Annotated in this window: 45 protein-coding genes; 27 read left to right on the top strand and 18 right to left on the bottom strand. The window is 73.1% G+C overall.

The window, feature by feature from the left end; all coding sequences use genetic code 11:
- Window positions 1–83: 83 nt before the first annotated feature.
- Window positions 84–671 (top strand): helix-turn-helix domain-containing protein, encoded by a 588-nt coding sequence (locus tag ACFUJR_RS16980; protein WP_383450494.1) that lies wholly within the window; start codon window positions 84–86, stop codon window positions 669–671.
- A complete protein-coding gene (locus ACFUJR_RS16975) occupies window positions 668–1,915 on the top strand; it encodes an MFS transporter (protein WP_383171784.1) in 1,248 nt (415 codons plus the stop codon). Before ACFUJR_RS16980 ends, ACFUJR_RS16975 begins: the two co-directional genes overlap by 4 nt.
- Before the next feature lie 178 nt (window positions 1,916–2,093).
- Here the strand turns inward: ACFUJR_RS16975 and ACFUJR_RS16970 are convergent, their stop codons facing one another.
- A complete protein-coding gene (locus ACFUJR_RS16970) occupies window positions 2,094–2,729 on the bottom strand; it encodes a TIGR03085 family metal-binding protein (RefSeq protein WP_383171782.1) in 636 nt (211 codons plus the stop codon).
- 84 nt (window positions 2,730–2,813) lie between these two features.
- Between ACFUJR_RS16970 and hisI the strand changes: the two genes are divergently transcribed.
- From hisI to lgt, 11 genes are all read left to right on the top strand, one after another.
- A complete protein-coding gene (hisI, locus tag ACFUJR_RS16965; RefSeq protein ID WP_383171780.1) occupies window positions 2,814–3,164 on the top strand; it encodes a phosphoribosyl-AMP cyclohydrolase in 351 nt (116 codons plus the stop codon).
- A gap of 11 nt (window positions 3,165–3,175) precedes the next feature.
- Window positions 3,176–4,675, top strand: coding sequence for an anthranilate synthase component I (locus ACFUJR_RS16960; RefSeq protein WP_383171778.1), 1,500 nt, complete (start codon window positions 3,176–3,178; stop codon window positions 4,673–4,675).
- A gap of 14 nt (window positions 4,676–4,689) precedes the next feature.
- On the top strand, window positions 4,690–5,349 hold the full coding sequence (locus ACFUJR_RS16955; protein WP_383171776.1) for a TIGR02234 family membrane protein: 660 nt from the start codon (window positions 4,690–4,692) through the stop codon (window positions 5,347–5,349).
- Between the two features lie 144 nt (window positions 5,350–5,493).
- Window positions 5,494–5,745, top strand: coding sequence for an HGxxPAAW family protein (locus tag ACFUJR_RS16950; protein WP_383171774.1), 252 nt, complete (start codon window positions 5,494–5,496; stop codon window positions 5,743–5,745).
- A gap of 368 nt (window positions 5,746–6,113) precedes the next feature.
- Entirely contained in the window at window positions 6,114–6,578 is a 465-nt protein-coding gene (locus ACFUJR_RS16945) for a DUF2752 domain-containing protein (RefSeq protein WP_383172156.1), read from the top strand.
- 142 nt (window positions 6,579–6,720) lie between these two features.
- Window positions 6,721–7,530 carry an indole-3-glycerol phosphate synthase TrpC gene (gene trpC, locus ACFUJR_RS16940; RefSeq protein ID WP_362369798.1) on the top strand — a complete coding sequence of 270 codons (810 nt, stop codon included), beginning with the start codon at window positions 6,721–6,723 and terminating at the stop codon, window positions 7,528–7,530.
- Window positions 7,531–7,615: 85 nt separating this feature from the next.
- Window positions 7,616–7,825: a tryptophan biosynthesis modulator TrpM gene (gene trpM / locus ACFUJR_RS16935; RefSeq protein ID WP_383172154.1), complete on the top strand. Its 210-nt coding sequence runs from the start codon at window positions 7,616–7,618 to the stop codon at window positions 7,823–7,825.
- A 345-nt stretch (window positions 7,826–8,170) separates the two neighbouring features.
- Window positions 8,171–9,466 (top strand): tryptophan synthase subunit beta, encoded by a 1,296-nt coding sequence (gene trpB, locus ACFUJR_RS16930; protein ID WP_383172150.1) that lies wholly within the window; start codon window positions 8,171–8,173, stop codon window positions 9,464–9,466.
- Window positions 9,463–10,278, top strand: coding sequence for a tryptophan synthase subunit alpha (gene trpA / locus ACFUJR_RS16925; protein WP_383172148.1), 816 nt, complete (start codon window positions 9,463–9,465; stop codon window positions 10,276–10,278). The genes trpB and trpA overlap by 4 nt, the downstream gene beginning before the upstream one ends.
- A 64-nt stretch (window positions 10,279–10,342) precedes the next feature.
- Window positions 10,343–11,164 carry a thioredoxin domain-containing protein gene (locus ACFUJR_RS16920; RefSeq protein ID WP_383172146.1) on the top strand — a complete coding sequence of 274 codons (822 nt, stop codon included), beginning with the start codon at window positions 10,343–10,345 and terminating at the stop codon, window positions 11,162–11,164.
- An 88-nt stretch (window positions 11,165–11,252) separates the two neighbouring features.
- Complete coding sequence (gene lgt / locus ACFUJR_RS16915) at window positions 11,253–12,248, top strand: prolipoprotein diacylglyceryl transferase (RefSeq protein ID WP_383172144.1); 996 nt, start codon at window positions 11,253–11,255, stop codon at window positions 12,246–12,248.
- Between the two features lie 82 nt (window positions 12,249–12,330).
- Here lgt and ACFUJR_RS16910 read toward each other — a convergent pair whose 3' ends face one another.
- From ACFUJR_RS16910 to ACFUJR_RS16880, 7 genes are read right to left on the bottom strand one after another with little or no spacing between them, the layout of a single operon-like run.
- On the bottom strand, window positions 12,331–13,137 hold the full coding sequence (locus ACFUJR_RS16910; protein WP_383172142.1) for an HpcH/HpaI aldolase/citrate lyase family protein: 807 nt from the start codon (window positions 13,135–13,137) through the stop codon (window positions 12,331–12,333).
- Entirely contained in the window at window positions 13,134–14,339 is a 1,206-nt protein-coding gene (locus ACFUJR_RS16905; RefSeq protein WP_383172141.1) for a CaiB/BaiF CoA transferase family protein, read from the bottom strand. The genes ACFUJR_RS16910 and ACFUJR_RS16905 overlap by 4 nt, the downstream gene beginning before the upstream one ends.
- The gene (rbsK, locus tag ACFUJR_RS16900) at window positions 14,336–15,256 is read right to left on the bottom strand and encodes a ribokinase (protein ID WP_383172139.1); all 921 of its coding nucleotides are present in this window, start codon (window positions 15,254–15,256) and stop codon (window positions 14,336–14,338) included. The genes ACFUJR_RS16905 and rbsK overlap by 4 nt, the downstream gene beginning before the upstream one ends.
- The gene (locus tag ACFUJR_RS16895) at window positions 15,253–16,602 is read right to left on the bottom strand and encodes an ADP-ribosylglycohydrolase family protein (protein ID WP_383172137.1); all 1,350 of its coding nucleotides are present in this window, start codon (window positions 16,600–16,602) and stop codon (window positions 15,253–15,255) included. The genes rbsK and ACFUJR_RS16895 overlap by 4 nt, the downstream gene beginning before the upstream one ends.
- A complete protein-coding gene (locus ACFUJR_RS16890; RefSeq protein ID WP_383172135.1) occupies window positions 16,599–17,753 on the bottom strand; it encodes an ADP-ribosylglycohydrolase family protein in 1,155 nt (384 codons plus the stop codon). The genes ACFUJR_RS16895 and ACFUJR_RS16890 overlap by 4 nt, the downstream gene beginning before the upstream one ends.
- Window positions 17,734–19,131 (bottom strand): ADP-ribosylglycohydrolase family protein, encoded by a 1,398-nt coding sequence (locus tag ACFUJR_RS16885; protein ID WP_383172133.1) that lies wholly within the window; start codon window positions 19,129–19,131, stop codon window positions 17,734–17,736. The genes ACFUJR_RS16890 and ACFUJR_RS16885 overlap by 20 nt, the downstream gene beginning before the upstream one ends.
- Window positions 19,128–20,138 (bottom strand): ADP-ribosylglycohydrolase family protein, encoded by a 1,011-nt coding sequence (locus tag ACFUJR_RS16880; RefSeq protein WP_383172131.1) that lies wholly within the window; start codon window positions 20,136–20,138, stop codon window positions 19,128–19,130. Before ACFUJR_RS16880 ends, ACFUJR_RS16885 begins: the two co-directional genes overlap by 4 nt.
- Before the next feature lie 218 nt (window positions 20,139–20,356).
- Here ACFUJR_RS16880 and ACFUJR_RS16875 point away from each other — a divergent pair, with 218 nt between their 5' ends.
- The 3 genes from ACFUJR_RS16875 (at window position 20,357) to ACFUJR_RS16865 (ending at window position 27,581) form a co-directional block, all read left to right on the top strand.
- Entirely contained in the window at window positions 20,357–21,085 is a 729-nt protein-coding gene (locus tag ACFUJR_RS16875) for a VIT1/CCC1 transporter family protein (protein ID WP_383172129.1), read from the top strand.
- Window positions 21,086–21,538: 453 nt separating this feature from the next.
- Window positions 21,539–26,128: a glutamate synthase large subunit gene (gene gltB, locus ACFUJR_RS16870; protein WP_383172127.1), complete on the top strand. Its 4,590-nt coding sequence runs from the start codon at window positions 21,539–21,541 to the stop codon at window positions 26,126–26,128.
- Entirely contained in the window at window positions 26,121–27,581 is a 1,461-nt protein-coding gene (locus ACFUJR_RS16865) for a glutamate synthase subunit beta (RefSeq protein ID WP_383172125.1), read from the top strand. Before gltB ends, ACFUJR_RS16865 begins: the two co-directional genes overlap by 8 nt.
- A gap of 129 nt (window positions 27,582–27,710) precedes the next feature.
- Here ACFUJR_RS16865 and ACFUJR_RS16860 read toward each other — a convergent pair whose 3' ends face one another.
- On the bottom strand, window positions 27,711–28,751 hold the full coding sequence (locus ACFUJR_RS16860; protein WP_383172123.1) for a hypothetical protein: 1,041 nt from the start codon (window positions 28,749–28,751) through the stop codon (window positions 27,711–27,713).
- Window positions 28,752–29,073: 322 nt separating this feature from the next.
- Here ACFUJR_RS16860 and ACFUJR_RS16855 point away from each other — a divergent pair, with 322 nt between their 5' ends.
- From ACFUJR_RS16855 to ACFUJR_RS16845, 3 genes are all read left to right on the top strand, one after another.
- Window positions 29,074–29,793, top strand: coding sequence for a VWA domain-containing protein (locus ACFUJR_RS16855; RefSeq protein ID WP_383172121.1), 720 nt, complete (start codon window positions 29,074–29,076; stop codon window positions 29,791–29,793).
- Window positions 29,794–29,863: 70 nt separating this feature from the next.
- Window positions 29,864–30,238, top strand: a complete 375-nt coding sequence (locus ACFUJR_RS16850; protein WP_383172119.1) for a VOC family protein — start codon at window positions 29,864–29,866, stop codon at window positions 30,236–30,238.
- A 92-nt stretch (window positions 30,239–30,330) separates the two neighbouring features.
- On the top strand, window positions 30,331–30,846 hold the full coding sequence (locus tag ACFUJR_RS16845; protein WP_383172117.1) for a pyridoxamine 5'-phosphate oxidase family protein: 516 nt from the start codon (window positions 30,331–30,333) through the stop codon (window positions 30,844–30,846).
- Here ACFUJR_RS16845 and ACFUJR_RS16840 read toward each other — a convergent pair.
- Together ACFUJR_RS16840 and ACFUJR_RS16835 are read right to left on the bottom strand one after the other, a co-directional pair.
- On the bottom strand, window positions 30,841–31,845 hold the full coding sequence (locus tag ACFUJR_RS16840) for an acyl-CoA dehydrogenase family protein (RefSeq protein ID WP_383172115.1): 1,005 nt from the start codon (window positions 31,843–31,845) through the stop codon (window positions 30,841–30,843). The genes ACFUJR_RS16845 and ACFUJR_RS16840 overlap by 6 nt on opposite strands.
- On the bottom strand, window positions 31,845–33,176 hold the full coding sequence (locus ACFUJR_RS16835) for an acyl-CoA dehydrogenase family protein (RefSeq protein ID WP_383172113.1): 1,332 nt from the start codon (window positions 33,174–33,176) through the stop codon (window positions 31,845–31,847). Before ACFUJR_RS16835 ends, ACFUJR_RS16840 begins: the two co-directional genes overlap by 1 nt.
- Before the next feature lie 57 nt (window positions 33,177–33,233).
- Here ACFUJR_RS16835 and ACFUJR_RS16830 point away from each other — a divergent pair, with 57 nt between their 5' ends.
- The 6 genes from ACFUJR_RS16830 (at window position 33,234) to ACFUJR_RS16805 (ending at window position 39,178) form a co-directional block, all read left to right on the top strand.
- A complete protein-coding gene (locus tag ACFUJR_RS16830) occupies window positions 33,234–34,370 on the top strand; it encodes an acyl-CoA dehydrogenase family protein (protein ID WP_383172152.1) in 1,137 nt (378 codons plus the stop codon).
- Window positions 34,367–35,161 carry an SDR family oxidoreductase gene (locus tag ACFUJR_RS16825; RefSeq protein ID WP_383172111.1) on the top strand — a complete coding sequence of 265 codons (795 nt, stop codon included), beginning with the start codon at window positions 34,367–34,369 and terminating at the stop codon, window positions 35,159–35,161. Before ACFUJR_RS16830 ends, ACFUJR_RS16825 begins: the two co-directional genes overlap by 4 nt.
- A gap of 15 nt (window positions 35,162–35,176) precedes the next feature.
- Window positions 35,177–35,806 (top strand): TetR/AcrR family transcriptional regulator, encoded by a 630-nt coding sequence (locus ACFUJR_RS16820; RefSeq protein ID WP_383172109.1) that lies wholly within the window; start codon window positions 35,177–35,179, stop codon window positions 35,804–35,806.
- Between the two features lie 18 nt (window positions 35,807–35,824).
- Window positions 35,825–36,982, top strand: coding sequence for an acetyl-CoA C-acetyltransferase (locus ACFUJR_RS16815; RefSeq protein WP_383172107.1), 1,158 nt, complete (start codon window positions 35,825–35,827; stop codon window positions 36,980–36,982).
- Between the two features lie 259 nt (window positions 36,983–37,241).
- Window positions 37,242–37,445, top strand: a complete 204-nt coding sequence (locus ACFUJR_RS16810) for a cold-shock protein (protein WP_005318814.1) — start codon at window positions 37,242–37,244, stop codon at window positions 37,443–37,445.
- An 89-nt stretch (window positions 37,446–37,534) separates the two neighbouring features.
- Window positions 37,535–39,178: a DEAD/DEAH box helicase gene (locus ACFUJR_RS16805; RefSeq protein ID WP_383169197.1), complete on the top strand. Its 1,644-nt coding sequence runs from the start codon at window positions 37,535–37,537 to the stop codon at window positions 39,176–39,178.
- A 19-nt stretch (window positions 39,179–39,197) separates the two neighbouring features.
- Here the strand turns inward: ACFUJR_RS16805 and ACFUJR_RS16800 are convergent, their stop codons facing one another.
- Genes ACFUJR_RS16800 through ACFUJR_RS16780 form a run of 5 tightly spaced genes read right to left on the bottom strand, consistent with a single transcriptional unit; the run spans window position 39,198 to window position 43,518 of the window.
- Complete coding sequence (locus tag ACFUJR_RS16800) at window positions 39,198–40,094, bottom strand: tyrosine-protein phosphatase (protein WP_383169195.1); 897 nt, start codon at window positions 40,092–40,094, stop codon at window positions 39,198–39,200.
- 28 nt (window positions 40,095–40,122) lie between these two features.
- Window positions 40,123–41,172, bottom strand: a complete 1,050-nt coding sequence (locus ACFUJR_RS16795) for an NAD(P)H-dependent flavin oxidoreductase (protein ID WP_383169193.1) — start codon at window positions 41,170–41,172, stop codon at window positions 40,123–40,125.
- On the bottom strand, window positions 41,172–41,918 hold the full coding sequence (locus ACFUJR_RS16790; RefSeq protein WP_383169191.1) for a CoA-transferase subunit beta: 747 nt from the start codon (window positions 41,916–41,918) through the stop codon (window positions 41,172–41,174). Before ACFUJR_RS16790 ends, ACFUJR_RS16795 begins: the two co-directional genes overlap by 1 nt.
- Window positions 41,915–42,760, bottom strand: coding sequence for a CoA transferase subunit A (locus ACFUJR_RS16785; RefSeq protein ID WP_383169189.1), 846 nt, complete (start codon window positions 42,758–42,760; stop codon window positions 41,915–41,917). Before ACFUJR_RS16785 ends, ACFUJR_RS16790 begins: the two co-directional genes overlap by 4 nt.
- Window positions 42,757–43,518, bottom strand: a complete 762-nt coding sequence (locus ACFUJR_RS16780) for an enoyl-CoA hydratase family protein (RefSeq protein WP_383169187.1) — start codon at window positions 43,516–43,518, stop codon at window positions 42,757–42,759. The genes ACFUJR_RS16785 and ACFUJR_RS16780 overlap by 4 nt, the downstream gene beginning before the upstream one ends.
- A 68-nt stretch (window positions 43,519–43,586) precedes the next feature.
- Between ACFUJR_RS16780 and ACFUJR_RS16775 the strand changes: the two genes are divergently transcribed.
- Complete coding sequence (locus ACFUJR_RS16775; protein WP_383169185.1) at window positions 43,587–44,426, top strand: SDR family oxidoreductase; 840 nt, start codon at window positions 43,587–43,589, stop codon at window positions 44,424–44,426.
- Between the two features lies 1 nt (window position 44,427).
- Complete coding sequence (locus ACFUJR_RS16770) at window positions 44,428–45,309, top strand: SDR family oxidoreductase (RefSeq protein WP_383169183.1); 882 nt, start codon at window positions 44,428–44,430, stop codon at window positions 45,307–45,309.
- Between the two features lie 321 nt (window positions 45,310–45,630).
- On the opposite strand, the gene ACFUJR_RS16765 is transcribed toward ACFUJR_RS16770, so the two are convergent.
- Together ACFUJR_RS16765 and ACFUJR_RS16760 are read right to left on the bottom strand one after the other, a co-directional pair.
- Complete coding sequence (locus ACFUJR_RS16765) at window positions 45,631–46,386, bottom strand: GntR family transcriptional regulator (RefSeq protein ID WP_383169181.1); 756 nt, start codon at window positions 46,384–46,386, stop codon at window positions 45,631–45,633.
- A gap of 25 nt (window positions 46,387–46,411) precedes the next feature.
- Window positions 46,412–47,023, bottom strand: a 612-nt coding sequence (locus ACFUJR_RS16760; RefSeq protein ID WP_383450489.1) for an HAD family hydrolase, incomplete at its 5' end; no start/stop codon positions are given.

Below are 47,023 nucleotides of genomic sequence, written 5' to 3'. Positions count from 1 at the left end.
GGGCCTTTCTTCCCGTCAGAAGTGCAGGATTATTTGTGCAATTTCTGTTGTGCAAGATTCCGTTCGCATTTACGGTCGTGGACATGAACTCGCAGGAGAACCGCCGGGTCACCGAACTCGGCACCCTCAAGGCGCTCTCGCACCCGCTGCGGATGCGCCTCTACCGCGCCCTCTTCGTCGCCCGCGCCGCCACCGCCTCCCAGCTCGCCGACCAGGTCGACGAGGCGGTCTCCCTCGTCAGCTACCACCTGCGCAAACTGGCCGAGCACGACCTCATCGAGGAGGCACCGGGACGCTCCGGCGACGGCCGCGAACGCTGGTGGCAGCCCAGCTCGTACGGCGTAACCATCCGCGACGAGGACGTCCGGGACAGCCCCGAGCTGGTCGCCGCGAGCGATGCCCTCGGCCGCACGATCGACGAGCAGCGGGCCGCACTCCACCGCCGATTCCTCGACGAGCGGCTGACCTGGTCCGACGCGTGGCGCTCGGCCTCCCTGAGCGCCGAGTGGCTGCCCCGCCTGACCGCGGCCGAACTCGCCGCGCTCGGCAAGGAGCTCGACGCGCTGCTCAAGAAGTACGACCAGGCCGCCCGCGCCGCCGAGCGGGCCGGCGACACCGAGGGCCGCGAGAACGTCGCCGTCCACATCCACGGCTTCCCCTACCGCTCATGACGGCGCTCACCGCGATCCGAACCGCCCGGCCCGCCCACCGCGACCCGAACGTCCTGCGCTGGGTCGGCGCCTACACCGCCTCCACCCTCGGCGACAGCGTCTACCACCTCGCCCTCTCCTGGACCGCTGTCCGCGGCGGAACCCCCGCCGAGGCCGGGCTCGTCATGGCGGTCAGCGCCGTGCCGCGAGCCCTGCTCATGCTCGGCGGGGGAGTGATCGCCGACCGCTTCGGGCCGCGCCGGGTCGTCGTCCTCTCCGACACCGTCCGCTGCCTCGTCGTCCTCGGCGTGGCCGCCCTCGTGCTCCTCGCGAGCCCGGCCCTCTGGGTGCTCGCCGCCGTGGCCCTCGTCTTCGGCGCGGTCGACGCCCTCTTCCTGCCCGCCGTCGGCGCGCTGCCGCCGCGGATCGCCCCTCGCGACCAGCTCGCCCGCGTCCAGGGGATGCGCGGCCTCGCCTACCGCGCCGGGCTCGTCCTCGGCGCCCCGTTCGGCGGTCTCGCCGTCGCCCTCGGCGGACCGGCGGCCGCCTTCGGGGCAGCGGGGCTCCTCTTCGCGCTCTCCCTGCCACTGCTCCTGAGGCTCCGGGTCACCCCGCTGCCCGGCGACGAGCCCTCCCGTGACGGCACCGCGCTGCGCGACCTCGCCGACGGACTGCGCTACATCCGCCGGCACCGGGTCCTGGGCCCGCTGATGATCGTCGTCGCGCTCAGTGACCTCGGCTTCGTCGGCCCCCTCAACGTCGGCCTCGCACTCCTCGCCGACGAGCGCGGCTGGGGCGCCGCCGGCATCGGGTGGGTCCTCGCCGGATTCGGCGTCGGCGCGGCCGCCGTCTCCCTGCTGCTGACCGTGCGGGGACGGATACCCCGGGCCGGGGCCGTCATGGCGTGGACGATCACCCTCGGCGCGGGCTCGATCGGCGCCCTCGCCTACGTACCGCAGCTGCCCGTCGCCGTCGCCGTGTCCGTCGCCGTCGGCCTGCTCGCGGGCCTCAGCGGCGCGCTCTGCGGCGCGCTCACCCAGACGGAGTGCGACCCCGCGTACCTCGGGCGGGTGACAGCCGTGTCCAGCTTCTTCAGCCTCGGCGTCGCCCCGCTGAGCTTCCCCCTCACCGGGGCGGCGATCGGCCTGTGGGGACTCGCCCCGGTGTACACCGCCAGCGCCGCGGTCTGCGCGCTCGGCGGCGTGTACGGACTCTCCGTACGGGCCCTGCGCCGCGCGGAACTCCCCCGAGGGGACGCCGCCTGACCGGCCCCGCGCCTCGCCCGGGGGGTGGGCCTGCCACCGGAGGCGACCCGGGCAGCAGGCCCCACCATGCCCGCCGCCCGCCGCCCGCGCCTGGGCGGCCGGGCCTGGGCGGCCCGCGCCTGGGCGGCTCCATGGCGGTCGGGCGGCGCTCCGTGTGCTCTGCCGCCCGCCGCCCCGCCTAGATCCCCAGCTGCTTCGTCTCGTGCAGACGGTCGATCGCGTCCTGCTCCCCGTCCAGCTCCACCTTCGCCTGGTCCTGGCGGCCGAAGACGAACATCGTCAGCTCACCCGGCTCCCCGGAGACCGTCACCACCGGGGTGCCGCGGTGGGCCACCGCCGTCTGGCCGTTCGGGCGGCGCAGCACCAGGCCCACCGGGGCCCTGCGGCCCAGCAGCTTCGCGCCCTTCTCCAGACGGGACCAGAGGGCGTCCGAGAAGACCGGGTCCAGCTCGCGCGCCGACCACTCCGGCTGGGCGCGCCGCACGTCCTCCGCGTGGACGTAGAACTCGACGATGTTCGCCCCCTCGTCCACCTGCTTGATCGTGAACGGGGACAGCCTCGGCGGCCCCGTCCGGATGAGCTGGATCAGCTCCTCGTACGGTTTCTCCGCGAACTCCGCCTGCACCCGGTCGAGCCGCGCCTTCAACGCCGGCACGACCGTTCCGGCGGCCGCGTCCGGACGGCGCTCGCGCACCACCACGTGGGCCGCGAGGTCACGGGTCTGCCAGCCCTCGCAGAGCGTCGGGGCATCGGGCCCCGCCGCCTCCAACAGGTCGGCGAGCAGAAGGCGTTCACGCTTCGCATGGGTCGACATGCTCGCCAGCGTACGGCCGCCGCCCGTGGTCCGCCCAGTGGACGGTCATCCGGGCGCACCCGCCGGCCACGGCACAATGGCCGCATGAGCAGCAATCTCGACCCGGCCATCGCCGCCCGCCTCAAGCGCAGCCCGGACGGACTCGTCCCGGCCATCGCCCAGCAGTACGACACCGGCGAGGTGCTGATGCTCGGCTGGATGGACGACGAGGCCCTCCACCGCACCCTCACCACCGGCCGCTGCACCTACTGGTCGCGCAGCCGTCAGGAGTACTGGGTCAAGGGCGACACCTCCGGCCACGTCCAGCACGTCAGGTCCGTCGCGCTCGACTGCGACGCCGACACCGTGCTCGTCAAGGTCGACCAGATCGGCGCAGCCTGCCACACCGGCGCGCGGACCTGCTTCGACGCCGACGTCCTGCCCCTGGGCAAGTAGGGTCTGGCGCCATGGATCTCGAGACCTTCCGCAAGCTGGCGGCAGACCGCCGTGTCATTCCCGTCAGCCGCCGCCTCCTCGCGGACGGCGACACCCCGGTCGCGCTCTACCGAAAGCTCGCCGCCGAGCGCCCCGGCACGTTCCTCCTCGAATCCGCCGAGAACGGCCGCACCGCCCAGTTGTGGTCCCGCTACTCCTTCATCGGGGTCCGCAGCGACGCCACCCTCACCGTCCGCGACGGCACGGCGCACTGGCTCGGCTCCCCGCCCGTCGGCGTCCCCACGGACGGCGACCCGCTCGCCGCGCTCCGCGCCACCGTCGAGGCCCTGCACACTCCTCGTGACCTCGCCTCCGGCATGCCGCCCTTCACCGGCGGCATGGTCGGCTACCTCGGCTACGACGTCGTCCGCCGCCTGGAGCGCATCGGGGACTCCACCCGGGACGACCTGGAACTCCCCGAGCTGACCATGCTGCTCACCAGCGACCTCGCCGTCCTGGACCACTGGGACGGCACGGTCCTGCTGATCGCCAACGCGATCAACCACAACGACCTGGAGACCGGTGTCGACGAGGCGTACGCCGGCGCCGTCGCCCGGCTCGACGCCATGCAGGCCGACCTGGCCCGCCCCGTCGCCACCGTGCCCGCCGCGCTCCCGCCCTCCGAGCTGCCGGAGTTCTCCGCGCTCTGGGGAGGCCAGGCCTACCAGGACGCCGTCGAGGACATCAAGGAGCGGATCCGGGCCGGCGAGGCCTTCCAGGTGGTCCCCTCGCAGCGCTTCGAGACCCCCTGCAGCGCCTCGGCCCTCGACGTCTACCGGGTCCTGCGGGCCACCAACCCGTCGCCGTACATGTACCTCTTCCGCTTCGAGAACGGCTTCGACGTCGTCGGATCCAGCCCCGAGGCCCTCGTCAAGGTCGAGGACGGCCAGGCGATGGTGCACCCCATCGCCGGCACCCGGCACCGCGGCGCGACCCCGCAGGAGGACCACGACCTCGCCGAGGAGCTGCTCGCCGACCCCAAGGAGAGGGCCGAGCACCTGATGCTGGTCGACCTCGGCCGCAACGACCTGGGCCGGGTCTGCGAGCCGGGGTCGGTGGAGGTCGTCGACTTCATGTCGATCGAGCGGTACTCGCACGTCATGCACATCGTCTCCACGGTGACCGGACGGGTCGCCGAGGGGCGGACCGCCTTCGACGTGCTCACCGCCTGCTTCCCGGCCGGCACGCTGTCCGGCGCGCCGAAGCCGCGCGCCATGCAGATCATCGAGGAGCTGGAACCCTCCCGGCGCGGACTGTACGGCGGCTGCGTCGGCTACCTCGACTTCGCCGGCGACTCCGACACCGCGATCGCCATCCGTACGGCCCTGCTGCGTGACGGCACCGCGTACGTGCAGGCGGGAGCGGGTGTCGTCGCCGACTCCGACCCGGTCGCGGAGGACAACGAGTGCCGCAACAAGGCCGCCGCCGTGCTCCGCGCCGTACACACCGCCAACCGGATGAACGGCGCATGACGGCGTAAGGGATAGTGGGGTACGTGAGTGCTGTTCCCGTACCCCAGCCCCGAGCCGCTCGCGCGGGCGGCGCCGCCGCCGCGTCCGGCGGCCGCCGCAGCCTGGCCGCGGCTCTCCTGCTCGGCGCCCTCGGTGCCACCGTCGTGCTGCTGTCAGCGGGCCAGATCTGGGCCGAGGGCACGGCGTCGGTCGGCGGCGGCACGGTGCCCGTCGAGGCCGACGGCGGCACCGTCACCGGCGTGCCCACGGCGCTCGCGATCGTCGGCCTCGCCGCGCTCGTCGCCGTCTTCGCCGTCCGCCGCGCCGGCCGCACCCTGGTCTCCGGCCTGCTCGCGCTGAGCGGCGCGGGAGCGGCGGTCGCCGCGATCCTCGGCGCGTCCGACGGCGACGCGCTGGACGCCGAGGCGGCCCGGATCTCCGGCGACACCGCGGCGGCGGTCTCGGACCTCACGCACACCGCGTGGCCGTACGTCACGGCCGGCGGCGCGCTGCTGATCCTCGTCGCGGGGCTGCTCGCGCTGCGGTTCGGCACGCGCTGGCCGACGATGGGCGGGCGATACGAGCGGACCGGCACGCCCCGTGCCGCGCGCCGGGCGCCGGCCGCGTCGCCGGACCGGCCCGAGGACCTGTGGAAGGCCCTGGACCGCGGCGAGGACCCGACGCGCGAGGGATGATCGCGGAGGCCGGACGCGACGCGTGATCGTCGCACCACCCCGATTCATCCTCGCGCCCCTGTGTGCGGGACAATGAACCACGAGTGTCCGCGCACGCGAGACCTCACCATCGAGCCACCGAGCAACAGCAACGAGGAGCAACTCATGGCGGGCAGCGCCCACGGACACACCCCGGCCGCCTGGACCGGTGTCATCATCTCCTTCATCGGCTTCTGCATCGCCGGAGTCTTCATGGTGGCCGCCAACGTGGCCGGCTTCTGGGCCGGCATGGCCGTCGTCCTGCTGGGCGGTGTGATCGGCCTGGCGATGAAGGTGGCGGGCCTGGGCATGCCGAAGGAGTCGGCGGCGGTCGCCGCGGCCCGCGAGACGGCGTCGGCGAAGGCGCGCACCGTCTGACGGACCCGCGCACGACGCGACGAACGAACACGCGCGAAGGCGCAGTCCGGCGGGGCCGGGCTGCGCCTTCGCGCGTGAGGCGCGAGAATCACCGCGTGGACGCCAAACCCGAGCCCCCCGCGCACCCGACCCCGCCGCCCTCCGAGCCCCCCGCCGCGACAGCGGCGACAGGCCCCGCCTCGGCCGAGCCCGAGCCCGGGGCGGTCGCGGCGGCCCCTGCGCCGGCCCTGGCGGCGCCTGCGGCGCTCGCCGGTACCCGGGCGGGGTCCGGATCCCCGGCGGGCGCCGCCGGACCCGCGAGTCCGGCGGGGGACTCCCAGAGCGTGGGGAGCCCGCCGGCCCGCCGCGTGCCCGGCTCTGCCGGGCCCCTGGGGCAGCCGGGCCTCCCGGCGGACGCCTCCGGGCAGCCCGGTGTCCCGGGCAGGCGCCCCGGGTGGGCCGTGGGGCGGCGGCTGGTCGTGCCGGGCGGGGTGCTCGCCGGGGTCGGCGTCGCGTTCGCGTACGTGGCGACCGTCGATCCCAACGAGCCCGGGCACTATCCCGTCTGCCCGCTGCTCCGCTTCACCGGGCTGTACTGCCCCGGCTGCGGCGGCCTGCGCAGTGCCCACGCCTTCGTCCACGGCGACCTCGCCGCCGCGTTCGGCGCCAACGCCCTCGCCGTCGTCGGCTACGGCCTCTTCGCCCTCGTCATGGCCCTGTGGCTGATTCGCGCCGTACGCGGCGTACCGATGAGGATCGCCGTCACCCCCGCCTGGGGGTGGGCGATCGGCGCCCTCCTCGCCCTCTTCACCCTCGTGCGGAACCTTCCGTTCGGCTCCGCGCTCGCCCCCTGACCCCGCACCGGAAGTCCCAGTAAGTGGGACGCGTCTCGGCCGGATGCGAGTCCGGAGCCCCGGTGCGGATACCATCGACATGGCTGAACCTGGTTCCTCCGCACCACCGTCACCATCACCGTCCCGGAAGGGGGCCTCTCGCGTGAGTGTGCTCGACGAGATCATCGAAGGCGTGCGCGCCGACCTCGCAGAGCGGCAGGCGCGGGTCTCCCTCGACGAGCTCAAGGAGCGCGCCGCCAAGGCGCCGCAGGCCAAGGACGGCGTCGCCGCACTGCGCGGCGAGGGCGTCACCGTGATCTGCGAGGTCAAGCGTTCCAGCCCGTCCAAGGGCGCGCTCGCCGCGATCGCCGACCCGGCCGGTCTGGCCGCGGACTACGAGGCGGGCGGCGCCGCCGTCATCTCCGTGCTCACCGAGGAGCGCCGCTTCGGCGGCTCGCTCGCCGACCTCGAGGCCGTTCGTGCCCGGGTCGACATCCCGGTCCTGCGCAAGGACTTCATCGTCACGGCGTACCAGCTGTGGGAGGCCCGCGCCTACGGCGCCGACCTCGCCCTCCTGATCGTCGCCGCGCTCGAGCAGGAGGCCCTCGTCTCCCTGATCGAGCGCGCCGAGTCCATCGGCCTGACGCCGCTGGTCGAGGTCCACGACGAGGAGGAGGTCGAGCGCGCCGTCGATGCGGGCGCCCGGATCATCGGCGTCAACGCGCGGAACCTCAAGACCCTCAAGGTCGACCGCTCCACCTTCGAGCGCGTCGCCCCCGAGATCCCGGCCGGCATCGTCAAGGTCGCCGAGTCCGGCGTCCGCGGGCCGCACGACCTCATCGCGTACGCCAACGCCGGCGCCGACGCGGTCCTGGTCGGCGAGTCCCTCGTGACCGGCCGCGACCCGAAGGCCGCTGTCGCCGACCTCGTGGCCGCCGGCGCCCACCCGGCCCTGCGCCACGGGCGGGGCTGACCCCGCCATGACCCCGCACCGCGCCACGCCGACCACCCAGGGCCCCGTCGCCCCGGGTGCGTTCGGCGCGGGCGCGGTGACCGCGGTGCCCAGCCGTGCGCTGCGCACCCGGCTCCGTACCGCCGCCGCGCCCGCCCACGCCCCGCTGGCCCGGGGCTGCCGGCCGCGCGGCTGCCGCGCACCCGCCCGCCGTGTCCACGGCCGCCGGGTGCGGTACGTGATCGGTGACGAGCCCGGCCAGGTCAACGGGATGCGATGGCGCCCGCGCCCCGCGCGCATTCTCACGACGGCCTGACCCAGGCTCGCCCCGTTGTGGGCATTCGTTCCCGCAGGGCTGGGGGCACCGCCCAGAGGCAGCTCTGGGGGAGGGTGGGCACAACGGAACGGCGCCCTGGCGGGCGCGTCCGCCCCGTGCCTGCCCCGCCCCGTGACCGCACCGCCCTCGTGGGCGCCGGGCACCCGGAGCGGAGGCACCCGCGGGGTGCCGTCCCGTGTGCCCACCCTCCCCCAGACTTCGTCCGGGGGGACCCCCAGCCCTGCGGGACGACTGCCCACACGGGACGCGACGGAGTCGCGCGCAGCACGTGACCACCAGACCGCAACGTCACCCCGGGGCGCTCGCCCCGCGAGGAGCAGCCGCATGTCCAGCGAGTTCTTCATTCCGGACCCGGAGGGTCAGGTTCCGAACGCCGAGGGTTACTTCGGCGCCTTCGGCGGCAAGTTCATCCCGGAGGCGCTCGTCGCCGCCGTGGACGAGGTCGCCGTCGAGTACGACAAGGCCAAGGCCGACCCCGAGTTCGCCCGTGAGCTCAACGACCTGATGGTCCACTACACCGGCCGTCCGAGCGCCCTCACCGAGGTCCCCCGGTTCGCCGAGCACGCCGGCGGTGCCCGGGTGTTCCTCAAGCGCGAGGACCTCAACCACACCGGCTCGCACAAGATCAACAACGTCCTCGGCCAGGCCCTGCTCACCAAGCGCATGGGCAAGACCCGTGTCATCGCCGAGACCGGCGCCGGTCAGCACGGTGTCGCCACCGCCACCGCCTGTGCCCTCTTCGGGCTCGAATGCACCATCTACATGGGCGAGATCGACACCCGGCGCCAGGCGCTGAACGTCGCCCGGATGCGCATGCTCGGCGCCGAGGTCGTCCCGGTGAAGTCCGGCAGCCGCACCCTCAAGGACGCCATCAACGAGGCGTTCCGCGACTGGGTCGCCAACGTCGACCGTACGCACTACCTCTTCGGGACCGTCGCCGGGCCGCACCCGTTCCCCGCCATGGTCCGCGACTTCCACCGCGTCATCGGTGTCGAGGCCCGCCGGCAGATCCTGGAGCGCGCGGGCCGCCTCCCCGACGCGGCCATCGCGTGCGTCGGCGGCGGATCCAACGCCATCGGCCTCTTCCACGCCTTCATCCCCGACACCGACGTGCGCCTCATCGGCTGCGAGCCGGCCGGACACGGCGTCGAGACCGGCGAGCACGCCGCCACCCTCACCGCCGGTGAGCCCGGCATCCTGCACGGCTCGCGGTCGTACGTCCTCCAGGACGACGAGGGCCAGATCACCGAGCCGTACTCCATCTCGGCGGGTCTGGACTACCCGGGCATCGGCCCGGAGCACTCGTACCTCAAGGACACCGGCCGCGGCGAGTACCGCGCCGTCACCGACGACGCTGCCATGCAGGCCCTGCGGCTGCTCTCCCGTACCGAGGGCATCATCCCCGCCATCGAGTCCGCGCACGCGCTCGCCGGGGCCCTCGAGGTCGGCAGGGAGCTGGGCCCCGAGGGCCTGCTCGTCGTCAACCTCTCCGGGCGTGGCGACAAGGACATGGACACCGCCGCCCGCTACTTCGGGCTGTACGACACCGACGCGGCCCCCGTCGAGGCCGACGCCGCCGCCGAGGACGGCGCGGGCGAGATCCGGAGGGACACCAAGTGAGCGGCAACATCCAGCTCCTCAGCGACACGCTGGCCAAGGCGAAGGCCGAGAACCGCGCCGCTCTCATCGCCTACCTCCCGGCCGGATTCCCGACCGTGGACGGCGGCATCGAGGCGATCAAGGCCGTCTTCGACGGCGGCGCCGACATCGTCGAGGTCGGCCTCCCGCACAGCGACCCGGTCCTGGACGGCCCCGTCATCCAGACCGCCGACGACATCGCCCTGCGCGGCGGCGTCAGGATCGCCGACGTGATGCGCACGGTGCGCGAGGCCTTCGAGGCCACCGGGAAGCCGGTCCTGGTCATGACGTACTGGAACCCGATCGACCGCTACGGTGTCGAGCGGTTCACCGAGGAGCTCGCCGCGGCCGGCGGCGCGGGCTGCATCCTGCCCGACCTGCCGGTCCAGGAGTCCGCCCAGTGGCGTGAGCACGCCGAGAAGCACGGGCTCGCGACCGTCTTCGTGGTCGCCCCGAGCAGCCAGGACGCGCGCCTCGCCACCATCACGGCCGCCGGCTCCGGCTTCGTGTACGCCGCCTCGCTCATGGGTGTCACCGGCACCCGCGAGTCCGTCGGAGCCGAGGCGGCCGACCTCGTCCGCCGCACCCGCGCCACCTCCGACCTGCCCGTCTGCATGGGTCTCGGCGTCTCCAACGCCGAGCAGGCCAAGGAGGTCGCGGGCTTCGCCGACGGCGTCATCGTCGGCTCCGCCTTCGTCAAGCGGATGCTCGACGCCGACGGAGAGGCCGCCGGACTCGCCGCCGTAAGGGAACTGGCGGCCGAACTCGCCGAGGGCGTGCGTCGCGTTTCGTAACCCGTACGGGTGGATCTGTGACCGGGGAGGCGCGGACGCGCCTCCCCGGTTCGTTGCTGAGGGCGTGAGCCAGAAGAACAGTGACGGTAATCGGAGTGCGCGGGAGCGCCTCCAGCAGCAGCGCGAGCGCGAGAAGGCCAGGGAGAAGCAGCGGCGGGTCCTGATCGTGTCGGCCGCGGTCGTCGGCGTCCTCGGCCTGGCCGCGGTCGCCGGAGTGATCGCCGCCAACACCGGGGGCGACGACGGCGGCTCGGACAAGGCGGGACCGGTCGTCGCCCCCACCGGTGCGATCGAGGGGGACAAGCCCGCGATCCCCACGGGGGCGTCGGACGCCCCGTCCACGCTCGCGATCTGGGAGGACTTCCGCTGCCCGGCCTGCGCCTCCTTCGAGAACGCGTTCCGGGACACGATCCACGAGCTGGAGGCCTCGGGCGCGCTCAAGACCGAGTACCACCTCGCCACCCTCATCGACCGCAACATGGGGGGCCAGGGGTCGCTCCGGGCCGCGAACGCGGCGGCCTGCGCCCAGGACGCCGGGAAGTTCACCGCGTACCACGACACGCTGTACATCAACCAGCCGCCGGAGCCGGACGACGCCTTCGGCGACAACGCCAAGCTGATCGAACTCGCGGCGAAGGTGCCGGGGCTCGACACGCCGGCCTTCCGCAGCTGTGTCGAGGACGGTACGCACGACAGCTGGGTCGGGAAGTCGAACGAGGCCTTCCAGAAGGGCGACTTCCAGGGCACGCCGTCGGTGCTGCTCAACGGAGAATCGATCTTCCCGTCGAAGGGGAGCGAGCAGATCTCCCCGGAGAACCTGAAGAAGTGGGTCGCCGAGGCGAACGAGGGCAAGAAGCCGGGCACGGCCTCGCCCGCGGCGGGCTGACGTTCGCCGTGGTGATCCGCTTAGTTACGCAGACGTTGCCGGGTGGGCTGCCCCCACGCCCGCCCGGCAAGGTAGCGTCGGTTCTGCCATGGACCTTGCCTACATTCCCAGCCCGTCGACCGGTGTTCTCCACCTCGGACCGGTCCCGCTGCGCGCCTACGCCTTCTGCATCATCATCGGTGTCTTCGTCGCCGTCTGGATCGGCAACAAGCGCTGGATCGCCCGGGGCGGCAAAGCCGGCACCGTGGCCGACATCGCCGTCTGGGCCGTGCCCTTCGGTCTCGTCGGCGGTCGGCTCTACCACGTCGTCACCGACTACCAGCTGTACTTCAGCGAGGGCGAGAACTGGGTCGACGCCTTCAAGATCTGGGAGGGCGGCCTCGGTATCTGGGGCGCCATCGCGCTCGGCGCGGTGGGCGCCTGGATCGGCGCCCGTCGGCGCGGCATTCCGCTGCCCGCGTACGCGGACGCGATCGCTCCCGGCATCGCCCTCGCCCAGGCCATCGGCCGCTGGGGCAACTGGTTCAACCAGGAGCTGTACGGCAAGGAGACCACGCTCCCCTGGGGTCTGGAGATCTCCGCCGGCACCAACCGCGAGGAAGGGATCTACCACCCGACCTTCCTCTACGAGTCGCTCTGGTGCATCGGTGTCGCGCTCCTGGTCATCTGGGCCGACCGCCGCTTCAGGATGGGCCACGGACGGGCGTTCGCGCTGTACGTCGCCGCGTACTGCGCGGGCCGCGGCTGGATCGAGTACATGCGCGTCGACGAGGCGCACCACATCCTCGGCCTCCGGCTGAACGTCTGGACCGCGATCGGCGTCTTCGTCCTGGCCGTCGCGTACATCGTGATCTCGTCCCGGCTCCGCCCGGGACGGGAGGAGATCGTGGAGCCCGAGAAGGACAAGCCGGCCGGCGACGGCGAGGGAGCGGCCGCGATCGAGTCCAAGGACGAGACCGAGATCTCTCCGCCGGACGGTGAGGGCCACGGTGAGGACGAGGCCGGGACCGCCCGACGTGAGGCCGTGACCGACGCGCCGACCGACGCGCCCGCGAACGGCACGGAGTCCGCCGCCAAGGGCTGACCGAGCAGAACCGCGCCACAGGGCCGCCGGGACCGATGGGTCCGGGCGGCCCTGCGGCGTTCGGGCGGAGCCCGCGCCGTGGTCAGGCGGTTCGCGCCGACAGGGTCAGGACACGGCGGGCGCCCTCGACGACCGCCGCGTCGACGAAGCGGCCGTCCGGGAGGGCCAGGGCGCCCTCCTCCGTCTGGGCCGCCTTCACGACCTCCTCGGCCGCGGCGATCTCGTCGGGTGTGGGGAGGTAGGCCTGCTCGATGACCGGGAGCTGGCGGGGGTGGATCGCCGCCCGGCCGAGGAAGCCCATGGCCCGGCCACGTGCGCAGCCCGCCGCCAGGGAGTCGAGGTCGCGGATGTCGGGATGGACCGACTGGATCGGGGGCGGGAGCGCCGCCGCGCGGGCGGCGACGACCAGGCGGCCGCGCGACCAGTCGAGGCCGCAGTCGTCCCGTACCCCCAGATCGGCGCGGAGATCCGACTCGCCGAGGGCGATGCCGTGGACGGAGGGATGGGCGGTGGCGATGGTGTACGCCCGCTCGACGGCGAGCGCGTTCTCCAGGAGCGCGTAGAGCGGAAGACCGGAGGTGACCTCGGCGATCCGGTGGATGTCAGTGGCGTGTGTCACCTTGGGAACACGGAGACCACGGAGGCCGGGGAGGGGGGCCAGGGAGGGGATGTCGCGTGGGGAGTGGATGCGGACATGGATCGGTACGGGATGGGGATCGGCGAGCAGATCGGCCGTGGCGGCCAGCGCGTACGCCTTGCGGTCCGGGGCCACCGCGTCCTCCAGATCGACGATCACCACGTCCGCGCCGGAGACCAGGGCCTTCTGGACGACGGCGGGGCGGTCCCCGGGGGCGTACAGCCAGGTGAGGGGGAAGTGCGTACCGGTCATACGGCTCCTTCGCCGCGTAGGGCGCCGATCTCGGCCGGAGTGAGGCCGAGCTCGGTGAGGACCTCGGCCGTGTCCGCGCCGTGCGGGCGCCCGGCCCAGCGGATCCCGCCGGGGGTCTCGGAGAGCCGGAAGAGGACGTTCTGCATCCGGATCGGTCCCAGCTCGGGGTCCGGGACCTCCGTGACGGTGTCCAGGGCGCGGAACTGCGGATCCTCCATCACGTCCCGGACGTCGTAGACGGGCGCGATCGCCGCCTCGGCCTTCTCGAAGGCGGCCATCGCCTCCTCACGGGTGTGGCGGGCGATCCAGGTGCCGACCGCCTCGTCGAGTTCGTCCGCGTGAGCGGCCCGGCTCGCTCCGTCGGCGAACCAGGGCTCGTCGATCAGCTCGGGGCGGCCGACCAGCCGGAGCACGCGCTCGGCGATCGACTGGGCCGAGGTGGAGACGGCGACCCAGCAGTCGTCGGACGTGCGGTACGTGTTGCGGGGAGCGTTGTTGCGGGAGCGGTTTCCGGTGCGGGGCTGGACATAACCGAGCTGGTCGTACCAGAGGGAGTGGGGCCCGATGACGGAGAGCATCGGTTCGATGATGGCCATGTCGACGACCTGGCCGCGGCCGGTGGCCGTCCTGGCGGTGAGTGCGGTCATCACCGCGTACGCCGTGGCCAGGGCGGCGATCGAGTCGGCGAGGCCGAAGGGGGGAAGGGTGGGCGGACCGTCCGGTTCGCCGGTGATGGCGGCGAAGCCGCTCATGGCCTCGGCCAGGGTGCCGAAGCCGGGACGGTGGGAGTACGGGCCGAACTGGCCGAAACCGGTGACCCGGGCGAGGACGAGCCCGGGGTTGGCGGTGGACAGCGCCTCCCAGCCCAGGCCCCAGCGTTCCAGGGTGCCGGGGCGGAAGTTCTCCACGATCACGTCCGCGTCGGCGGCCAGACGCAGCAGGGTGTCCCGGCCGCCGGGGGAGGAGAGATCGAGGGTGATGGTGCGCTTGTTGCGGCCGAGGACCTTCCACCAGAGACCGACCCCGTCCTTGGCGGGTCCATGACCGCGGGACGGATCGGGCTTGCGGGGGTGCTCGACCTTGATGACGTCGGCGCCGAAGTCGCCGAGCATCATCGCCGCGAGCGGACCGGCGAAGAGGGTGGCGAGATCCAGCACGCGCAGCCCGTCGAGGGGAGGTGCGGTGTCGGGGGTGCGGGTCATACGGCGTCGACCTCCTGGCCGTCGAGGGAGTCGTGGGCCGTGTCGATCTCCGGGCGGTACGGCATCGAGGACGAGGCGCCTTCGTGCTGGACGGAGAGCGCCGCCGCGGTCGACGCCCAGGACATGGCCTCGCGGACGGGCCGCCCCTCGCCGAGGGCGACGGCGAGCGCGCCCACGAAGGTGTCGCCCGCGGCGGTGGTGTCCACGGCGCGGACGCGGGGGGCGGGGACGGTGAACGGCTCGGTGTCGCGGGCTGCGTAGAGGGAGCCGGCCGCGCCGAGGGTGATGACCACCTCGGGGACCTGGGCGAGCAGGGCGATGGCGGCGGAGCGCGGGTCGGCGACCCCGGTGAGCGCGGCGGCCTCGTGTTCGTTGGGAACCAAGAGGTCGGTGGCGGCGAGGAGTTCGGGAGGGAGCGGCTGCGCGGGGGCGGGAGTGAGGACGGTACGGACGCCGAGGCGGCGGGCGGTGAGGGCGCCCTCGACGACCACCGGGAGGGGGAGTTCGAGCTGGAGGAGCAGGGTTCCGGCGTTGGCGATCAGGGCCTCGTCGCCGTGGTCGAGGGAGGCGACGGTGCCGTTGGCGCCGGGGACGACCACGATCGCGTTGCCGCCCTCGTCGTCGACGACGATGTGCGCGGTGCCGGAGGGGCCTTCGACGGTGCGCAGCAGGTCGGTCTCGACCCCGGAGGCTTCGAGCGCCGCCCGGAGCCGTGCGCCGAAGTCGTCGGTGCCTACCGCGCCGATCATCGACACGTCGGCGCCGGCCCTGGCCGCGGCGACGGCCTGGTTGGCGCCCTTGCCCCCGGGGATCGTCCGGAACTCCCGTCCGGTGACGGTCTCGCCGCGCGCCGGGGCCCGGGGGACGAAGGCGACGAGGTCCATGTTGGTGCTGCCGAGCACCACGATGCTGGTCATGGGCGTACTGCCTCCAGATACGTCAGTTCGGCCAGGGTGTCGAAGCCGATGCCGTCGAAGGACGGGATAGAGGTGGAGAGCCGGTTCTTCAGCGGGGTGGTCCAGCGCTCCGGCAGCCGGTCGGGGTGGCCGGCGAGGAGCCCGGCGACGGAACCGGCGGTGGCGCCGTTGGAGTCGGTGTCCCAGCCGCCGGAGACCGCCGCGCAGATGGTGCGCGAGAAGTCGCCGGCGCCGTGGGTGAGGGCGGCGGCGAGGAGGGCGGAGTTGGGGACGGCATGGACCCAGTGGTACCCGCCGAGAGCGGTGTGGAGCCGGTCCACGACGGCGTCGAAGTCGGGGGTGGCGCGGGCCGCCTCGATACCGAGGCGGACGGCGCGCGCGAGCCGCGAGCGCGGCGGGATCACGGCGAGGCCCGCGACGAGGGCCTGGTGGACGTCGGCCGTGCCGCCCGCGGCGGCGGCGATCGTCGCGGCGACGAACCGGGCGCCGTGGACGCCGTTCGCGGTGTGGGTGAGCGCCGCGTCCCGGTGCGCCTGCTCGGCGGCGGCCCCGGGGTCGCCGGGGTTCGTCCAGCCGTGGACGTCGGCGCGGATCTGGGCGCCGATCCACTCGCGGAAGGGGTTGCGGTGGACGGCGGTCAGCGGGGGTTCGATGCCGTCGAGGAGGTTGCGGTAGGCGATGCGCTCGGCGGTGAAGGTGCGGCCGGCGGGGAGTTCGTCGAGCCAGAGGCGCGCGACGTCGGCGGTGGAGAAGCCGCGGCCGTACCGCTGGAGGAGCAGCAGGTTGAGGAGGGGGTAGTTGAGGTCGTCGTCCTCGGGCATCCCGTCGATGTTCTCGGCGAGCGAGGTGGCCGCGGAGCGGCGGTTCCACGGGTGGGCGGCGAGCAGCTCCGCGGGGACGCCGGTCGCGGTGAACCAGGTGGTGAGGGGCCAGTTGCCGGCGGCGCGGGCGAGGGCGCGGATGGCGGGGAGGGGGAGCTTCTCCACGGGCTTGCCGAGGAGACAGCCGGCGGCGCGTCCGAGCCAGGCGGCGTGCAGCCGGTCGCGGAGCGGCCCGCAATCCGCCGGCCCGCTCCGTCCCGCAACGCCGACGGGGCCTGGGGCGCCGGCCCCGTGCTCTTCGGGTGGGGCGGGGAGGGCCGACAGCTGGTCCAGGAGGGATGCGGCGAGGTCGCGGAGGTCGGGGCGGGGGGTGGGGGAGGCGCCGGCCGTCAGGGGCGCGGGGTGGCCGCCCGCCTGGTGCCAGCGGGCGGCGATGGCCGTCGCGTCGCGGCCGTCCTCCGCCGCCTGGCGGAGTTCGTGGCCGACGAGGTCCTCCGGCTGGACCCAGGTGACGCGCAGGTTCATCGGACTGCCGCGCCCGTGAGGGTCGCGTACGCGGACTCGTGGGCCCGGCGGCGTGCCGTGTCGCGGGCGAAGACCTCATGGGCGACGGCCGTCAGCGCCCGCGCCGGGGCGTGCAGGTCCAGACGGCTCGCCTCGGCGACCCGCTTCGCCCAGGCGGGCGGTACCGCGGCCTCGCCGGCCAGGGCGCCCACGATCGCGCCCGCCATCGTCGCGATCGAGTCGCAGTCGCGGCCGTAGTTGACCGCGCCCAGGACCGTACGCCGGTAGTCGCCGCCGCCGACGAGCAGCATCCCCAGCGCGATCGGGAGCTCCTCGATCGCGTGCAGCCGCGACGGGCGGCGCGCCCCCAGCGACGGCGCGCGGTAGTCGGGTCCGACCGTGTCGAACGGTGCCACCGCCCGGCGAAGAGGCGCGAGGGCGGACTCGAAGTCCGTGTGCCGGGCCGCGACTTCGGCGACCGCCTCGATCGCCGTGCGGGTGCCGTCCTTCGCCAGGGAGCCGGCGGCGGTCACGACCGACTCCGGGGTCGCGCCCGGTGCGCACGCCGCCGCCACGGCCGCCGCGAACACCCCCGCCGCCTCGCGGCCGTACGAGGACTGGTGCGGCGCCGCGATGTCCAGCGCCTCCGCGTACGCCGCCTCCGGGTGCGCCGCGTTGATCAGACCCACGGGCGCCATGTACATCGCCGCACCGCAGTTGACGATGTTTCCGCTGCCCGCCTCGCGCGGATCGACATGGCCGTAGTGGAGTCGGGCCACGAGCCACTTCTCCGCAAGGAAGACCCGCTGGAGGGGGAGCGCCTCCGTTTCGAGTTCGGGGATCCAGACCGGGTTGCCGATGAGTTCGGGGACGAGGTGGTCGGCCACCGCGTACGCGTCGAGATGGTCACGCACCTTCTCGTACACCCTGATCAGGGCGTGGGTCATCAAGGTGTCGTCGGTGACGTGCCCGTCGCCCTTGTGGTACGGCGCGATGGGACGGGCCGTGCGCCAGGCGTCCCCGTTCCAGGGGCCGACGACGCCGGTGACCCGGCCGCCGTGGCGCTCGACGATCTGCTCGGGGGTGTAGCCCTCCACGGGGCCGCCGAGGGCGTCGCCGACGGCGGCCCCGAGGAGACTTCCGGTGATCCGGTCATCCAGTGTGGGAGTCATGCCGGAATTGTCCACCCGGGGTGGTCAGTTCCGTGTCTCCGAGCAGCCCGGCGAGTTCGACGAGATCCGTGCCCGCGAGGCGGGGGAGCGCGCAGCCGGCCAGCCTGCGACACGCCTCCCGCCAGGTGACGGGGAGGGCGCCGGCGCCGCCGAGCGCACCGGTGAGCGCGCCCGCGAGCGCGGGGGCGGAGTCCGCGACACGCGAGAGACAGGCGGCGGCGGGTACGGCCCCGGCCGCCTCGCCGCGCGCCGCGAGGGCGAGGGCCAGCGCGACCGGGACGGTCTCGGCGGCGGCGATGCCGTAGCTGTAGACGTGGTCGACGATCTGGTGCTCCAGGAGGGGGACCAGCTCGAAGGCGCTCGCGGCGTTCTGCGCCATCTTCACGGCCTGCTGGGCGTTGCGGCCGATCTCGGTGGTCGGCGGGAGTTGCGCGAGGGCCGCCGCCACGGCCTCGTCGACGGTCGCACCGCCGAGGGCTGCGGCGACGGCGGCGGCCATCGCGCGGGCGCCGTGGACGCCGTCGCCGTCCTGGGTGTACCGGGCGTCGAACTCGGCGAGTTCGGCGGCGGCGACCGGGTCTCCCGGGTGGACGATCGCGAGCACGGCGGCGCGGACGCAGGCGGCGTCGTCGAAGTAGTGCGGATTGTCGTGGCCGGTGGCGGGGGGACGCAGCCCGGTGGCGAGGTTGCCGAGCCCGGCGCGCACGGAGATCCGGGCGCGCAGGGGCAGGACGGCGGACTCGACCTCGGGGGCGCGGTCTGCGGCGGCCGCGACCTGGCCGGCGAGGGAGTTCCAGGCGAGGTCGACGGCGGCCCGCAGGCGGCGCTCCGGCGGGAGCGTGGCGAAGAGGGGGCCGGTGGCGGCGAGGACCGCCTCGGCGGTGAAGACCGCCCATTCGGCGTCGTCGGAGGGGCCGAGACGGAGGGGTTCGGGGGGCTGGTTGAGGGCGATGGGGACGGGGAGGGTGGTGGTGGCGTTCTGTTCGGCGAAGGTGTCGAGTTCGCGGGTGAGGCGGCGGGTCCACTCGGGCATGCGGGCGGCGCGGTGGCGGGCCGCGGGCCAGCCGGCGGCGTCGCCCGCCGCGAGGCCGAGAAGGAGGCCGGCGATCTTGGCGGTGCCGGGGCGTCCGTCCTGGGCGCCGGCTCCGGGTCCGCCGTCCGGGCTTCCGTGGGGGGCGGCTCCGGGTCCGCCGTCCGGGCTTCCGTGGGGGGCGGCCCTGTCCAGGGCGCCGCGCTCGTGGTCTGTGCCCGCCCTCTCCCGGACTTCGTCCGCTGGGACCCCCAGCGCCCCGGCGGAGCAGACGCCCACAGGGGACGGAACCGTCGCGGCGGCGTGGGCGGAGCCGTAGGCGCGGTGGGTGGGGTCCGTGGTGGTCATGCCGCCTCCTCCTCGTCCGCCGTCAGCAGGTCCGCGATGTCCAGCACGTGGTAACCCCGCATCGACGGGAGGCAGCTGCCCGTCACCGGGGCGATCGCCGTCGCCCACTCCTCCGGGATCGCCGAGACGCCCGACGCGGCGCCCGCGAGCGCGCCCGCGACCGCCGCCGTCGTGTCGGCGTCGCGGCCCATGTTGACCGCCGTCAGGACCGCCGTGCGGAAGTCGCCGCGGGCCGCCGCGAAGGCGCCGAACGCGAGAGCCACCGCCTCCGGGGCGAGGTCCGTCCACGGGTAGCCGCCGATGACCACCGCCGAGCGGACCGTCCGCTCGCGGACCAGCGGATCGGGGTCCACCCGCTGCGCCGCCACCACCGCGCGGCGCATCGAGCGGGCTGTCCAGGAGTCCATCGGGACCACCGAGAGGGCCGCCGCGATGACCGAGGTCACCGACGCGCCGCCCATCGCCGCCGCGACGCCCGCCGCGACCGCCTGGCCGCCGTAGATGCCCTCGCCGTCGTGGCTCACGGTGCCGTCGATGGCGACCAGCCGGGCCGCCTCCGACGGACGGCCCGCCGCGAAGACCCCGAACGGCGCGGCCCGCATCGCCAGACCGTCCGACCACGCGTGCCGGTGCTGGGCCGAGATGGGTGCGGCAAGGCCCCGCCGGAGGTTCTCCAGCGTGCCGCGCTCGCTGAAGCCCGCCCCGCGGAACGGGCCCTCGTCCAGGTCCGCGATCCAGTGGTGCCAGGCCCGTTCCACGTGCTGGACGGTCAGTGCCGAGCCGTGCCGGGCGAGCAGCAGCCCCGAGAAGATCGCGTACTCGGTGTCGTCCGTGCCGGACGGACTGTCCGTCACGAAGCCCTCGATCCGGCCCCAACGGCGGCGGATCTCCGATGGGCGCATGTTCTCGGCCGGCGCGCCGAGCGCGTCACCGACCGCGAGGCCGAGCAGTGCGCCCCGCGCGCGCTCGCGCGTATCGCATGCCGTCGTTGCCGTCTCGCTCACCATCTCGCACCCCTTTCACGGTTCCTGAATCTCTGCCACATCGGGAGGCGATGACGTCGCAGAAACGTCTCTGTCACCCGGCTGGCACCCCGCCAGAAGAGCAAGGTCAGCCTTACTAAGTACGGCCTGCCTTGCTGGCGCGCCCCTTACGTCGGGCGTATTTTCGAGGGTGCGGGGGCGGCGGGTGCAGCCCGGCCCGCCGGAGGAGACAGGGGAGAGGCATGTCCATCATCGAAGTCCAGGCACCACTGCACGAAGCCCACCGCGACAACCACACGCACCGCGATGTGAACGGCGGCTGGCTTCGCCCGGCGGTGTTCGGAGCCATGGACGGACTGGTCTCCAACCTCGCGCTGATGACCGGTGTCGCGGGTGGCGCGGTCTCGCAGCAGACCATCGTCATCACCGGCCTCGCCGGACTCGCGGCCGGTGCCTTCTCCATGGCGGCCGGCGAGTACACCTCCGTCGCCTCGCAGCGCGAACTCGTCCAGGCGGAACTGGACGTCGAACGCCGCCAGTTGCGCAAGCACCCGATCGACGAGATGGAGGAGCTCGCCGCGCTGTACGTGTCCCGTGGTGTCGAGCCCGCGCTCGCCCGCGAGGTCGCGATGCAGCTGTCCCGCGACCCGGAGCAGGCGCTGGAGATCCACGCCCGTGAGGAGCTGGGCATCGACCCCGACGACCTCCCGTCGCCGATGACCGCCGCCGTGTCGTCCTTCGCCTCGTTCGCGCTCGGCGCCCTGCTTCCCGTACTGCCCTACCTGCTCGGCGCCGGCGCGCTGTGGCCGGCCGTGCTGCTGGCGCTCCTCGGGCTCTTCGGCTGCGGCGCCCTGGTGGCCCGGGTGACGGCGCGCAGCTGGTGGTTCAGCGGACTGCGTCAGCTCGTGCTCGGTGGTGCCGCCGCGGCCCTCACGTACGGACTCGGCATGCTCTTCGGGGCGGCGCTCTGACCTCGCAGCCCTGCCCCCTGTGGACCCCGGAAGGCCCTCGTCCTGCGGCGAGGGCCTTCCGCGTGCATGCTTGCTGTGACGTATATCCCCTGGGCGGATGGGCTGCCCGGTGAGACACTATGCACAGCGCGACATATGTAGCCGTTACCCGGCGGTTTCGAATCCATGACCACCGGGCATGAGGCGTAAGCGCCGCGGGCAATGAGGCTCGCTCTGCGCCGGGTCGTCCGACCCCTGAGAACCACCGTGGAACCCACACTTCACGCGTGAACCACCATCACCGCTCCGTGTCAGCGGTGTCCGCATGTTGGAATGAGCTATCCACTTCGCGAGAAGTCAGCCATCATGTAACCTGCACGAAATTTCGCGGAGGGCCAACGTCGTCCCTCGGCAGCCGCCCTCCCAGACGGAGTCTGGGAGGTGCCCCCAGCCACGACGACGACGGGAGAGCCGATGCGTTCCGACGCCTGGTCGCCCATGGACGGTCGCCCCGCTCCGCAGGGGATGTACGACCCCCGTAACGAACACGACGCCTGTGGTGTCGGGTTCGTGGCCACCCTGACCGGTGTTGCCAGCCACGCCCTGGTCGAGCAGGCGCTGACCGTACTGCGCAATCTCGAGCACCGCGGCGCCACCGGCTCCGAGCCCGACTCCGGAGACGGCGCCGGCATCCTGCTCCAGGTTCCGGACGCCTTCCTGCGCGAGGTCACCGACTTCGACCTCCCCGCCGCCGGCGCCTACGCCGTCGGTATCGCCTTCCTCCCTGCCGACGGCTCCGCACAGGCCGTCTCGCAGATCGAGACGATCGCGTCCGAGGAGGGTCTGAACGTCCTCGGCTGGCGCGAGGTCCCCGTCGCCCCCGAGCTGCTCGGCGCCTCCGCCCGCTCCACCATGCCGGTCTTCCGCCAGCTCTTCGTCGCTGGGGGCACCTCCCAGGCCGAAGGCTCCGGGGGAGGCACCAGCACGGGCATCGCGCTGGACCGCAAGGCGTTCGTGCTGCGCAAGCGCGCCGAGCGTGAGGCCGGGACGTACTTCCCGTCGCTCTCCGCCCGCACCATCGTCTACAAGGGCATGCTGACCACCGGCCAGCTGGAGCCCTTCTTCCCGGACCTGTCGGACCGCCGCTGCGCCACCGCCGTGGCCCTGGTCCACTCCCGGTTCTCCACCAACACCTTCCCGAGCTGGCCGCTGGCCCACCCGTACCGCTTCGTCGCCCACAACGGCGAGATCAACACGGTCAAGGGCAACCGCAACTGGATGACGGCCCGCGAGGCCCAGCTCGCCTCGGACGTCTTCGGTGAGGGCTCGCTGGAGCGGATCTTCCCGGTCTGCACCCCGGACGCCTCCGACTCGGCCTCCTTCGACGAGGTCCTGGAGCTGCTCCACCTCGGCGGCCGTTCGCTGCCGCACTCGGTCCTGATGATGGTCCCCGAGGCGTGGGAGAACCACGAGTCCATGGACCCGGCCCGGCGCGCGTTCTACCAGTACCACTCCACGATGATGGAGCCCTGGGACGGCCCGGCCTGTATCACCTTCACCGACGGCGTCCAGGTCGGCGCGGTCCTGGACCGCAACGGTCTGCGCCCCGGCCGCTACTGGGTCACCGACGAGGGCCTCGTCGTCCTCTCCTCCGAGGTCGGCGTCCTCGACATCGACCCCGCCAAGGTCGTCCGCAAGGGCCGCCTCCAGCCCGGCAAGATGTTCCTCGTCGACACCGCCGAGCACCGGATCATCGAGGACGACGAGATCAAGGCCGGTCTCGCCGCCGAGAAGCCGTACGCCGAGTGGCTGGAGACCGGGGAGATCGAGCTCTCCGACCTCCCCGAGCGCGAGCACATCGTGCACACCCACGCCTCGGTCACCCGCCGCCAGCAGACCTTCGGCTACACCGAGGAAGAGCTGCGCATCATCCTCGCCCCGATGGCCCGCACCGGTGGCGAGCCCCTCGGCTCCATGGGCACGGACTCGCCGATCGCGGCCCTGTCCGAGCGCCCCCGGCTGCTCTTCGACTACTTCACCCAGCTCTTCGCGCAGGTCACCAACCCGCCGCTGGACGCCATCCGCGAGGAGCTCGTCACCTCGCTGCACTCCTCGCTGGGCCCGCAGGGCAACCTGCTCGACCCGACCGCCGCGTCGTGCCGCAGCGTCACGCTGCCCTTCCCGGTGATCGACAACGACGAGCTGGCCAAGCTCATCCACATCAACGCCGACGGCGACATGCCCGGCATGAAGGCCGCGACCCTCTCCGGCCTGTACCGGGTCTCCGGCGGCGGCGACGCGCTCGCCGCCCGCATCGAGGAGATCTGCGCCGAGACCGACGCGGCGATCGAGGGCGGCGCCCACCTGCTCGTCCTCTCGGACCGGCACTCCGACGCCGAGCACGCGCCGATCCCGTCGCTGCTGCTCACCGCGGCCGTCCACCACCACCTCATCCGTACCAAGCAGCGCACCAGGGTGGGTCTGCTGGTCGAGGCCGGCGACGTCCGCGAGGTCCACCACGTGGCCCTCCTCATCGGCTACGGCGCCGCCGCCGTCAACCCGTACCTGGCGATGGAGTCGGTCGAGGACCTGGTCCGCGCCGGCACCTTCATCGAGGGCCTGGAGCCCGAGCAGGCCATCCGGAACCTGATCTACGCCCTCGGCAAGGGCGTCCTCAAGGTCATGTCCAAGATGGGCATCTCGACCGTCGCCTCCTACCGCGGCGCCCAGGTCTTCGAGGCCGTCGGCCTCGACACCGCCTTCGTCGAGAAGTACTTCAACGGCACGGCCACCAAGATCGGCGGCGCCGGTCTCGACGTCGTCGCCAAGGAGGTCGCCGCCCGCCACGCCAAGGCGTACCCCGCCTCCGGCGTCCCCTCCGCGCACCGCGCGCTCGACATCGGCGGCGAGTACCAGTGGCGCCGCGAGGGCGAGCCGCACCTGTTCGACCCGGAGACCGTCTTCCGCCTGCAGCACGCCACGCGCAACAAGCGGTACGACATCTTCAAGAAGTACACGGACCGGGTGAACGAGCAGTCCGAGCGTCTGATGACGCTCCGCGGGCTCTTCGGCTTCGCCGGCGACCGGGAAGCGATCTCCATCGACGAGGTCGAGCCGGTCTCCGAGATCGTGAAGCGGTTCTCGACGGGCGCCATGTCGTACGGCTCCATCTCGCGCGAGGCGCACGAGACCCTCGCCATCGCCATGAACCAGCTGGGCGGCAAGTCCAACACCGGTGAGGGCGGCGAGGACCCGGAGCGCCTCTACGACCCGGCGCGCCGCTCCTCCATCAAGCAGGTCGCCTCCGGCCGCTTCGGCGTGACCAGCGAGTACCTGGTCAACGCGGACGACATCCAGATCAAGATGGCCCAGGGCGCCAAGCCCGGCGAGGGCGGCCAGCTGCCCGGCCACAAGGTCTACCCGTGGGTCGCCAAGACCCGGCACTCCACCCCGGGTGTCGGTCTGATCTCCCCGCCGCCGCACCACGACATCTACTCCATCGAGGACCTGGCTCAGCTGATCCACGACCTCAAGAACGCCAACCCGGCCGCGCGTATCCACGTGAAGCTGGTGTCGGAGGTCGGTGTCGGCACGGTCGCCGCCGGTGTCTCCAAGGCGCACGCGGACGTCGTCCTCATCTCCGGCCACGACGGCGGTACGGGCGCCTCCCCGCTCACCTCGCTGAAGCACGCGGGCGGCCCCTGGGAACTCGGCCTCGCCGAGACCCAGCAGACGCTGCTGCTCAACGGCCTGCGCGACCGGATCGTCGTGCAGACCGACGGCCAGCTCAAGACCGGCCGTGACGTCGTCATCGCCGCGCTGCTCGGCGCCGAGGAGTTCGGTTTCGCGACCGCGCCGCTCGTCGTCTCCGGCTGCGTCATGATGCGCGTCTGCCACCTGGACACCTGCCCGGTCGGCATCGCCACCCAGAACCCGGTCCTGCGCGACCGCTTCTCCGGCAAGGCCGAGTTCGTCGTGAACTTCTTCGAGTTCATCGCCGAGGAGGTCCGCGAGATCCTCGCCGAGCTGGGCTTCCGTACGCTCGAGGAGGCCGTCGGCCACGCCGAGCTGCTCGACACCAGCCGCGCCGTGACGCACTGGAAGGCGCAGGGCCTGGACCTGTCCCCGCTCTTCCACGTGCCCGAGCTGCCCGAGGGCGCGGTCCGTCACGCCCTGATCGAGCAGGACCACGGTCTGGAGAAGGCCCTCGACAACGAGCTGATCGAGCTCGCCGCCGAGGCGCTGGGCGCGGCGACGGCCGAGGACGCCCAGCCGGTCCGGGCCCAGGTCGCGATCCGCAACATCAACCGGACGGTCGGCACCATGCTCGGCCACGAGGTGACGAAGAAGTTCGGCGGCGCGGGTCTCCCGGCCGACACCATCGACATCACCTTCACCGGCTCCGCCGGCCAGTCGTTCGGCGCGTTCCTGCCGGCCGGTGTCACGCTCCGCCTGGAGGGCGACGCCAACGACTACGTCGGCAAGGGGCTCTCCGGCGGCCGCATCGTCGTCCGCCCAGACCGCGGCGCCGACCACCTGGCCGAGTACTCGACCATCGCCGGCAACACCATCGCGTACGGCGCGACCGGCGGAGAGCTGTTCCTGCGAGGCCGCACCGGCGAGCGCTTCTGCGTCCGCAACTCCGGCGCGCTGGTCGTCTCGGAGGGCGTGGGCGACCACGGCTGCGAGTACATGACCGGCGGCACGGCGGTCGTCCTGGGCGAGACGGGCCGCAACTTCGCGGCCGGCATGTCGGGCGGCGTCGCGTACGTCGTCGACCTCGACCGGGACAACGTCAACTCCGGCAACCTGTCCGCCGTCGAGGCGCTGACGGACTCCGACAAGCAGTGGCTGCACGACGTCGTGCGCCGCCACCACGAGGAGACCGGTTCGACGGTCGCGGAGAAGCTCCTTGCCGACTGGCCCGCGAACGCGGAGCGCTTCAGCAAGATCATCCCGACCACGTACAAGGCAGTGCTCGCCGCCAAGGACGCCGCTGAGCTCGCCGGTCTCTCCGAGGCCGAGACCACCGAGAAGATGATGGAGGCGGCGACCCATGGCTGACCCCAAGGGCTTCCTGACCACCGGGCGCGAAGTCGCCAAGACCCGTCCGGTGGGCGAGCGAGTCAAGGACTTCAACGAGGTCTACGTCCCCGGCTCCCTGCTGCCGATCATCAGCAAGCAGGCCGGCCGCTGCATGGACTGCGGCATCCCGTTCTGCCACAACGGCTGCCCGCTCGGGAACCTGATCCCCGAGTGGAACGACTACGCCTACCGCGAGGACTGGGCGCAGGCGTCCGAGCGGCTGCACGCGACCAACAACTTCCCGGAGTTCACCGGGCGGCTCTGCCCGGCTCCGTGCGAGTCGGCGTGCGTGCTCGGCATCAACCAGCCGGCCGTCACCATCAAGAACGTCGAAGTCTCGATCATCGACAAGGCGTGGGACGGGAACGACGTCAAGCCGCAGGCGCCCGAGCGCCTGTCCGGCAAGACCGTCGCCGTCGTCGGCTCGGGCCCGGCGGGTCTGGCCGCGGCCCAGCAGCTCACGCGGGCAGGCCACACGGTCGCCGTGTTCGAGCGCGCGGACCGGATCGGTGGGCTGCTGCGGTACGGCATCCCCGAGTTCAAGATGGAGAAGCGGCACATCAACCGCCGTATCGAGCAGATGCGCGCGGAGGGCACCAAGTTCCGTACGGGTGTCGAGATCGGCCGCGACATCACGGCGACGGACCTGCGCAAGCGGTACGACGCCGTGGTCATCGCCGCGGGCGCCACGACCGCGCGTGACCTGCCGGTCCCGGGCCGCGAGCTGTCCGGCATCCACCAGGCGATGGAGTACCTGCCGCTGGCCAACAAGGTCGTCGAGGGCGACTTCGTGGCCGCGCCGATCACGGCCGAGGGCAAGCACGTCGTCGTCATCGGCGGCGGCGACACCGGCGCGGACTGCGTGGGCACGGCCCACCGCCAGGGCGCGGCCTCGGTCACGCAGCTGGAGATCATGCCGCGACCGGGCGAGGAGCGGTCGGCCGGCCAGCCGTGGCCGACGTTCCCGATGCTGTACAAGGTCACCTCGGCGCACGAGGAGGGCGGCGAGCGGGTCTACTCCGTCTCCACCACCCACTTCGAGGGGGACGAGGACGGCAACGTCCAGTTCCTGCACCTGGTCGAGGTGGAGTTCGTCGACGGCAAGCTCACGCAGAAGCCCGGCACCGAGCGGAGGATCCCGGCGCAGCTGGTCACGCTCGCGATGGGCTTCACGGGTACGGACGTCGAGAACGGCCTGGTGGCGCAGTTTGGTCTAGACCTCGATGAGCGGGGTAACATCGCCCGTGACGCGGACTTCGCCACCAACGTCGGTGGTGTGTTCGTGGCCGGTGACGCCGGCCGCGGCCAGTCGCTGATCGTCTGGGCGATCGCCGAGGGCCGTTCGGCCGCCCGCGGAGTCGACCGCTTCCTGACGGGTGCGAGCGACCTCCCGGCCCCGATCCGCCCGACGGACCGATCCCTGACGGTCTGACCGTCCCGTCCCCGAGACGTCCCGTACAACGACGTACGGAACTGAGCGCGGCGCCCCCCGAATGTCCCCGACCGGACGACTGGGAGGGCGCCGCGGCGCGTCCGGGCGTGGCGCCGCCGTCGCGCAGGACTACTGCGAGCTCATCCGGTGCGGGTGCGACGGGTCCGCCGGGCAGACGAAGGCCCGGTACTCGTCGCGCGCCGCCGAGATCCCGGTCGGCCCGTACAGGTCAGGCGGCCGCGTGGGGTCCCAGACGTCCTGCGCCTCCTCGTACGACAGCCAGCTGCGCCCGCCCCCGCCGGAGTCGATCGTCAGCAGCAGACGCATCTCCGTGCCACAGGCGCCGCAGTACACCCGCATCAGGTCCGTCCGGTGCCAGGAGTCCCAGCCGCCGATCTTCCAGCCCGGCGCGAGGGAGAGATCGTACTGGTAGCCGGGCGCCGCGTCCCCGGCTCGCTCCCGCAGGGCACCCTCCCAGGCGTCGATCCGCTCGACCAGTTCCCCGGGAAGGCGGTCCGCGAAGGGGTACTCGACGACCTGCTCGGGGAACAGCACGCACGGGTTCGGCAGAAACTCCTTCCGCTCCACGACCGGCGGTTCCGGCTGGTCGGTGAGCACCTCCCGTACGTCCGCCGCACGCCGCCAGAGCAGCCGCGTCGACGGGCCGTAGTCGTCGGGCGAGGCGTCGTCATGCCCCCTGAACGGACACCACAGCACCTGCAGCAGGTCCGTCCCGGGCGGCGCGAACACCGCGAGGTCCGGCACGTCACGGACGTGGAACTGGGCCAGGGCGAGCAGCGGGAGCGGGGAGCCGTCGTGCCGGTCCGGCTGGTAGCCGGAGCAGGTCATCTCGTCCAGCTCCGCTCGTTCGGCGTCGGTGTACGGCACGTGGTCGGCGTCGGCCGGCCGGGGACGCGCCCAGGCGGCCTCGACGATCCGTTCGTACCGCCGTGCCCGCTCCGGACGCACGCCACGTGCCCGTCCGTGTGCCTCCCCGCACACCGGCCACGCCTCGTCCGCCGGCCACAGCAGCGGCCCGCCCACCGAACTGTCCGCCGCGGTCGGCGTGCCCCGGCGCGGGTGCAGCAGCGTCGCGGTGCGGGCGCACGCCCTGAGTTCGGGGAAGGGGATCGTGATGTCCAGCGGACGGTACGGCGTGGTCGGTCTCACTCGTCCAGGCTAGCGAGCCGGCCCGCAGCGCCCGCCAGGGCCGCGTCCGCTTCCGGAAGCCCCCCCCGCGCCCCCAGGAACCCGGGAAGACGCCGGTGTGCAGCCGCACTTCGGCGCGGACCCCCGCTGAGGAGAGCCGGCGGGCGCACGCGGCACCCGCCCTCGCCGCCCCTCACACCCTCCTCATGCCGGACTTCCCCGGCTTCGGCGCGAGCGCGCAGCCGGCCGACCACACGGACGATGCGCGTACGCTCGGGAGTCCATGAGGGTGAGGAGTCCGCGCGGCAGCGGTCCGCGTGGTCCTGGGGAGGGGGAGCCGTCCGTGGCACTGAGTCTGCGTAAGGTCGAGGAGACCGCACCGGCGCTGGTGAGTCTCTACAAGTCGGCGGGGGTCTCGCTGCGCAAGCACGGGATGGACGGGCAGCGCGTCGCCGTCTACCTCGTGCTCGACTACTCGGGCTCGATGAAGCCGTACTACAAGGACGGCAGCGTCCAGGCGCTGGCCGACCGGGTGTTGGGCCTCTCGGCCAACCTGGACGACGACGGGCGGGTGCCCGTGGTCTTCTTCTCCACCGACATCGACGCCGAGACCGAGATCGAACTCGCCGACCACCAGGGGCGGATCGACCGGATCGTCGCCGGGCTCGGCCATATGGGCAAGACCAGCTACCACCTGGCGATGGACGCGGTCATCGACCACTACCTCGACAGCGGCACCACCGCGCCCGCGCTCGTCGTCTTCCAGACCGACGGCGGGCCGATCAACAAGCTGGCCGCGGAACGGTACGTCTGCAAGGCGGCGAAGCTGCCGCTCTTCTGGCAGTTCGTCGGCTTCGGCGACCCCGGCAGCCGGCAGTTCGAATTCCTGCGCAAGCTGGACGAGCTGGCGGTTCCGGACAAGCGACTCGTCGACAACGCCGGGTTCTTCCACGCCGGAGCGGACCCGCGCAGGGTCCCGGACGCCGAGTTGTACGACCGGATCCTCGCCGAGTTCCCCGCCTGGCTCTCCGCCGCCCGGGCCGCCGCCGTCGTCCGCCCGTGAGACGCCGGCAGCCCCGGAACCGCGGGAAACCCGCTGGCTCGCGGGGTGTTGACCAGGTGATAGTGGCAGCATGGCATCTCTTGTGCGACACGTGACGTTCGACTGCTCCGACGCGTACGGTCTGGCGACCTTCTGGGCCGAGGTCCTGGACGGAAAGGTCTCCGAGGACGACGTCCCCGGTGACCCCGAGGCGCTGGTCCACTCCGCGGGGGCGGATCTCCTCTTCATCCAGGTACCCGAAGGGAAGACGGTCAAGAACCGGGTCCATCTGGACCTGAGACCGGAGGACCGCAGCCGGGACGCGGAGGTCGAGCGGCTGCTGGCCGTCGGCGCCACGATGGTCGGCGACCATCGGAACGCGGACGGTACGGGCTGGGCCACGCTGGCCGACCCCGAGGGCAACGAGTTCTGCGTGGAGCGGTCGGCAGCCGAGCGCGGGGAGTAGCCCGGGCCGGCGGTCCGGGCCGCGGAGTCGCCGATCCGGACCGAGGAGCAATCCAGACAGAAGGTGTCGGGAATCCGGTGTTTCCTGGAGTCATGGGAGACACCGGAACCGGAACCACCTGGGCGGCCTTCGAGACCGCCGAGCCCGCGTTCGCCACGACCGTGCGCGAACGCTTCGGGCAGTACACCCACCACTCGCTCGCCACCGTACGGAAGGACGGCTCGCCGCGGCTCAGCGGCATCGAGGCCGACTTCCGCTGGGACGAGCTGTGGCTCGGCATGATGCCGAACTCCCGCAAGGCGCTGGACCTCCGTCGCGACGGCCGCTTCGCGCTCCTCGCCAACCCGGGCTCGGGGACGGACATGGGCGGCGGCGACGTCCGGATCTCGGGCCGTGCCGTCGAGATCACCGACCCGGCGGCGCTGGAGCGGTACGCGGAGGCCGTGGGCATGCCGTTGCCGTTCCATGTCTTCCGCGTGGAGGTGACGGAGGTGGTCCGCACCTTCGTCGAGGGCGACGACCTGGTCGTCCGCACCTGGTCACCGGGGCGCAGGGTGCGGACGATCCGTCGCGGTACGGACGACAGTCCGCCGCGCGAGCAGTCATGATCCGCCGTACGTGTCGAGGACACGGGACCGGCACCAGGACGGCGTTCCCCAGGCGTCCCTGAGCGGCCGGGCCTTGCGGAGCCAGAGGGAGAGGTCGAGCTCCTCGGTGTAGCCGACGGCGCCATGGATCTGCAGGGCCGTCCGGGCGGCGGTGTAGGCGGCCTCGCCGGCCGTGACCTTGGCAGCCGCGAGATCGGTGCTCGCGAAGGTGAGCGCCGCTCCGAAGACCAGGGGGCGGGCGAACTCGAGCGCGATCAGGGTGTCGGCCAGCCGGTGCTTGACCGCCTGGAAGGAGCCGATCTCCGTACCGAACTGCCGGCGCTGCTTCGCGTACGCCACGGTCCGGTCGAGCAGCGTCAGGCCGACGCCGAGCGCCTGAGCGGCGGTCGCCAGCACGGCCCAGTCCCGGGCGTGCGCGACGGCGGCCGTCACGGCGGGCCCCGCGGCCAGCACCTCCCCGCCGGGCGCGGGCCGGGCGAACCGGCGCGAGGGATCGGCACCGACGCGTACGACCTCGTGGCCGCGGGCGATCCGGAGCTCGTCCGCCTCGACGACGAGGACCAGGTCGGCGCGGTCCGCGTCCAGGGCGGCGCCCCGGGGCGGGGCGGGCGGCGCGGCCATCGCCAGCGTCGCGATCGTCCCGCCCGCGGCGATCCCCGGGAGCAGACGCTTCGCGGGGCCGTCGTCGCCCCGGCGCGCCAGCTCCGCGAGCAGGGCCGAGGCCGCCACGGTCTCGGCCACCGGGCCCGGCACCCCGTGCCGCCCCAACTCCACGAACGCGGTGGCCAGTTCGACCGGCAGTGGGCCCACGCCCTCGTACGGCTGCGGTACCGCGAGCGCGAAGACGCCCGCGTCCGCGAGGCGGGCCCACAGGGCGCGGCCCGGGGACGGATCGCCCGCCGCCCAGGCCCGTATCGCCGACGGCGTCCCCGCCGCAGTCAGCATCGCGTCCAGCGAGCGCGCGAAGGCGCGCTGCTCCTCCGTCGCCGGGAATCGCATCAGCGCCGCCCCTTCGGCAGGCCGAGCAGCCGCTCGGCGATGATGTCGCGCTGGATCTCGTTCGTGCCGGCGTAGATCGGGCCCGCGAGGGAGAAGACGTATCCCTCCGCCCACGCGCCGTCCGCCGACTCCGCCTCGTCGCCCAGCAGATCGAGGGCCGTCTCGTGCAGCGCGATGTCGTACTCCGACCAGAAGACCTTGTTCAGGCTCGACTCCGCCCCGATCTCCCCCGCTCCCGTCTCCGCTCGGGCGGGGGTGCCCCCGGCCCCCGCCGCGAACCGCGCGGCGGCGCCCGCCGTGAAGAGCTGGTACGCCCGCGCCCCGATCACCGCGTCCGCGACCCGGTCGCGCAGCCCCGGGTCGCGGGGCGAGGCGTCGCGCAGCCCCGGGTCGCGGGGCGAGGTGCCGCGCGGCTCCGGGTCGCGGGGCGAGGCGTCGCGCGGTCCCGGGTCGCGGGGCGAGGTGCCGCGCGGCTCCGGGTCGCGGGGCGAGGCGTCGCGCGGTCCCCGGTCCTCCTCGCCCTCGCGCCAGAGCCGTACGAGCCGGTCGGCGGCGGCGAGGAAGCGGCCGGGGGAGCGGAGCATGAGCCCGCGCTCGTTGCCGGTCGTGGACATCGCGATCCGCCAGCCCTGGCCGGGCTCCCCGATCACGTCCTCGTCCGGCACGAAGACGTCGTCGAGGAAGAGCTCGGCGAAGGCCGGCTTCCCGTCGAGCCGCCCGATCGGCCGGACCGTCACCCCCGGCGCCCGCAGGTCGAACATCAGATACGTCAGCCCCCGGTGCGGCCGGGCGGGGTCCGTCTCCGGGTCGGTGCGGAAGATGCCGAAGGCCCGGTCCGCGAAGGCCGCCCGCGAGGACCAGGTCTTCTGCCCGGACAGCAGCCAGCCGCCGGGCGTCCGTACCGCGCGCGAGGTCAGGGAGGCCAGGTCGGAGCCGGACTCCGGTTCCGACCAGGCCTGCGCCCAGACGACCTCGCCGGTCGCCATCGGCGGCAGCACCCGGGCCCGCTGCTCCTCCGTGGCGTGGTCGAAGAGGGTCGGGGCGAGCAGGTTGATGCCGTTCTGCGTGACCCGTCCCGGCGCCCCCGCCGCGTAGTACTCCTCCTCGAAGACCAGCCACCGGAAGATGTCGGCGTCCCGGCCTCCGTACCGCTCGGGCCAGGAGACGACCGACCAGCGGTCGGCGGCCAGCTCCGCCTCCCAGGCGCGGTGTGCCGCGAAGCCCTCCTCGGTCTCCAGGGAGGGCAGCGGCTCCGCGGGCACATGGGCCCGCAGCCACTGGCGGGCCTCCGCGCGGAAGGCGTCCTCCTCGGCGCTGCACGACGGGTCCATCGGGGCTCCTTCCCTAACAAGTGTTTGGTAGGTTAACGTACGGCCATGAGCAGCGCCATGAGCAGTGTCGAGGAGTTCCGCACCGAGATACGCGCCTGGCTGCGGGCCCATCTCAAGGGCGAGTTCGCCGGCCTCAAGGGACTCGGCGGACCGGGCCGCGAACACGAGGCCTTCCCTGAACGCCTCGCCTGGGAACGCCACTTGGCCGCCCACGGCTGGACCTGCGTCGGCTGGCCCACGGAGTACGGCGGACGGGGGGCGAGCATCGAGGAGCAGCTCGCCTTCCACGAGGAGTACGCCCTCGCCGACGCCCCCGCCCGCGTCAACCACATCGGCGAACAGCTCCTCGGCCCCACCCTCATCGACCACGGCACCGAGGCGCAGAAAGCCCGCTTCCTGCCCCCGATCCGGGCCGTCGAGGAGCTCTGGTGCCAGGGCTACAGCGAACCCGACGCCGGCTCCGACCTCGCCGCCGTCCGCACCCGCGCCGTCCGCGAGGGCGACGCATGGGTGATCGACGGCCGGAAGATGTGGACCTCGCTCGCCCACGAGGCCCAGTGGTGCTTCGTCGTCGCCCGCACCGAGCCCGGCTCCCGGCGCCACGCCGGACTCTCCTACCTCCTCGTCCCCCTGGACCAGCCGGGCGTCGAGGTACGGCCGATCGTCCAGCTCACCGGCACCAGCGAGTTCAACGAGGTCTGCTTCGACGGAGCCCGGACCGCCGCCGCGAACGTCGTCGGCGCCCCCGGCGACGGCTGGCGCATCGCCATGGCCACCCTCGGCTACGAACGCGGCGTCTCCACCCTCGGCCAGCAGGTCGGATTCCGCCGCGAGCTGGAAGGCCTCATCGCGCTCGCCCGACGCAACGGCGCCCTCGCCGACCCGCTGATCCGCGACCGGCTCACCCTGGCCTGGGCCGGACTCCAGGCCATGCGCGCGAGCGCCCGGCGCGGCACCGACCCCTCGACGGCCAAGCTCTCCTGGTCGCACTGGCACCGCGACCTCGGCGAGCTGGCCATGGACGTCCGCGGCGCCGCCGCCACGGTCGTCGCCGCCGAGCCGTACGAACTCGACCAGTGGCAGCGGCTGTTCCTCTTCTCCCGCGCCGACACCATCTACGCCGGATCCAGCGAGATCCAGCGCAACCTCATCGCCGAGCGGGTGCTCGGCCTCCCCAAGGAGCCGCGCCCATGACCCCGCCCGCCGCCCCGCCCCCGTACGTTCCCGGGCACGGACTGCTCACCGGCCGTACCGCGGTCATCACCGCCGCAGCCGGCGCCGGCATCGGCGGGGCCACCGCCCGACGCTTCCTGGAGGAGGGCGCCAGGGTCCTGATCAGCGACGCGCACGCCCGCCGCCTCAAGGAGACCGAGGCCTCCCTCGCCGCCGAGTTCGGCGCGGACCGCGTCGACGCGCTGCCCTGCGACGTCACCGACGAGTCCCAGGTCCAGGCCCTCTTCGACACCGCCGTACGGCTCCACGGCCGGCTCGACGCCGTCGTCAACAACGCCGGGCTCGGCGGCACCGCCGCGCTCGTCGACATGACGGACGCCCAGTGGAGCCGCGTCCTGGACGTCACGCTGGGCGGAACCTTCCGCTGCACCCGCGCCGCCCTGCGCCACTTCGCGGAGGCCGACCACGGCGGTGCGATCGTCAACAACGCCTCCGTCGTCGGCTGGCGCGCACAGGCCGGCCAGTCCCACTACGCCGCCGCCAAGGCCGGCGTCATGGCCCTCACCCGCTGCGCCGCCGTCGAGGCGGCGCCGTACGGCGTCCGCGTCAACGCCGTCGCCCCGTCCCTCGCCATGCACCCGCACCTGGTCAAGGTCACCTCCGCCGAGCTGCTCGCCGAACTCACCGCGGCCGAGGCCTTCGGGCGGTACGCCGAACCCTGGGAGGTCGCCAACGTCATCGTCTTCCTCACCGGCGCGTACTCCTCGTACATGACCGGCGAGACCGTCTCGGTCAGCAGTCAGCACGCGTAGGACCAGAATGGACGTGTGCCGAAGACCGTCAGCAGCAACAGCAAGAAGAAGCCCCCGGTGAGCGCCTCGCCCGAGCGCCGCCGGGAACTCCTGGACACCGCGGCCGAGGTGTTCGCCGCCCAGGGGTACAACGCCACGACCGTACGGAAGATCGCCGACGCCGCCGGCATGCTCGCCGGCAGCCTCTACTACCACTTCGACTCCAAGGAATCGATGCTCGACGAGATCCTCTCCACCTTCCTGACCGAGCTGTGGGAGGGGTACGACGCCGTCCTCGCCGCCGGACTCGGCCCCAGGGAGACCATCGAGGCCCTCGTCACCGAGTCCTTCCGGGAGATCGACCGGCACCGCGCCGCCGTCGCGATCTACCAGAAGGAGTCCAGGCACCTCACCGACCAGCCCCGCTTCCACTACCTCTCGGACTCGCAGCAGAAGTTCGAGAAGGCGTGGCTGGGCACGCTGGAGCGCGGGGTCGAGGCCGGGACCTTCCGCGCCGACCTCGACATCCGGCTCACCTACCGGTTCGTGCGCGACACCGTCTGGGTCGCCGCGTCCTGGTACCGCCCGGGCGGACAGCACAGCCCGGACGAGATCGCCCGCCAGTACCTGTCGATGGTCCTGGACGGAATCGCCGTACGTTCCTAGACGTCTGGAGGAGTTGTCATGGCCGAGGCCTACATCGTCGAAGCGGTCCGCACCCCGGTGGGCCGCCGCAGGGGAGGCCTGGCCTCCGTCCACCCGGCGGACCTCGGCGCGCACGTCCTGAAGGCCCTCGTCACCCGCTCGGGCGTCGACCCCTCGGCCGTCGAGGACGTCGTCTTCGGCTGCCTCGACACCGTGGGCCCGCAGGCCGGCGACATCGCCCGTACGGCATGGCTGGCGGCGGGCCTCCCCGAGGAGGTCCCCGGTGTCACGATCGACCGCCAGTGCGGCTCCTCGCAGCAGGCCGTGCACTTCGCGGCGCAGGGTGTGCTGTCCGGCACGCAGGATCTGGTCGTGGCCGGCGGCACCCAGAACATGTCGATGATCCCGATCGCCTTCGCCTCCCGGCAGGCCGCCGAGGCCCTCGGCCTGAGCGAGGGCCCCTACGCGGGTTCCGAGGGATGGCGCGCCCGGTACGGCGACGCGCCCGTCAACCAGTTCCACGGCGCCGAGCTGATCGCGAAGAAGTGGGGCATCACCCGCCGTGACCAGGAGGAGTTCGCCCTGCGGTCCCACGAGCGGGCGCTGCGCGCGATCGACGAGGGCCGCTTCGCGCGCGAGACCGTCCCCTACGGCGACGTGACCGTGGACGAGGGCCCGCGCCGGGACACCGGCCTGGAGAAGATGGCCGGCCTGAGGCCCGTCGTCGACGGCGGCACGATCACGGCGGCCTGCTCCTCCCAGGTCTCCGACGGCGCCGCGGCGATGCTCCTGGCGAGCGAGCGGGCCGTACGGGAACACGGCCTCACCCCGCGCGCCCGCGTCCACCATCTCTCGGTGCGGGGCGAGGACCCGGTCCGGATGCTCTCCGCCCCGATCCCGGCCACCGCGTACGCCCTGAAGAAGACGGGCATGACCATCGACGACATGGACCTCGTCGAGATCAACGAGGCCTTCGCCCCGGTCGTCCTCGCCTGGCTGAAGGAGACGGGCGCCGACCCGGAGCGGGTGAACGTCAACGGCGGCGCGATCGCCCTGGGCCACCCCCTGGGCGCGACGGGCGTGAAGCTGATGACGACGCTGCTCCACGAACTGGAACGCACGGGCGGCCGCTTCGGCCTCCAGACGATGTGCGAGGGCGGCGGCCAGGCCAACGTGACGATCATCGAACGGCTCTGAGGGGCGGCACGTGCCGTCCGGCCGGAGGCCGGCGCAGGCGCCCGAAGCCCGTGAGGCCCCGGGGCCCAGCGGTGCGAGGGGCACCCCCGGTGTGACGCTCGTCGCCGTCCCGCCCTCAGGGCGGGACGGCGTGCTAAGGTTCTCGTGTTGCTAGTTGGTACCCATGAACTTTATGTGCGCCTGACGGGAATGTTCCTCAGGCGCAATTTTGTTTTCCGGACTCTCCGGGATGGGACCCTTACCTATTCAGGAGATAATTGTGGCTACCGGAACCGTGAAGTGGTTCAACTCGGAAAAGGGCTTCGGCTTCATCGAGCAGGACGGCGGCGGCGCCGACGTCTTCGCCCACTACTCCAACATCGCGACCTCCGGCTTCCGTGAGCTGCAGGAAGGCCAGAAGGTCACCTTCGACGTCACGCAGGGCCAGAAGGGCCCGCAGGCGGAGAACATCCTCCCGGCCTAATTGCCGGACGCGTTTCTCGCAGCCGGGACCCGCACCGCGCAGGTGCGGGTCCCGGCTTGTGCTGTGCTCAGGCCAGGAAGGCATTTCCCATGACCCGCTCCGAAAGGCGGCCCCGCCGGGCCGCGGAATCCCGCTCCGGAAACCCGTCCGGAAATACCCGCCGTGGCTCCGCCGCCGCCCCCAAGGGCAAGGCCAAGGGCGCCGGCCGTGGCCGTGGACCGGCCTCGCCTCCCCCGCCGCGTGAGTTCACCCTGCCCGAGACGCTGACGCCCGCGCTCCCCTCCGTCGAGTCCTTCGACGCCCTCGACATGCCCGCCGCCCTGGTCAAGACGCTGGGCGCCCAGGGCGTGACCGAGCCCTTCCCGATCCAGGGCGCGACCCTCCCGAACTCGCTCGCCGGCCGGGACATCCTCGGCCGCGGCCGCACCGGCTCCGGCAAGACCCTCGCCTTCGGCCTCGCGCTCCTCGCCCGCACCGCGGGCCGCCGCGCCGAGCCCAAGGCCCCGCTCGCCCTGGTCCTGGTGCCCACGCGCGAGCTCGCCCAGCAGGTCACCGACGCCCTCGCCCCGTACGCCACCTCGGTGCAGCTGCGGCTCGCCACGGTCGTCGGCGGTCTGTCGATCACCAAGCAGGCCAACTCCCTGCGCCGTGGCGCCGAAGTCGTCATCGCCACGCCCGGCCGTCTGAAGGACCTCATCGAGCGGGGCGACTGCCGGCTCGACCAGGTCGCGATCACGGTCCTCGACGAGGCCGACCAGATGGCCGACATGGGCTTCATGCCGCAGGTCACCGCGCTGCTCAAGCAGGTCGAGCCCGACGGTCAGCGGATGCTCTTCTCGGCGACGCTCGACCAGAACATCGACCGGCTCGTGAAGATGTTCCTCGACGACCCGGTCGTGCACTCCGTCGACCCGTCCGCCGGCGCTGTCACGACGATGGAGCACCACCTGCTCTACATCGCCGACGAGACCGACAAGAAGGCCGTCACGCTGAGGATCGCCGCCCGCGACGGTCGCACGATCCTCTTCCTGGACACCAAGCGTGCCGTGGACCGGCTGGTCAAGCGGCTGCTCGCCAGTGGCGTACGGGCCTCCGGCCTGCACGGCGGCCGCTCGCAGCCGCAGCGCAACCGCACCCTGGACCAGTTCAAGAACGGCCAGGTCACCGCGCTCGTGGCGACCAACGTGGCGGCCCGCGGCATCCACGTCGACGACCTCGACCTGGTCGTGAACGTCGACCCGCCGATCGACCACAAGGACTACCTGCACCGAGGCGGCCGCACCGCCCGGGCCGGCGAGTCCGGCAGCGTCGTCACACTCGTCCTGCCCGAGCAGAAGCGCGACATGGGCCGCCTGATGTCGAACGCCGGCATCAGCCCGCGTACGGCGCAGATCAAGTCCAGCGACGAGGAACTGACCCGCCTCACCGGCGCCCGAGAGCCCTCGGGCGTCCCGGTCGTCATCGAGGTCCCGCAGCCGACCCCGCCCGCGCAGCCCCGGACCGGCGGCCAGCGCTCCCGTCGCGGTGGCGGCGGCCGTTCCCGCTCGGGCGCCACCACCCGTACGGGTACGACTGGTTCGCGTACCCCTGCGGGCACGGGCGGTTCGCGTACCGGTGCGGGCACGGGCGGTTCGCGTACGGGGACGGCCGGCGCCCCCGGCCGCACCCGCGGCGGCGGCTCCGGCGGCGGCCGTGGCGGCCGCCGGGGCGGCGGAGCCGCGACGCAGGGCTAGCGATCAGGGCGGTGTCCGGCTAGTCGACGAGACGGTCCTGGAGCCTGGCCAGCGTGCCCAGCTCCAGGCCGAGTCCGTCGGTGAGGTAGCGGAACAGGCTGCCGTACCCCGTCCTCACCTCGTCGAGCGCGGTCCTCAGATACTCGGGCCGTACCTCCTGCAGGGGGATGAGCAGGTCCGGGTTCTGCATCAGGCCGCCCTGCTTCAGGCCCTCCCGTACCTTCGCGTCGTGCGCGGCTCGGAAGGTGTTCGAGGCCAGGTAGTCGCCGACGACCGTCTGCTCCGGCACGCCCAGGACCGTCAGGAGCAGGTAACTCGTCCAGCCCGTACGGTCCTTGCCCGACGTGCAGTGGTACAGCGAGGGTGTGGAGCCGAGCCCGGCCAGCTCGCGGAGGGTGAGGCCGAGCTGGGCGCGGTTCGCCGCGCTCGTGACGAAGGTCCGGTACACCTCGTGCATGAACGCGGCCGCCCTGCCGCCGCCCAGCATCTGCTCCTGGCGCACCGGGTCGCGGGAGCCGATCGCCGCGAGCAGCTGCCCGAACAGACCGTTGTCGGTGACCGGCCGCGACACCGGGACGAGCCCGGACGGAAGCCGGTCCGCACCGTCGTACTGGACCTCCAGCGGGATCCGGAAGTCGACGACCCGCCCCAGGCGCAGCCCGGCGAGAGCCGTCACATCGGCGTCGGTCAGCTTGCTCAGCGCGTCGGCGCGGTAGACCAGACCGTGCCGGACCCGGTCGCCCGTGTAGGTGAGGTAGCCGCCCAGGTCACGTACGTTGACCGCGCCCTGGAGCGGGATGTGGCGGACGGTCGCGGCGCGGGGCCGGCTCCGGGGCGCCGCGACGGCCGGGGCGGTGACCGCCGCGAAGGCGGCGGCGGTGGCGGTGCTCAGCAGTGCGCGTCTCGACAGTGGCATGACGGAACTCTCCTGGGAGGATGAGGGTTCACCCTGGTGGTGGCAGGGTGCGGAGCACGTGCTCGGCCTCGGACATGACCCGCAGGACGAGTTCCTCGCAGCTCGGGAGGTCCTCGATGACACCCGCGACCTGTCCGGACGCCATGACACCGAGGTCGGTGCGGCCCTCGACCATGGACGCTCTGAGGAGCATGGGAGTGTTCGCGGCGAGCAGGACCTGGCTCCACGACAGGTCCTTGCCGTGTCTCATCGCGAGACCGTCGCGGACCATCCGCGACCAGGAGAGGCCCGAGATCCCGCGGAAGCCCGCCGCGTGGCGGACCGCCTGCGCCAACGCCCTTACACGGCCCGCCCGTTCGAGGGCGGCGACCATCTCCGTACGGAGCATCCGGTGCGGCAGTCCGTCGACGGCGGTGGTCACCGTCACGTCCTTGACCGTCGCCGCGAGGTACCTCGCCTTGACGGCGTCGGGGACGGTGGAGTCCGAGGTGAGCAGGAACCGCGTGCCCATGGCGATGCCCGCGGCCCCGTAGGAGAGCGCGGCCACCAGACCGCGGCCGTCGTGGAAGCCGCCCGCGGCGATCACCGGGATGTCGACCGCGTCGACGACCTGCGGCAGCAGGACCGTCGTGGCCACCTCCCCGGTGTGCCCGCCGCCCTCCCCGCCCTGCACGATCACCGCGTCCGCGCCCCAGGCCGCGACCTTCTCGGCGTGCCGCCGCGCCCCGATCGAGGGGACGACGACCACGCCCGCGTCCTTCAGCTCCGCGATCAGTGCGCGGGACGGGGCCAGCGCGAAGGAGGCGACCCGCACCCCCTCCTCGATGATGATCCGGACCCGTTCACCGGCGTCGCCCGCGTCCGCGCGCAGATTGACCCCGAACGGCAGGTCCGTACGGGACTTCACCTCGCGGACCGCGGACCGCAGCTCCTCGACCGTCATCGTCGCGGAGGCGAGGACGCCGAGGGCGCCCGCCTCGGCCGTGGCCGTGACCAGGCGGGGGCCCGCGACCCAGCCCATGCCGGTCTGGACGATCGGGTGGCGGACTCCGGTCAGCCTGGTGAGCGCCGTCTCCATCAGACCCGGACCTCCCTCTCCCGCAGCCCCCGGGGGTCGATCACCTCGCGGATCAGCCGCAGCTCCTCGGCGGTCGGTGCGCGGGTGTACGGGACGTCGTCGCCGATCGCGAGGTCGAAGCCGGTGGCCTCCCGGACCTGGTCCACGGTGACGCCCGGGTGCAGGGAGGCGAGCCGCATCGAGCGGTCGGGCGTCTCGAAGTCGAAGACGCCGAGGTCGGAGACGACCCGGGGAATCCGGTGGAAGCGGTCCACCCCGGCGGCGGCCGCACGGTCGTGACCGACGCCGCTGACCATGTCCACGCGCTCGACGAAGACCCGGGGGGAGTGCTTCGGGACCCAGTAACTCACCGGGTTGTTGAGAGTGTTGACCGGCGCTCCGCGCACACCGAGGAGTTGCCGGGCCGGCCGGGACCAGTCGCCGATGCAGGAGATGTTCTGGTTGCCGTACCGGTCGATCTGGCTCGCCCCCATCATGACGTGCCGCCTGCCGCCGGTGACCATCGTCAGATGGCGGCGGTACGGCAGCCAGCCCTCGACCTCCCCGTCGAGGCCTACGAGCATCGCCTCGCCGTCGGTCAGCAGCAGCTCGGGAGCGAAGGAGCGCTTGGCGAGCCGGGCGCCGAAGGAGGAGACGGGGGCCATGGCGGCGGCGAGCACCTCGCCGTCGCCCCGCCAGGCCTCGGCGCAGGCGAGGACGCAGTACTCGGCGCGCGTGGGCGGGGGGAGGGGGGCCGGGCCGGTCATCGCTGCTCCTCGTGCCAGGTCCGTACGGCCTGCTGGTAGTCGTCCTCGCTCTTGCCGGAGAGGAAGCGCTCGGCGAACTCGGTCCAGGGGGTGGACGCGTAGAGGCTCTGGAAGGGTTCGTCGCGGTCGTGGTCGGGGGCGCAGGAGGTGAAGTGGGCGCCGTTCGGGGTCTCGGCCACACCGGTGACGCTGTGCCGGCTGACGAGCAGGGACTGCGGGGCGGTGCCGGGGTCGAACCGCTCGACGATCCGTTCGCAGGAGACGTACGCGGTGTCGGCGGCCTCGCAGAAGAGGTCGTCGAAGTACGGGTCGGGGCCGAGGTACTGGCCGTTGCCGAGCCGGTCGGCGCGGTTGAGGTGGACGAAGGCGGCGTCCATGCGCAGGGCGGGTACGGCGACGAACGTCTCGCCGTCGTCGTACGGCGAGGTGATGGTGCGCAGCTCGGGGTTGACCGTCATCACGTCCGAGCCGAGCCCGGCCCGGACGGGCATGAAGGGCAGCCGGTTGGCGGCGGCGTGCAGGCCCCACATGAACATGGCCTCGTCCAGCTCGGTCATGGCGAAGTCGCCGCGCTCGCGGGCGGCGCGGAAGTGCGGTTCGAGGGGGATGGAGTCCAGGGTGGTGAAGGCGGCCACCAGGCGGCGGATCCGGCCCGCCGCGGCCAGCAGGCCCACGTCGGGGCCGCCGTAGGAGATCACCGTGAGATCGGTGATCTCGGACCGGAGCACCGCTCTGACCAGGGCCATCGGCTTGCGGCGCGAGCCCCAGCCGCCGATGCCGAGCGTCATGCCGGAGCGGAGCCGACCCACCACCTCGTCGGGTGTCATGGTCTTGTCGGTCACGGGGAACCCTCCTTGGCCTCGTCCTTGCCGAAGGTCGCGCGCACGCGGTCGGCGACCCCGCTGAGGTTCGCCTCGAAGGTGAAGCCCTGCTCGAAGCGGTAGCTGCGGCGCACGTCCACCGGGTCGATGCCGTTGATGGCGGCCTTGGCGAGCCGGATCAGATACCCGTCCTTCCGGGCGATCTCGGCCGCCAGCTCCAGCGCCGCGCCGAGGAGTTCCTCGCGCGGCACGACCTTCCACACCGAGCCGTGGGCGTGCAGTTCGGCGGCGGTGGCGGTACGCGAGGTGTAGTACAGCGCGCGCATCAGGTGCTGGGGGACGAGCCGGGCCAGATGGGTGGCGGCGCCGAGCGCGCCCCGGTCGAGCTCGGGCAGTCCGAAGGTGGCGTCCTCGGAGGCGACGATCGCGTCCGCGTTGCCGACGAGTCCGATGCCGCCGCCCAGGCAGAAGCCGCCGACCGCCGCCACGACCGGCACCTCGCACTCGTACACCGCCGTGAACGCCTCCGCGCAGCCGTGGTTGGCGCCGATGAGACTCCCGTGCCCGGTGTCCCGCTGCATCTCCTTGATGTCGACCCCGGCGTTGAAACCACGGCCCGCGGCGGCGAGGACGACACAGCGGGTCCCCGGGTCCCGGCCGGCCGCGCGGACGGCGTCGGCGAGGTCGTACCAGCCCTGTACGGGAAGGGCGTTGACCGGTGGGAAGTCGACGGTGACAAGTGCGATGCCCTTGTCCGGGCTTGCGGTGGAGACACCCATGAACGGATCAGCTACCTTTCCACCAAACATTTGTTAGGTGACTGCTCGGTGAGGAAAGGTAGCAGCCGATGGAGCTGGACGGGAGGGTCGCCGTCGTCACCGGCGGCACACGCGGGGTCGGCGCGGGCATCGCGCGGGCCCTCCTCGGGGCGGGGGCGCGGGTGGTCGTCTGCGCTCGCAGGCCGCCGGACGCGCCGGTCTCGGAGGGGGGCCGCGAGGCCGCCTTCGTCCCCGTCGACCTGCGCGAACCCGCCGCCGTCGGCGCGTTCGTCGTCGGCGTCGGCGAGCGGTACGGACGGCTGGACGTGCTGATCAACAACGCGGGCGGCACGCCCTACCGGCTCCTGGGGGAGAAGGATTCCGAACGGCACGCGCGGGTGATGGAGTTGAACCTGACCGTCCCGCTGCGGGTCTCGCTGGCCGCCCACGGCCTGCTCCGGGCCTCGCACGGCTCCGTCGTCATGATCGGCAGCGTCAGCGCGACCCGGCCCTCGCCGGGCACGGCCGCGTACGGCGCCGCGAAGGCGGGCCTGGAGAGCCTCGCACGCTCGATGGCGGTGGAGTGGGCCCCGTACGTCCGGGTGAACACCCTGGTCCTCGGGATGGTCCGGACCGAACTCTCCCCTCTGCACTACGGGGACGAGGAGGGCATCGCGGCCGTCGCCCGGACCGTGCCCCTCGGCCGGCTCGCCGAGCCCTCGGACGTGGGGGAGGCGGCGGTCTTCCTCGCCTCCGACCGGGCCGCGTACGTCTCGGGGGCCTCGCTGCTGGTGCACGGGGGCGGCGAGCGCCCCGCGTTTCTGGACGCCGCGACCGTCAACCACGCGACCGCCGGCGAGGCGACCGCCGACAGGACGACCGCCGGCAGGACAACCACCGACAGGACAACCACCGACAAGGAGAGCTGAGATGGGGCTGTGCGAGGGCCGGGTCGTGATCGTGACGGGCGCGGGGCGGGGGCTGGGGCGGGCGCACGCGCGCGCCTTCGCCGCCGAGGGGGCGAGGGTCGTCGTCAACGACCTGGGGGTGGGGCTCGACGGCTCCGCCGGGTCCGGCTCGCCCGCCGGGCAGGTGGTGGAGGAGATCCGTACGGCGGGCGGCGAGGCCGTGGCGCACGGCGGCGACATCGCCACGGAGGAGGGGGCGGCCTCGCTGGTCGCCGCCGCCCTGGACGCCTTCGGGCGGCTCGACACCCTGGTCAACAACGCGGGCTTCCTGCGGGACCGGATGCTGGTGAACCTCGGCGAGGACGACTGGGACGCGGTGATGCGCGTCCATGTGAAGGGCCACTTCCTGCCGCTGCGGCACGCGGCCGCGTACTGGCGCGCGGAGGCCAAGGCGGGCCGTGAGCCGGTCGCCCGGGTGGTCAACACCACCTCGGGCGCGGGCCTGGCGGGCAGCGTCGGACAGGGCAACTACGCGGCGGCCAAGGCCGGGATCGTCGGTCTGACCCTGGTCGCGGCGGCGGAGATGGGCCGCTACGGCGTCCAGGTCAACGCCATCGCCCCGGCGGCCAGGACGCGGATGACGGAGGGGGCCTTCGCGGGTCTGGAGGGCGTGCCGGAGGACGTCTCCCCGCTGGTCGTCTGGCTGGGCTCGGCCTCCTCGGCGGGAGTGACCGGCCGGGTCTTCGAGGCGGAGGGCGGCCGGATCACCGTCATGGAGGGCTGGCGCCCGGGTCCGACGGCCGACAAGGGGGCGCGGTGGAGCCCCGCGGAGGCGGGCGAGACGGCGCTGAAGCTCCTGGGGGAGGCGGAGGTGCCACAGCCGGTGTACGGCTCCGGTGGGTGAGGGGCCTCGGCCGGTGAGGCGCTTGGTCGCGGCGCGCCGGGCCCCGGTCTCCTGACGCCCGGCGGCCGCCGTCCGCACCGCGAGGCCCGTTCGCGGCCGGACCTTCGCACTCCGGAGGGCCGCGGACCGGGTGTGGGGCTGTCCGCAACCCGTCGGCCACCCTGGCCGTCCAGGGCGCGGGCCGATGACCGAGGAGCAGGTCCGCGCTTTCCAACGATCAGGAACCGAGCCCTCAGGACCCGAGCCCTCAGGAACCGAGCCCTCAGGACCCGAGCCCTCAGGACCCGAGCCCTCAGGACCCGAGCCCTCACGAGCGAGCGCTCACGAGCCGAGGCGGCGTCCGAGCGCGCTCGTCGCCGTCGAGCTCTGCATCGTGAACGCCACCGTCCCCGGCAGATAGCGGTCCTGCGACCACTCCACCGGGTTCCCCGCCGGGTCGGTCGAGTGCCGCCGCTCCCGCAGCAGCGACTCCCCGACCCGGCAGCCCAGCAGTTCCGCGTCGTCGGCGTCGGCCGGCACCAGGTCGATGGTGTGCCGCGCGTCGGCGAACAGCACGCCGTGCAGCTCCAGTTGCTCCGAGTGCGAGACCGTGTCGAGCGGCATCCCGGCCACCAGCTCCCCGATCCGCTCCGGATACGTCGTGCGTTCCACCATCACCGGGCTGCCCGCGAGCGTCCGCAGCCGCCGCACCCGGTAGACCGGCGCGCCCTCCTCGACACGGAGCTTCTCGGCCTCCTCCGCGTCCGCCGGGACCCGTTCGACCGCCACGATCCGGCCACCCGGCTCCTCGCCGAGCGAGCGCGCCCAGCGCGTGAAGGAGCGCAGCTCGCCGAAGCTGTGCAGCCGCGGGCCGCCGAGGACAACCCGGCGCGAGCCACGCCGGGAGGTGATCAGACCGTCGGTGCGCAGCGCGGCAAGCGCCTGCCTGACCGTCCCCCGGGACACGCCGTAACGGCGGGCCAGTTCGTCCTCCGCCGGCAGCTTCGCCCCGGAGCCGTACCGGCCCGCCGTGATGGCGGTCCGCAGATCGGCGGCGACCTTCAGATACAGCGGCGTCCGCGCCGGTTCCTCACTCACACGCCCACCCTGTCATGCGCCCCGCTCACCCGACCAGGGAGCTCAGCAGCTCGGGGTCGACCTCGGTCAACGAGTCCGCCAGCGTGACGCCTTCGGTCCCGGCGAAGGCCCCGAGCGGCTCCGTCGACGGCACCGCGAGGACGCGGCACCCGGCGGCGACGGCCGAGGTGACCCCCGTCGGGCTGTCCTCGACCGCCACGCACCGCCCCGGCTCGGCGCCGAGCGCCACGGCCGCCGCCAGATAGGGGTCGGGCTCCGGCTTCGTCCGTACGGTGTCCTCGGCGCCGAACAGCGCGTCGAACCGGTGCCCGTCCAGGGTCCTCGCCACCTGGGCGACGACCGCCCGCGGCGAGGCGGAGACGAGCGCCGTCGGCACCCGGCTCTCGCGCAGCGCGGCGAGCAGCCGCAGCGCGCCCGGGCGGGGCGCGGCGGCCACCGCGAGCCGGCCGGCGAAGTCCGCGCCCAGCTCGGCGGCGAGTTCGGCCGCCGGCGCGTCCAGATACGTGTGGAGCAGGGCCGCCGTGTCCTCGACGGACCGGCCGGTCACCGCCGTCCGGCGCTCGGCGTCCAGGGCGCGGCCCCGGCGCGCGGCGGCGCCCTCGACGACGTCCAGCCAGACGCCCTCGGTGTCGACGAG

It is taken from the genome of Streptomyces sp. NPDC057271 (genome assembly GCF_042668715.1).
In the GTDB taxonomy this organism is placed as follows: Bacteria; Actinomycetota; Actinomycetes; order Streptomycetales; family Streptomycetaceae; genus Streptomyces.
The sequence above is the reverse complement of the archived record's forward strand: the minus strand, read 5'-3'. Positions and strand labels throughout refer to the sequence as shown.

Excerpts from the sequence above, each read along its gene's own strand:
- trpB (WP_383172150.1), top strand. The coding sequence starts at position 8,171 with ATGTCCAGCGAGTTCTTCATTCCGGACCCGGAGGGTCAGGTTCCGAAC.
- ACFUJR_RS16825 (WP_383172111.1), top strand. The coding sequence starts at position 34,367 with ATGACCCCGCCCGCCGCCCCGCCCCCGTACGTTCCCGGGCACGGACTG.
- ACFUJR_RS16885 (WP_383172133.1), bottom strand. The coding sequence starts at position 19,131 with ATGACCACCACGGACCCCACCCACCGCGCCTACGGCTCCGCCCACGCC.
- ACFUJR_RS16950 (WP_383171774.1), top strand. The coding sequence starts at position 5,494 with ATGGCGGGCAGCGCCCACGGACACACCCCGGCCGCCTGGACCGGTGTC.
- ACFUJR_RS16970 (WP_383171782.1), bottom strand. The coding sequence starts at position 2,729 with ATGTCGACCCATGCGAAGCGTGAACGCCTTCTGCTCGCCGACCTGTTG.
- ACFUJR_RS16910 (WP_383172142.1), bottom strand. The coding sequence starts at position 13,137 with ATGACCGGTACGCACTTCCCCCTCACCTGGCTGTACGCCCCCGGGGAC.
- ACFUJR_RS16790 (WP_383169191.1), bottom strand. The coding sequence starts at position 41,918 with ATGACCGGCCCGGCCCCCCTCCCCCCGCCCACGCGCGCCGAGTACTGC.
- gltB (WP_383172127.1), top strand. The coding sequence starts at position 21,539 with ATGCGTTCCGACGCCTGGTCGCCCATGGACGGTCGCCCCGCTCCGCAG.
- ACFUJR_RS16800 (WP_383169195.1), bottom strand. The coding sequence starts at position 40,094 with ATGCCACTGTCGAGACGCGCACTGCTGAGCACCGCCACCGCCGCCGCC.
- ACFUJR_RS16780 (WP_383169187.1), bottom strand. The coding sequence starts at position 43,518 with ATGGGTGTCTCCACCGCAAGCCCGGACAAGGGCATCGCACTTGTCACC.
- ACFUJR_RS16905 (WP_383172141.1), bottom strand. The coding sequence starts at position 14,339 with ATGACCCGCACCCCCGACACCGCACCTCCCCTCGACGGGCTGCGCGTG.
- ACFUJR_RS16845 (WP_383172117.1), top strand. The coding sequence starts at position 30,331 with ATGGGAGACACCGGAACCGGAACCACCTGGGCGGCCTTCGAGACCGCC.
- ACFUJR_RS16805 (WP_383169197.1), top strand. The coding sequence starts at position 37,535 with ATGACCCGCTCCGAAAGGCGGCCCCGCCGGGCCGCGGAATCCCGCTCC.
- ACFUJR_RS16830 (WP_383172152.1), top strand. The coding sequence starts at position 33,234 with ATGAGCAGTGTCGAGGAGTTCCGCACCGAGATACGCGCCTGGCTGCGG.
- ACFUJR_RS16850 (WP_383172119.1), top strand. The coding sequence starts at position 29,864 with ATGGCATCTCTTGTGCGACACGTGACGTTCGACTGCTCCGACGCGTAC.
- ACFUJR_RS16865 (WP_383172125.1), top strand. The coding sequence starts at position 26,121 with ATGGCTGACCCCAAGGGCTTCCTGACCACCGGGCGCGAAGTCGCCAAG.
- ACFUJR_RS16960 (WP_383171778.1), top strand. The coding sequence starts at position 3,176 with ATGGATCTCGAGACCTTCCGCAAGCTGGCGGCAGACCGCCGTGTCATT.
- ACFUJR_RS16770 (WP_383169183.1), top strand. The coding sequence starts at position 44,428 with ATGGGGCTGTGCGAGGGCCGGGTCGTGATCGTGACGGGCGCGGGGCGG.
- ACFUJR_RS16815 (WP_383172107.1), top strand. The coding sequence starts at position 35,825 with ATGGCCGAGGCCTACATCGTCGAAGCGGTCCGCACCCCGGTGGGCCGC.
- ACFUJR_RS16890 (WP_383172135.1), bottom strand. The coding sequence starts at position 17,753 with ATGACTCCCACACTGGATGACCGGATCACCGGAAGTCTCCTCGGGGCC.
- ACFUJR_RS16775 (WP_383169185.1), top strand. The coding sequence starts at position 43,587 with ATGGAGCTGGACGGGAGGGTCGCCGTCGTCACCGGCGGCACACGCGGG.
- lgt (WP_383172144.1), top strand. The coding sequence starts at position 11,253 with ATGGACCTTGCCTACATTCCCAGCCCGTCGACCGGTGTTCTCCACCTC.
- ACFUJR_RS16875 (WP_383172129.1), top strand. The coding sequence starts at position 20,357 with ATGTCCATCATCGAAGTCCAGGCACCACTGCACGAAGCCCACCGCGAC.
- ACFUJR_RS16795 (WP_383169193.1), bottom strand. The coding sequence starts at position 41,172 with ATGGAGACGGCGCTCACCAGGCTGACCGGAGTCCGCCACCCGATCGTC.
- ACFUJR_RS16975 (WP_383171784.1), top strand. The coding sequence starts at position 668 with ATGACGGCGCTCACCGCGATCCGAACCGCCCGGCCCGCCCACCGCGAC.
- rbsK (WP_383172139.1), bottom strand. The coding sequence starts at position 15,256 with ATGACCAGCATCGTGGTGCTCGGCAGCACCAACATGGACCTCGTCGCC.
- ACFUJR_RS16980 (WP_383450494.1), top strand. The coding sequence starts at position 84 with ATGAACTCGCAGGAGAACCGCCGGGTCACCGAACTCGGCACCCTCAAG.
- ACFUJR_RS16880 (WP_383172131.1), bottom strand. The coding sequence starts at position 20,138 with ATGGTGAGCGAGACGGCAACGACGGCATGCGATACGCGCGAGCGCGCG.
- ACFUJR_RS16840 (WP_383172115.1), bottom strand. The coding sequence starts at position 31,845 with ATGCGATTCCCGGCGACGGAGGAGCAGCGCGCCTTCGCGCGCTCGCTG.
- ACFUJR_RS16895 (WP_383172137.1), bottom strand. The coding sequence starts at position 16,602 with ATGAACCTGCGCGTCACCTGGGTCCAGCCGGAGGACCTCGTCGGCCAC.
- ACFUJR_RS16835 (WP_383172113.1), bottom strand. The coding sequence starts at position 33,176 with ATGGACCCGTCGTGCAGCGCCGAGGAGGACGCCTTCCGCGCGGAGGCC.
- hisI (WP_383171780.1), top strand. The coding sequence starts at position 2,814 with ATGAGCAGCAATCTCGACCCGGCCATCGCCGCCCGCCTCAAGCGCAGC.